At 39.5% G+C, this 57,472-nt stretch carries 60 protein-coding genes (1 of these 60 running past the window's edge); 13 read left to right on the top strand and 47 right to left on the bottom strand.

Features of this window, described 5'->3' with window-relative positions; all coding sequences use genetic code 11:
- The first annotated feature begins 110 nt into the window (after positions 1–110).
- Positions 111–1,559, top strand: a complete 1,449-nt coding sequence (gene aldA, locus MLE13_RS09195; RefSeq protein ID WP_240749426.1) for an aldehyde dehydrogenase — start codon at positions 111–113, stop codon at positions 1,557–1,559.
- Between the two features lie 72 nt (positions 1,560–1,631).
- Here the strand turns inward: aldA and fumC are convergent, their stop codons facing one another.
- The 5 genes from fumC to MLE13_RS09170 all read right to left on the bottom strand — a co-directional run bounded on the left by fumC (position 1,632) and on the right by MLE13_RS09170 (position 6,838).
- Positions 1,632–3,014 (bottom strand): class II fumarate hydratase, encoded by a 1,383-nt coding sequence (fumC, locus tag MLE13_RS09190; protein ID WP_240749425.1) that lies wholly within the window; start codon positions 3,012–3,014, stop codon positions 1,632–1,634.
- Positions 3,015–3,096: 82 nt separating this feature from the next.
- A complete protein-coding gene (locus MLE13_RS09185) occupies positions 3,097–4,596 on the bottom strand; it encodes a UDP-N-acetylmuramoyl-L-alanyl-D-glutamate--2,6-diaminopimelate ligase (RefSeq protein ID WP_240749424.1) in 1,500 nt (499 codons plus the stop codon).
- A 231-nt stretch (positions 4,597–4,827) separates the two neighbouring features.
- Positions 4,828–5,379 carry a hypothetical protein gene (locus MLE13_RS09180; RefSeq protein WP_240749423.1) on the bottom strand — a complete coding sequence of 184 codons (552 nt, stop codon included), beginning with the start codon at positions 5,377–5,379 and terminating at the stop codon, positions 4,828–4,830.
- Positions 5,380–5,486: 107 nt separating this feature from the next.
- A complete protein-coding gene (locus MLE13_RS09175; protein ID WP_240749422.1) occupies positions 5,487–6,200 on the bottom strand; it encodes a hypothetical protein in 714 nt (237 codons plus the stop codon).
- Between the two features lie 98 nt (positions 6,201–6,298).
- On the bottom strand, positions 6,299–6,838 hold the full coding sequence (locus MLE13_RS09170) for a topology modulation protein (protein ID WP_240749421.1): 540 nt from the start codon (positions 6,836–6,838) through the stop codon (positions 6,299–6,301).
- Positions 6,839–7,075: 237 nt separating this feature from the next.
- On the opposite strand from MLE13_RS09170, the gene MLE13_RS09165 reads away from it, so the two are divergent.
- Positions 7,076–7,276 (top strand): cold-shock protein, encoded by a 201-nt coding sequence (locus MLE13_RS09165; protein ID WP_006830093.1) that lies wholly within the window; start codon positions 7,076–7,078, stop codon positions 7,274–7,276.
- Positions 7,277–7,481: 205 nt separating this feature from the next.
- Here the strand turns inward: MLE13_RS09165 and MLE13_RS09160 are convergent, their stop codons facing one another.
- From MLE13_RS09160 to MLE13_RS09140, 5 genes are all read right to left on the bottom strand, one after another.
- Positions 7,482–9,131, bottom strand: a complete 1,650-nt coding sequence (locus tag MLE13_RS09160; protein WP_240749420.1) for a serine hydrolase — start codon at positions 9,129–9,131, stop codon at positions 7,482–7,484.
- A 141-nt stretch (positions 9,132–9,272) separates the two neighbouring features.
- Complete coding sequence (locus MLE13_RS09155; protein WP_240749419.1) at positions 9,273–9,725, bottom strand: hypothetical protein; 453 nt, start codon at positions 9,723–9,725, stop codon at positions 9,273–9,275.
- 245 nt (positions 9,726–9,970) lie between these two features.
- Positions 9,971–12,589, bottom strand: a complete 2,619-nt coding sequence (locus MLE13_RS09150; RefSeq protein WP_240749418.1) for an MMPL family transporter — start codon at positions 12,587–12,589, stop codon at positions 9,971–9,973.
- Positions 12,590–12,592: 3 nt separating this feature from the next.
- A complete protein-coding gene (locus tag MLE13_RS09145) occupies positions 12,593–13,036 on the bottom strand; it encodes a MarR family winged helix-turn-helix transcriptional regulator (RefSeq protein WP_065527363.1) in 444 nt (147 codons plus the stop codon).
- Positions 13,037–13,146: 110 nt separating this feature from the next.
- Positions 13,147–14,229 (bottom strand): AI-2E family transporter, encoded by a 1,083-nt coding sequence (locus MLE13_RS09140; protein WP_240749417.1) that lies wholly within the window; start codon positions 14,227–14,229, stop codon positions 13,147–13,149.
- Between the two features lie 143 nt (positions 14,230–14,372).
- On the opposite strand from MLE13_RS09140, the gene MLE13_RS09135 reads away from it, so the two are divergent.
- Positions 14,373–15,203 (top strand): undecaprenyl-diphosphate phosphatase, encoded by an 831-nt coding sequence (locus tag MLE13_RS09135; RefSeq protein WP_240749416.1) that lies wholly within the window; start codon positions 14,373–14,375, stop codon positions 15,201–15,203.
- Between the two features lie 41 nt (positions 15,204–15,244).
- On the opposite strand, the gene MLE13_RS09130 is transcribed toward MLE13_RS09135, so the two are convergent.
- From MLE13_RS09130 to MLE13_RS09120, 3 genes are all read right to left on the bottom strand, one after another.
- Positions 15,245–16,378, bottom strand: a complete 1,134-nt coding sequence (locus tag MLE13_RS09130; RefSeq protein WP_240749415.1) for a CAP-associated domain-containing protein — start codon at positions 16,376–16,378, stop codon at positions 15,245–15,247.
- 477 nt (positions 16,379–16,855) lie between these two features.
- Positions 16,856–17,689 (bottom strand): DUF368 domain-containing protein, encoded by an 834-nt coding sequence (locus MLE13_RS09125; RefSeq protein ID WP_240749414.1) that lies wholly within the window; start codon positions 17,687–17,689, stop codon positions 16,856–16,858.
- A 98-nt stretch (positions 17,690–17,787) separates the two neighbouring features.
- Positions 17,788–18,858 (bottom strand): NAD(P)H-dependent flavin oxidoreductase, encoded by a 1,071-nt coding sequence (locus tag MLE13_RS09120; protein ID WP_240749413.1) that lies wholly within the window; start codon positions 18,856–18,858, stop codon positions 17,788–17,790.
- A 140-nt stretch (positions 18,859–18,998) separates the two neighbouring features.
- Here MLE13_RS09120 and MLE13_RS09115 point away from each other — a divergent pair, with 140 nt between their 5' ends.
- Positions 18,999–19,259: a hypothetical protein gene (locus MLE13_RS09115; protein WP_240749412.1), complete on the top strand. Its 261-nt coding sequence runs from the start codon at positions 18,999–19,001 to the stop codon at positions 19,257–19,259.
- Positions 19,260–19,292: 33 nt separating this feature from the next.
- Here MLE13_RS09115 and MLE13_RS09110 read toward each other — a convergent pair whose 3' ends face one another.
- Positions 19,293–20,144 (bottom strand): VOC family protein, encoded by an 852-nt coding sequence (locus tag MLE13_RS09110; RefSeq protein ID WP_240749411.1) that lies wholly within the window; start codon positions 20,142–20,144, stop codon positions 19,293–19,295.
- A gap of 130 nt (positions 20,145–20,274) precedes the next feature.
- Between MLE13_RS09110 and MLE13_RS09105 the strand changes: the two genes are divergently transcribed.
- Positions 20,275–20,589, top strand: coding sequence for a winged helix-turn-helix transcriptional regulator (locus MLE13_RS09105; RefSeq protein WP_008498698.1), 315 nt, complete (start codon positions 20,275–20,277; stop codon positions 20,587–20,589).
- Positions 20,590–20,687: 98 nt separating this feature from the next.
- Here MLE13_RS09105 and MLE13_RS09100 read toward each other — a convergent pair whose 3' ends face one another.
- The 3 genes from MLE13_RS09100 to MLE13_RS09090 all read right to left on the bottom strand — a co-directional run bounded on the left by MLE13_RS09100 (position 20,688) and on the right by MLE13_RS09090 (position 23,400).
- Positions 20,688–21,449 carry an STAS domain-containing protein gene (locus MLE13_RS09100; RefSeq protein ID WP_240749410.1) on the bottom strand — a complete coding sequence of 254 codons (762 nt, stop codon included), beginning with the start codon at positions 21,447–21,449 and terminating at the stop codon, positions 20,688–20,690.
- A gap of 87 nt (positions 21,450–21,536) precedes the next feature.
- On the bottom strand, positions 21,537–23,168 hold the full coding sequence (gene abc-f, locus MLE13_RS09095; protein WP_240749409.1) for a ribosomal protection-like ABC-F family protein: 1,632 nt from the start codon (positions 23,166–23,168) through the stop codon (positions 21,537–21,539).
- Between the two features lie 94 nt (positions 23,169–23,262).
- Positions 23,263–23,400 carry a hypothetical protein gene (locus tag MLE13_RS09090; RefSeq protein ID WP_240749408.1) on the bottom strand — a complete coding sequence of 46 codons (138 nt, stop codon included), beginning with the start codon at positions 23,398–23,400 and terminating at the stop codon, positions 23,263–23,265.
- A 171-nt stretch (positions 23,401–23,571) separates the two neighbouring features.
- On the opposite strand from MLE13_RS09090, the gene MLE13_RS09085 reads away from it, so the two are divergent.
- Complete coding sequence (locus MLE13_RS09085) at positions 23,572–23,883, top strand: hypothetical protein (protein WP_240749407.1); 312 nt, start codon at positions 23,572–23,574, stop codon at positions 23,881–23,883.
- 36 nt (positions 23,884–23,919) lie between these two features.
- Here MLE13_RS09085 and MLE13_RS09080 read toward each other — a convergent pair whose 3' ends face one another.
- The 9 genes from MLE13_RS09080 to MLE13_RS09040 all read right to left on the bottom strand — a co-directional run bounded on the left by MLE13_RS09080 (position 23,920) and on the right by MLE13_RS09040 (position 30,907).
- On the bottom strand, positions 23,920–24,861 hold the full coding sequence (locus MLE13_RS09080) for a magnesium transporter CorA family protein (protein WP_240749406.1): 942 nt from the start codon (positions 24,859–24,861) through the stop codon (positions 23,920–23,922).
- Between the two features lie 59 nt (positions 24,862–24,920).
- Positions 24,921–25,088 (bottom strand): hypothetical protein, encoded by a 168-nt coding sequence (locus tag MLE13_RS09075; RefSeq protein ID WP_008498691.1) that lies wholly within the window; start codon positions 25,086–25,088, stop codon positions 24,921–24,923.
- A gap of 78 nt (positions 25,089–25,166) precedes the next feature.
- Positions 25,167–25,574, bottom strand: coding sequence for an NUDIX hydrolase (locus MLE13_RS09070; RefSeq protein ID WP_430905209.1), 408 nt, complete (start codon positions 25,572–25,574; stop codon positions 25,167–25,169).
- A gap of 144 nt (positions 25,575–25,718) precedes the next feature.
- Positions 25,719–26,192: a GNAT family N-acetyltransferase gene (locus MLE13_RS09065; protein WP_240749404.1), complete on the bottom strand. Its 474-nt coding sequence runs from the start codon at positions 26,190–26,192 to the stop codon at positions 25,719–25,721.
- Between the two features lie 159 nt (positions 26,193–26,351).
- Positions 26,352–27,206, bottom strand: coding sequence for a twin-arginine translocase subunit TatC (gene tatC / locus MLE13_RS09060; RefSeq protein ID WP_240749403.1), 855 nt, complete (start codon positions 27,204–27,206; stop codon positions 26,352–26,354).
- A 10-nt stretch (positions 27,207–27,216) separates the two neighbouring features.
- Positions 27,217–27,441, bottom strand: coding sequence for a twin-arginine translocase TatA/TatE family subunit (tatA, locus tag MLE13_RS09055; protein WP_240749402.1), 225 nt, complete (start codon positions 27,439–27,441; stop codon positions 27,217–27,219).
- A gap of 18 nt (positions 27,442–27,459) precedes the next feature.
- Positions 27,460–29,172, bottom strand: coding sequence for a GMC family oxidoreductase (locus MLE13_RS09050; protein WP_240749401.1), 1,713 nt, complete (start codon positions 29,170–29,172; stop codon positions 27,460–27,462).
- A gap of 15 nt (positions 29,173–29,187) precedes the next feature.
- Complete coding sequence (locus MLE13_RS09045) at positions 29,188–29,943, bottom strand: gluconate 2-dehydrogenase subunit 3 family protein (protein WP_240749400.1); 756 nt, start codon at positions 29,941–29,943, stop codon at positions 29,188–29,190.
- A gap of 193 nt (positions 29,944–30,136) precedes the next feature.
- Complete coding sequence (locus MLE13_RS09040; protein ID WP_240749399.1) at positions 30,137–30,907, bottom strand: LysM peptidoglycan-binding domain-containing protein; 771 nt, start codon at positions 30,905–30,907, stop codon at positions 30,137–30,139.
- A 237-nt stretch (positions 30,908–31,144) separates the two neighbouring features.
- Here MLE13_RS09040 and MLE13_RS09035 point away from each other — a divergent pair, with 237 nt between their 5' ends.
- A complete protein-coding gene (locus MLE13_RS09035) occupies positions 31,145–32,644 on the top strand; it encodes a BCCT family transporter (protein WP_276323881.1) in 1,500 nt (499 codons plus the stop codon).
- A 39-nt stretch (positions 32,645–32,683) separates the two neighbouring features.
- Here MLE13_RS09035 and MLE13_RS09030 read toward each other — a convergent pair whose 3' ends face one another.
- On the bottom strand, positions 32,684–33,670 hold the full coding sequence (locus tag MLE13_RS09030; protein WP_240749397.1) for an NAD(P)/FAD-dependent oxidoreductase: 987 nt from the start codon (positions 33,668–33,670) through the stop codon (positions 32,684–32,686).
- Between the two features lie 157 nt (positions 33,671–33,827).
- Here MLE13_RS09030 and MLE13_RS09025 point away from each other — a divergent pair, with 157 nt between their 5' ends.
- A complete protein-coding gene (locus tag MLE13_RS09025) occupies positions 33,828–34,619 on the top strand; it encodes an SDR family oxidoreductase (RefSeq protein ID WP_240749396.1) in 792 nt (263 codons plus the stop codon).
- Positions 34,620–34,696: 77 nt separating this feature from the next.
- The gene (locus MLE13_RS09020; RefSeq protein ID WP_008498682.1) at positions 34,697–35,137 is read left to right on the top strand and encodes a peptidylprolyl isomerase; all 441 of its coding nucleotides are present in this window, start codon (positions 34,697–34,699) and stop codon (positions 35,135–35,137) included.
- Positions 35,138–35,350: 213 nt separating this feature from the next.
- Here MLE13_RS09020 and MLE13_RS09015 read toward each other — a convergent pair whose 3' ends face one another.
- The 5 genes from MLE13_RS09015 to MLE13_RS08995 form a co-directional block, all read right to left on the bottom strand.
- Positions 35,351–36,079 (bottom strand): amino acid ABC transporter ATP-binding protein, encoded by a 729-nt coding sequence (locus MLE13_RS09015; RefSeq protein WP_276323880.1) that lies wholly within the window; start codon positions 36,077–36,079, stop codon positions 35,351–35,353.
- Positions 36,076–36,720, bottom strand: coding sequence for an amino acid ABC transporter permease (locus MLE13_RS09010; protein ID WP_240749395.1), 645 nt, complete (start codon positions 36,718–36,720; stop codon positions 36,076–36,078). Before MLE13_RS09010 ends, MLE13_RS09015 begins: the two co-directional genes overlap by 4 nt.
- A gap of 58 nt (positions 36,721–36,778) precedes the next feature.
- Entirely contained in the window at positions 36,779–37,561 is a 783-nt protein-coding gene (locus MLE13_RS09005) for a transporter substrate-binding domain-containing protein (protein WP_240749394.1), read from the bottom strand.
- A gap of 115 nt (positions 37,562–37,676) precedes the next feature.
- Entirely contained in the window at positions 37,677–38,768 is a 1,092-nt protein-coding gene (locus MLE13_RS09000) for an AI-2E family transporter (protein ID WP_240749393.1), read from the bottom strand.
- 91 nt (positions 38,769–38,859) lie between these two features.
- Positions 38,860–39,141: a hypothetical protein gene (locus tag MLE13_RS08995; protein WP_240749392.1), complete on the bottom strand. Its 282-nt coding sequence runs from the start codon at positions 39,139–39,141 to the stop codon at positions 38,860–38,862.
- A gap of 235 nt (positions 39,142–39,376) precedes the next feature.
- Between MLE13_RS08995 and MLE13_RS08990 the strand changes: the two genes are divergently transcribed.
- On the top strand, positions 39,377–40,480 hold the full coding sequence (locus MLE13_RS08990; protein ID WP_240749391.1) for an S-layer homology domain-containing protein: 1,104 nt from the start codon (positions 39,377–39,379) through the stop codon (positions 40,478–40,480).
- A 28-nt stretch (positions 40,481–40,508) separates the two neighbouring features.
- Here the strand turns inward: MLE13_RS08990 and MLE13_RS08985 are convergent, their stop codons facing one another.
- Positions 40,509–40,973 carry a YaiI/YqxD family protein gene (locus MLE13_RS08985; protein WP_240749390.1) on the bottom strand — a complete coding sequence of 155 codons (465 nt, stop codon included), beginning with the start codon at positions 40,971–40,973 and terminating at the stop codon, positions 40,509–40,511.
- Positions 40,966–41,550 (bottom strand): DUF1836 domain-containing protein, encoded by a 585-nt coding sequence (locus tag MLE13_RS08980; RefSeq protein WP_240749389.1) that lies wholly within the window; start codon positions 41,548–41,550, stop codon positions 40,966–40,968. The genes MLE13_RS08985 and MLE13_RS08980 overlap by 8 nt, the downstream gene beginning before the upstream one ends.
- Before the next feature lie 133 nt (positions 41,551–41,683).
- Here MLE13_RS08980 and trhA point away from each other — a divergent pair, with 133 nt between their 5' ends.
- Positions 41,684–42,331: a PAQR family membrane homeostasis protein TrhA gene (trhA, locus tag MLE13_RS08975; protein WP_240749388.1), complete on the top strand. Its 648-nt coding sequence runs from the start codon at positions 41,684–41,686 to the stop codon at positions 42,329–42,331.
- Positions 42,332–42,398: 67 nt separating this feature from the next.
- On the opposite strand, the gene MLE13_RS08970 is transcribed toward trhA, so the two are convergent.
- The 6 genes from MLE13_RS08970 to MLE13_RS08945 all read right to left on the bottom strand — a co-directional run bounded on the left by MLE13_RS08970 (position 42,399) and on the right by MLE13_RS08945 (position 50,322).
- Positions 42,399–43,571: an MFS transporter gene (locus tag MLE13_RS08970; RefSeq protein ID WP_240749387.1), complete on the bottom strand. Its 1,173-nt coding sequence runs from the start codon at positions 43,569–43,571 to the stop codon at positions 42,399–42,401.
- Positions 43,572–43,594: 23 nt separating this feature from the next.
- Positions 43,595–43,996: a MarR family winged helix-turn-helix transcriptional regulator gene (locus tag MLE13_RS08965; RefSeq protein WP_240749386.1), complete on the bottom strand. Its 402-nt coding sequence runs from the start codon at positions 43,994–43,996 to the stop codon at positions 43,595–43,597.
- A 358-nt stretch (positions 43,997–44,354) separates the two neighbouring features.
- Positions 44,355–45,623, bottom strand: a complete 1,269-nt coding sequence (locus MLE13_RS08960) for an acetyl-CoA hydrolase/transferase family protein (RefSeq protein ID WP_240749385.1) — start codon at positions 45,621–45,623, stop codon at positions 44,355–44,357.
- A gap of 106 nt (positions 45,624–45,729) precedes the next feature.
- Positions 45,730–45,942, bottom strand: coding sequence for a hypothetical protein (locus MLE13_RS08955; RefSeq protein ID WP_240749384.1), 213 nt, complete (start codon positions 45,940–45,942; stop codon positions 45,730–45,732).
- A 124-nt stretch (positions 45,943–46,066) separates the two neighbouring features.
- Complete coding sequence (locus MLE13_RS08950; protein ID WP_240749383.1) at positions 46,067–49,159, bottom strand: AAA family ATPase; 3,093 nt, start codon at positions 49,157–49,159, stop codon at positions 46,067–46,069.
- Positions 49,156–50,322 (bottom strand): exonuclease SbcCD subunit D, encoded by a 1,167-nt coding sequence (locus tag MLE13_RS08945; protein ID WP_240749382.1) that lies wholly within the window; start codon positions 50,320–50,322, stop codon positions 49,156–49,158. Before MLE13_RS08945 ends, MLE13_RS08950 begins: the two co-directional genes overlap by 4 nt.
- 130 nt (positions 50,323–50,452) lie before the next feature.
- Between MLE13_RS08945 and MLE13_RS08940 the strand changes: the two genes are divergently transcribed.
- The gene (locus tag MLE13_RS08940; RefSeq protein ID WP_240749381.1) at positions 50,453–50,674 is read left to right on the top strand and encodes a transcriptional regulator; all 222 of its coding nucleotides are present in this window, start codon (positions 50,453–50,455) and stop codon (positions 50,672–50,674) included.
- Between the two features lie 55 nt (positions 50,675–50,729).
- Complete coding sequence (locus tag MLE13_RS08935; protein ID WP_240749527.1) at positions 50,730–51,173, top strand: YtoQ family protein; 444 nt, start codon at positions 50,730–50,732, stop codon at positions 51,171–51,173.
- A 23-nt stretch (positions 51,174–51,196) separates the two neighbouring features.
- Here MLE13_RS08935 and MLE13_RS08930 read toward each other — a convergent pair whose 3' ends face one another.
- The 7 genes from MLE13_RS08930 to MLE13_RS08900 form a co-directional block, all read right to left on the bottom strand.
- Positions 51,197–51,505 carry a DUF4870 domain-containing protein gene (locus MLE13_RS08930; protein ID WP_240749380.1) on the bottom strand — a complete coding sequence of 103 codons (309 nt, stop codon included), beginning with the start codon at positions 51,503–51,505 and terminating at the stop codon, positions 51,197–51,199.
- A gap of 71 nt (positions 51,506–51,576) precedes the next feature.
- Positions 51,577–52,557, bottom strand: coding sequence for a zinc-binding dehydrogenase (locus tag MLE13_RS08925; protein ID WP_240749379.1), 981 nt, complete (start codon positions 52,555–52,557; stop codon positions 51,577–51,579).
- A 5-nt stretch (positions 52,558–52,562) separates the two neighbouring features.
- Positions 52,563–53,495: an ArsA family ATPase gene (locus tag MLE13_RS08920; protein WP_240749378.1), complete on the bottom strand. Its 933-nt coding sequence runs from the start codon at positions 53,493–53,495 to the stop codon at positions 52,563–52,565.
- A gap of 25 nt (positions 53,496–53,520) precedes the next feature.
- Positions 53,521–53,784, bottom strand: coding sequence for a cory-CC-star protein (locus tag MLE13_RS08915; protein WP_006829350.1), 264 nt, complete (start codon positions 53,782–53,784; stop codon positions 53,521–53,523).
- A gap of 69 nt (positions 53,785–53,853) precedes the next feature.
- Entirely contained in the window at positions 53,854–55,590 is a 1,737-nt protein-coding gene (locus MLE13_RS08910; protein ID WP_240749377.1) for a carbon starvation CstA family protein, read from the bottom strand.
- A 165-nt stretch (positions 55,591–55,755) separates the two neighbouring features.
- Positions 55,756–56,697: a ketopantoate reductase family protein gene (locus tag MLE13_RS08905; RefSeq protein WP_240749376.1), complete on the bottom strand. Its 942-nt coding sequence runs from the start codon at positions 56,695–56,697 to the stop codon at positions 55,756–55,758.
- Positions 56,698–56,709: 12 nt separating this feature from the next.
- A protein-coding gene (locus MLE13_RS08900; RefSeq protein WP_240749375.1) for an MBL fold metallo-hydrolase crosses the window boundary here: on the bottom strand, positions 56,710–57,472 show its 3' portion. The gene runs 221 nt beyond the window's last position; 763 of the gene's 984 nt are visible here — the last part of the coding sequence; its start codon lies beyond the right edge, outside the window; it ends in the stop codon at positions 56,710–56,712.

Genomic DNA, 57,472 nt, shown 5'->3' with positions numbered 1-57,472 from the left:
AGCATTAAAGTTGTCGTCCTCTCTTTGTGAATATGTAATTGTTGTCGCGTTTACTGTTTAATACACTAAAGCATAGGGGAAACTTTAGTAAAGACAAAGGAGGCATATACATGCAACAGCATAAACTATATATAAACGGCGAGTACACAGATTCTGCAGGTACCGAGTGGATCGACATCATCAATCCTTCAACTGAAGAAACTATTTCACAAATCCCTAAAGGCACGAAAGACGACGTTGACCGAGCAGTAGAAGCTGCATTCCAAGCACAAAAAGCTTGGGAGCTCACACCTAATATCGAGCGTGGTAAAATCGTTCGCAAGCTTGGTGACAAAATTGCTGAAAAACGTGATACCTTTATCGACCTATTGCAGGAAGAACAGGGGAAAAGCTACGAATTGGCTAGCGGAGAAATCGATCTTGCCATAGATTATTTTCACTACATGTCTGAATGGGCAAGACGTATCGAAGGTGAAATTTTACCAAGCGACCGAACAAACGAAAATATTTTTGTTTATAAAAAACCTATCGGTGTCGTAGCTGGTATTATTCCATGGAATTTCCCAGTCTTTATCCTTGCTAGAAAAGTAGCAACAGCTCTAGTTACAGGCTGTACGATTGTTATCAAACCAAGCCAGCAGACACCAAATACTGCCATGGAATTCACTAAAATCATCCATGATATGAGCGAGATTCCAGCGGGGGTCTATAATGTTGTAAACGGAACTGGCTCTGAAATCGGCAATGCTCTTGCATCACACGAAAAAGTACAGATGGTTACCTTAACGGGTAGCGTTCCAGCAGGTACAAAAGTGATGGAGGCTGCTGCGAAAAATATTACAAAAGTCAATTTGGAATTGGGTGGTAAGGCCCCGGCGATTGTTACTCAAAATGCAGATCTTGACTTAGCAGCTAGAGCCATTGCTACTTCTCGATTAGCAAATAACGGGCAAGCCTGTACAAATGCGGAACGCGTCTATGTCCACGACAGTGTAGCAGATGCATTTACAAGCAAGCTCATCGCTATTTTCGAATCGAAAGTGATGGAAAATCCGCGTCTAAACAAACAAGCCGATGTAGGTCCACTCGTTAGTCAGGATCGACTCGACACTGTACACAACATGGTCGAAGCAGCGATTGCAGAAGGAGCTACTGTTGCCATTGGTGGTGAACGTGACAGCAGTCAATCTGGCTTTTTCTACAAACCAACTATCCTTACAAACGTAGAGCACGATTCAACTATTATTCGCGATGAGATTTTTGGTCCTGTCTTACCAATCACAACGTACAGCACATTGCAGGAAGCAATTGAAAAAGCCAATGACACGGAATTTGGCTTATCGTCTTCTGTTTATACAACCGATTTAAACGAAGCGATGCAAGTGGTGAACGAAATGAAGTTTGGTGAAACTTATGTGAACCGAGAAAACTTTGAAGCAGTTCAAGGCTATCATGCTGGCATGAGAAAATCCGGACTTGGCGGTGCAGATGGTAAACATGGAATGGAAGATTTTCTCGTCACACAAGTCGTCTACATGCAATACAAGAACAACAACTGAATATATGCACTTTAAGATAAAAACCCCTCTTCCTTTTTCTAGGAAGAGGGGTTTCAACTCGGTTGCTTTTTGTTATTTTCCTACCATGTTTTCTGGTTTAACCCACTCGTCAAACTGGTCAGCCGTCAAATGACCACTGTTTACAGCTGATTCTTTTAAGGTTGTACCATCTTTGTGCGCTTGCTTCGCAATCGCTGCTGCATTTTCATAACCAATATGCGGGTTCAATGCTGTAACCAACATCAACGAATTGCTAACATGATTTTGAATAATATCAAGGTTTGCCTCGATACCAATTGCACAATGATCGTTAAAGCTATTCAGGCTATCTGTCATCAGGCGGACAGATTGAAGGAAGTTATACGCAATAACAGGTTTGAAAACGTTCAATTCAAAGTTCCCTTGGCTTGCAGAAAAGCCGATTGTTGCATCATTACCCATTACTTGAGCTGCAACCATCGTCAATGCTTCGCTTTGCGTCGGATTTACTTTACCTGGCATAATCGAACTTCCTGGCTCGTTTGCAGGAATAGTAATTTCGCCGATTCCGCTACGTGGACCACTTGCTAACCAACGTACGTCGTTGGCAATTTTCATTGCGTCTGCAGCTAATGCTTTGATCGCACCGTGCGTGTAAACCATTTCGTCGTGGCTTGTTAGTGCATGGAATTTGTTTTCTGCAGAAGTGAAATTAGTACCTACAGCTTCGCTAATGAATTCAGCAACTGAAGGACCAAAAGTTGGATCAGCATTGATGCCTGTTCCTACTGCCGTACCGCCGATTGCTAATTCGCGCATATACTCAACGCTTTCACGGATCATGCGCTCGCTCTTCTCAAGCATATGTCTCCAGCCACTAATTTCTTGTCCTAGTGTTAATGGTGTTGCATCTTGTAAATGAGTGCGTCCGATTTTGATTACTTCGTCAAATTTCGTCGCTTTTTCATCTAACGTTGCTTTCAACTTTTGAACAGCTGGGACAAGATTTTCTGTTACTGCTAAAACACCCGCAACGTGCATTGCAGTTGGGTACGTATCGTTAGAGCTTTGAGACATGTTCACATCATCATTTGGATGAAGTTTTTCGTCAGAATTTTGTTCTGCCAAGATTTCGTTTCCGCGGCGCGCTAGAACTTCGTTCATGTTCATATTAGACTGAGTACCGCTTCCTGTTTGCCATACGACTAATGGGAAATGGTCGTTCCATTTCCCTTCAATTACTTCGTTTGCAGCAACTTCTACAGCTTTCATCTTCGCTTCAGACAATTTTCCAAGTTTATGGTTAGCTTTAGCCGTCGCTTTTTTCAGTTGGGCAAACGCCATAACAACTTCGTGCGGCATACGTTCTGTACCAATTTCAAAGTTCTGCAAGCTGCGCTGTGTTTGAGCACCCCACATTTTATCTGCTTCAACTTGAATTTCACCGATGGTGTCTTTTTCTGTACGATACTGCATTCTATTCACTCCAATTCTGATATATAAGTAACCTTCTCTTCTATTATAACCATATTCATCTCTCAAAAAGCGATTTTTGTGGTTATAAATCATTGCCTCTCTTACTGAAAAACTCTTCAATAATTGCTTCGTCAGAATGCGGAATATATTCTCCTTTGACGATTTGCGCACCGTTGATTGAACCACTCGATAACAAGATCAGATCTTCTGGTCCACTTTCCTGTAAAGCTGCTAAAACGGCTTCACGTCTTGAATTAGCTGTGATGACTTGTTGTTTGTAAGGCACTGTAAAGCCTTTTAACACAGCATCAATGACAACGCTGGGTTCATTATCTCCGGGGTGGTCCACAGTTACGACAAGAACATCCGCTTTTCCTTCTGCTGCTTTCGCCATTTTCGGCATTTTCGAGAAATCCCGTATTCCAATTCCTGCAATCAACGCAATCAATCGGTTATGCGATAATTTTTTCACTTCATGCAGGACCGCTGATAACGCAACCGGTGTATGAGCATAATCCAAAATAACTTTTCGGTTTTCAGGACCTTGAATTACTTGAAAACGCCCTTCGACTTGAGACATTTTTGGCAAGACAGCTAAAATAGCTTTAATATCTTGACCCGACAAGAGAGCTGAACCAATTGCTGCCGTTAAATTGGCTGCATTGTATTCACCGAAAAGAGGTACATGAATTGGCCAACGTTCCCCTTGGTAATACAGATCAAACTTCAATCCTGTATCAGAAGACTCACAGGCGGTCCAAATTAAATCTGCACCAGACTCTGATCGACTGCTGTATGTTAAATGAGGATAACTGATAACTTCTAATATTTCTTTTGCCATGCCTTCATCATCTATATTGACGACCGCTGCTTTAGATTGTTTGAACAACATTAATTTAGACTGAAGGTAATGCTCAAATATCTTATGATATTCCAGATGTTCTTCTGAAATATTCGTGTGAATCGCTACATCAAAACGAATTCCTTCTACTCGCATTTGATCTAAAGCGATCGAAGAAACCTCCATAGCTACTGCACGGTCTCCTTCTTCTACGAACCTTGCAAATATTTTGTGGAGGTCAGATGAAATCGGAGTGGTAGGCGTACTTTTATAGAAGGGAATCTTGCCATCCATTCTTAAAATCCCAGTTGTCCCGATAAACCCACAGCTGATTCCAAGAAGATTAAACAAATTATAAACATATGTAGCTGTCGTAGTTTTTCCGTTGGTTCCTGTAACACCCACTTTGATCAACTTTTTTTGAGGCGAACTATAAAAGAAATCGGATAGGTAAGCAAGTGCTTCACGGACATTCGGTACGACTGCAAAAGAAAGATCTGGATGCTTCTCAGCAAACTCAGCCAATAACAGCTTATTAGATCCGATAATTGTTGTTGCTCCGTTAGCAATAGCTTCACCGATATACAAATGTCCATCGGTATTTTCACCGGTCACACAAAAGAAAGCGCAATCTTGGACAACTAACGTGGAGTTGTACTCGATTGAACTGAACGTTGAATATTCTGGTCCAAATTGTAAAATGATAGGAAAAGAAGGGATGTTGCTGAGTTGTATATCCATTAAAAGGCTCCTTAGGGAAAATTATGTCAAATACCTATGGTTTCACAGGAACGTGTATCATTATTCTATCATTTACCTATGCTTGCGGAAACACTTTTAAACCAATCTTTCTGAAATGATGCTCTTTTCTGCATTTTTATTAATTCAAAAACCTACACTCAAAATATTGAGTGTAGGTTTTTAAGTTTCCTTTTGTTCGTTGAGTTTTTAATAGCAGTTCTTTCTTCTCTCTCAGACCCCTTTTGCCCATTTTATTTTTTCTCTAAAATCTAACGAGGTGTAAGTCTGTACATAGAAAGTTCCTTCACTCACTTCAACAATTATTACTTTTTCGTCTCGATCAATAGCTTCATTATTATAGCCCGCAGCTCGCTTTGAAATCACTCCTGAATAGGTTTCAATTATTACTTCTCCATACCCGCCTTCGGGAATTGGAACGCTAACATCAGCCACTTGTCCAGACAGGGATTCTTCTGAATAAGCACTAGTTGCAGAAGACACGGGCAATAAAATTAAAAAATATAGTAAAAGATCTAAAAATGCAGCAGCCAATACGGAAATCCCCAAAACTGACCATTCGTTAAATTCTGTCGCTGTTTCCATTAAGAAACCAATCGCAGATCCGAACGTCACAAAGGCAAGGATGACAATTGGGCTAAATAGTGGCCAAGCAGATTTGAACTCTGCAACTTCGCCGAAAAAAACACATAAGACAGTTAATGCTCCTGCTGCGAGTAATATATACATATAGAGTTGTTCCATCGGCAAACCAAATAGACCCATTCCAAAACCTCCCATCCTAGTAAATTACTTACCATCTCTTTTATTAATACGCTAAACTTTAAAAGAAGTTTCAGAATTCTAGAAATCCATAAAAAAACCCATTCTTTTTACAGAATGGGTTTTGCAAATTGAAGCTCATGGAAACCATGGACTAGTTGGAATCCAATTCCTACATATCCTTCACTGAGCAATTGCTTTTGTTTGTTCAAATCATCCAATTTAACTGTCACGTGTTCACAATAGTGAACATCTATTTTTTCTAAATCTTTGACGAGAATATAACGTTTCAGTCCTTCATATTTTTCCTTTAAAGCTGCAATATGCATCGACTGCGTAAATTTATCTTTCAAACTTGGAATATTCATTGGGGCGACAGTGCAGCAAATATAACGGAACTTCACTTCAAGATTGGGTAATTCTTTCATAATGACTTCGGCCAATTTCTGTTGAAGACGATTTCCACGATATTCAGGAAGTACTACTGAAATTTCTTGATAAATGACTTTGCCTAACTCATCTGGCGGAAGTCCGATATCCCAACCTAAGTGTTCTTCATCAATATCAGGGATTAACAATGCTCTAAAACCAATCAACTCTTCTTCAACAAAAGCTCCTACCATGAGTCCTCGTTCGTTTAAGATAAACAAGAATTCTTCAGTTGTTAAAGCTTGTAGAGAAGCCTTTTCAGAAATAGACTCCATTACTTTTGCTTGAACTTGTTCAATTATAGGTAGGTCTTCCAAATACAAGCGCTTCATAGAAAAAGGTAGCTTTTTATGAAGCACTTGATTCGTAATCGTGCCTTCATACAGCAACTTCATCACTCATTCTCCTCCGTCTGTTTATGTAGCTTTAGAATACCACTTCCATCTATGAACGTCTGTAAGTTTTTCAAATTAACTCATTAATTAAAAAATATTCACGAATGTAAATTATTTTTTACAATTACTTCATTAAAAAACTGATCTATTTCTTTTTGGTTGCGCAATAAAACAACTTGATTGTGCGGATTTTCTTCTTTAAACTGCTTTATTCTTTTTCTCATCTTTATTTTTCTTTCATAATATGTAGAAACGATAAACTTTAAGAACGCTTTGTCCAACTTTTCCGGACACCCTTCTCCTAAATCGGGACGAGTTTTACCGTGATAGATAATTCGTCGTTTAACTACACGATACAAACAAATGATTAAAGGAAGCTCTAAGTAAATGATGGTGTCTGCTCTTTGCTCACGAATATTGTAAGTACTTGAGTAATTCCCTTCAATAATCCAATACTCTTTCTCAACAAGCTTTCGCTGTTGAGCACTAAATTCTTCCTCACTATTTTCCACCCAGCCTGGCTTCCAAAAATACGCATCTAAATGATAGACTGGAATTGTAGTTTTCTCTGACAGCTTTCTCGCAAAGCTTGATTTACCAGCGCCAGCAGACACTCCGAGCACCACGATTCTGTTCATATTCCGTTCCCCCTTACCCCATTTTTTTATAGTTTTTTCTTTATCATACACGTTTGATTTAAGCCATATCAAAAAGAATATTTCATTTTCACTTGCAATATATGTATCCCCATGTTATTCTAAGGAAGAATTATTTTTGTTCGGATAACTTTTTACGAAGTGTCAGATGTTCATCTGCAAGATTTGAGCAAGGATAGTAATACAATGTATGCTCACGCATACGAGGAGGAAATACACATGGAACAAGGTAAAGTAAAATGGTTTAACTCAGAAAAAGGATTTGGCTTCATCGAACGCGAAGGCGGCGACGATGTATTCGTACATTTCTCTGCAATCCAAAGCGAAGGCTTTAAATCACTTGACGAAGGTCAAGAAGTAACGTTTGATATCGAACAAGGCCAACGCGGTCTTCAAGCTACTAACGTACAAAAAGCTTAATCTAAAGCTAACTTATCAATGAGCTCTTCTTCGGAAGAGCTTATTTTTTTTATTTCATTTTAAAAGCCACGATTAGGAAAAATCCTAATCGTGGCTTTTTTCTTAGTTCAACCAAAAATAAAGTTGAAAGACCGTAAAAATTAAAATACTAAAGCCCACTGTGCTGAAAATAATCGCCAGCACTAGTTTTTTCCCAGTCATACTTTCACTCCTTATCAATTTTCAATTCTTTAATCGTTTTAGCGAGATCGCAAGCTCCCTCGCTTCTATTCGACAAAATGGTCAATATATTGCCCTCTGCTGGATAAAATGCCGAATGGAAACTAACCCCTGGGTCATAGCCCATAATATGATAGTTTAAAGCACCGGTTCCTTGCTTTTCAATCCATAGTCCATAGCCATAATCGCGATTTTTCTCAACAGCTTGAACTTGAAGCATTTTTTCTCGCATGTTTTCTGTTAATAATGTCCCATCCATTAAACAATTCCAGAAATTCGCCATATCATTTGCTGTTACATAAGCACCGCCATCAGCTCCACCGCGAACGGGTATGGCGTATTGATTGGTGCGCCAGTCACCCTCTTCTTCAATATAGCCAAATGCAGTATGACTCGGTAAGCGGTCTAAGCGGAAATATCCGGAATTATGCATCTTAGCGGGCACAAAAACACGTTCTTCTACTGCATCGACAAACTCTTTCCCTGTGACATTCTCAATAATTAACCCAAGCGCAATATATCCCGCATTATTATAGTGAAACTTTTCACCAGGCTCGAACATTACCGGCTGATCTTTAAATAACGGGATAAAATCTGAAGCTGTCTCCATCCCATACATCGGTCGCTGTTTCCATAAATCTTCAAAATCATCCATCACCTGTTCATCAAAATAGTCTGGGATACCTGAAGTATGCGTCAATAATTGATGAATCGTAACGTTAAAATGAGGAAATGTCTTTGGCAATAATTGAGATAACTGATCATCCAAACTAACTTTCTCTTCCTCTACCAACTGACAAATAACTACAGCCGTAAAAATTTTACTACCTGAGGCAATACTAAATCTCGTATTAATAGCATTAGGTCGCTCGTTGGCACGATCAGCGAATCCCTTCGCCATTGCCCATGGTTCTTTTTTAGCTAAATACGCAACTCCCGAGAAATTCGTTTTTTCCATTTTATCGAGTATCGGATTAGCTGCCTTTTCTTGTTGAAAGCGCCCTTCTTCTGTTATGTTGATTCGGCGACCATCAGTTAATTCGATCGATAACGGATGGGTTTCGCTTTTTTGTTTAGAAAAATACCAAATACGCTTTGGTGCCACTAAAAGAATAAAAGCATGTCCACTGCCAAGGAAATTCAGCGCTTTTACCTCAATCCCTTTACTGCCACGGACCGGGATATCCATGTCCTCAATCAATTCACCAACTTCTTCAACATATGGCGTGGTAATACTCACTTCACTAATGTTAAGAATGGAGTCTACAGTGAAATTACCCATACGATCGACGCTACGACGTGCAATAAATTCTATTACATTTCCTGCTGGATCTTGAAAGTAAAACGCATCCGCGTCGAAATTAGCGTAGAAGACTTCATCCATGCCTTCTTGGCGATTTAATGTCACGCGTTCACTGGTCCAAGATTTAGCTAAAGTAAATTGGTTTCCTGGTATGTTCAGCGCAAAATGATAAATTGCTGCCCTGTCCGATTCCTGAAAAACCAATTGAGATTCCCCCATCGACAATGTAAAACTGGTGTCATCTTCTTCAACAATTCGGAAGCCTAATTGGTACTCATAGAAACCTTTCATGTCTTCTAATTGATTTGTATATAAGATCACCTTTTTAAACATGCCCCTCACTCCTTGCCATAAGCATACCTAAAAATCGAAGCTTTTTCCTCTTTTAACCACAAAAAAGGAGCCCAAAGGCTCCTTTTTATTATTGTCGCTAAAAGTACTTAGAAAATCATAATTTCAGCAACCGACTATTCATTATTTCTTTTCTTTAAAGCCTTGCTCGATCAAGTAGTCTTCAGCGTTATCAAACGTTCCGAAGCTTTCTTCTAAGTTTTTGCCTGTGTAGACATTCCAGAACGGCTCTTCGTAAACCAAATCCAATTTTTCATTATCGCGATTCGTCCACGTTTTATCATATGGTGGCTCTGGTTCTAACGACAAATAATCCAACGAATCGGCAAGAACACTGCGTAATTCTTTTTCAGAGAAATCACGAATGTTTACAAAGCCTTTTTTGTCTACTTCATAGTGTGGCAAGTTGCCGACATAAACAAAACCGTTACCTGTCGGATGCAAATGATAGACCACAATTTTCTTGTCGTATAAGCTTTCTTCAAAATGAAAGTTCACACGTTTCATCGATACGTCTTTTCTCGTTAGCTCTGGAAAAGACTCAATAATTTCAAGCTTTTGTTCAAATGTTAACAATTTCATTACCTCTTTTCGTATTTTCGTTTATTTCATCAAAAATTTCAGGAAATTCTAAGACATAAACCTGCATAGCGTAACTGCCACTTGCAGAAATATATAAGTACACCCAGGTCGCATTTTCAATTACCATTCAGTATACCATGCTCAGCCTAATCCCACACCCATAGAAAAAAGCTGCGCGAACGCAGCATATTTTCTTTTTATTATATTAACCAAGCCAAGACCACTCATACTTCAGCTAGTTATTTCTTTTTGCCAAATGGCCACCAAACTCCACGATCAAACGATACGGAAATTGCCGGGATTAATAACGGCAACACAATCAAGCCGTACAACAGTAAGCCGGTAATCACAATGGTCGCAATTTGCACAAGGCTCAAGACACCCGATGGCATCATAGCACCAAATGTACCTGCTAGGATGATGGCCGCTGTAATGATAACTGTTCCCATTTTCGCCATCGATGTACGCATAGCATCGCGAACCGTAACGCCGTTAAAGGATTCTTCACGGAAACGATCAAGCAAGAAAATCGAATAGTCTACGCCTAGCGCTACTAACATAACAAAGCCGAAGAACGGCACTGCCCAGCTAATGCCATCAAAGCCTAAACCGTTCACAAAGATCAACTCTGCAATGGAAATCGCTGTGTAATACGTCAGTAATAACGAGCCAATCATATACAAAGGCATGATCAATGAACGGAATAAAATCGCCAAGATGACAAATAAGCTAATCAACATAATAATGACTGTAGTTGTAAAGTCACTAGAAGATACGTCTTTTAAATCACTATTGATACTTGAAATCCCACTAAATGCGATTTCGGTTTTTTCCAACGGTGTCCCTATTTTAGCACGCTCTACCGTCTCCTTAATTTCAGTTGTAACGTCGATAGCTTCAGGAGAATAGGGATCTTCTGATAAAATCACTTCCATCATCATTCCTGTACCATCTGCAAAAGAATAACGATCTACTACTTGTTGAAAATCTTCACTTTCTAGTGTTCCTTCTGGAATATACAAACCTGTATCACGTACCGCACTACTGTCGCTCATTTCTTGCATCATATCAACTGCTTGAGTTAAACCAGATTCAATCTCAGAAAGACCTTGGTTTGATGCGCCTACACCTTCCGCTAATTGCGTTAAGCCCTCACTTAGTTCAGCCGTTTGTCCAGCTGCTCCAGCTAAGCCTTGTTGAATTTCAGACAAGCCTCCACTGATTTGGGTTAATGCACCTACAGTTTGAGGAATGTTCCCCGTTTGTTGAAGTCCTTGCGAGACTTGTCCCAGTTGTTGATTGATTTGACCAAGCCCCGCAGCAGCTTCCGTTAAACCTGCAGAGTTTCCAGCTTGTTCACTAATAGCCGTTAAGTTGGTTTGAACTTCTGTCAGCCCTGCTTGTACCTCATCAAGTCCATCACGTGCATCGCCAAGCCCGTCAGCTAAGAGACCCAGCTGTTCGTCTACATAAAGTTCGTTAATGATGTCTCCTGTTGGACGTGTAATCGATCGAACCGTTTCGACACCTTCAATTTTTTCAATTTCTCTACTTAACGATTCAAAATAAGGAACTGTTTCTCGGCTAGTCAAGGTTTCGTCCGATTTCACAATTACTTGAACCGGTAGCGAATCACCTTTTCCAAAACCTTCTTCAATCGCATTTAATCCTTTTACCGATTCATACTCTGAACCAATTTCATCCACTGTATTAAAAGATAAAGAATTATCATACGTAAACAGCAACGGCACCGTGATTAAAGCTACAACAAGTATAGATAGCAATGGGCGGTTGATCGATAATTTGCTCATCCAAATCCACAATTTGCTGTCTCTATGGGAAGCCGATTTTTTAGCTGGCCAAAATAGTTTTTCTTTTAATAGCGCCATAAAGAATGGAACAATTGTATACAGCACGATCAACAAGACGAATATCCCAACTGCGACCGCAACAGCCGATTTGAAAATCGGGAATTCTGCAAAGCCGATTGCGAAAAATCCAACAAACACGGCTGCTCCACTAATTAGCAATGTTCTACCTGCTGTTTTATACGTATTGATAATCGACTGTTCGACATCATGTCCAGCTGCTAATTCTTCTTTATAGCGGCTTAATAGCAAAATACAATAATCTGTCCCTATACCGAACAAAATCGCTACAAGAAAGATTTGTGTATAGTTTGAAACCGGGAAGCCAAACCAATCAATGAAAAATGCTACCAATGATTGGCTCAATAAATAAGTAATTCCGACTGCCACAAGAGGGATAAATGGTGTCACAATCGAGCGGAATACAGCTAGTAACAAACCAAAAATTAAAACGACTGTAATGATTTCTGTCCGTTGCAAGCCTTCTTGCGCACTAACATTTACATCATTACTAATAATAGCTTCCCCTGTTATATAAACCGTTAACTCTTCAGGGATAATTGTTTCTCTAATTTCATCGGCAACAACATTCACTTCTTCATTGTTACCATCAACCATAATTGGCATTAAAACAGTTTGTTGATCTTCCGAAATTAATTGTTCTTCGAGTTCTTTACTTTCAACAGGATTTAATACACTCGTTATCGGATCACCCAATGCTTCGATGTCCGTCACCATTTGTTCCAGTGTTTGACGCGTTTCGTCTGTAACTTTACTTTCTAGCGGAATCACAAGTGATATCGTTTGTTCAGCAGCATCTGCATCACTTAATATTTGTGAGGCAATTTGTGAGGAAGCTTCATCCGATAACTGAAACGAACCTGCTTGTTCTGCTTGCTCTGTTAAGTTAGGTGCTAATAAGAATAAAGCCACCGTTAATACAATTAAACCAATCGCAATCGGCCATTTAAACTTTAATATGCTATGCATGCGTTACACTCCGTCCATCTTTATGATTGTTTTTAACTTGCGGAAAATCGTTAAAAACTGTTCGATTTCCTCATCTGCGATATTTTCAGACAGTAGCTTCTCAAGATAATCAGCCAACACTTGATCTAGCTCTTCAATAATCGCCTGTCCTTTATCCGTAAGCTCTAACAATTTCTCGCGTTTATCTGTAGTTTGTACAACTTGTATCACATCTTTTTGAAGCAATTTTTTGATGCGACTTGAAATTGCACTTTTATGTACAGCCTGTAATACAGCCAATCTCGCTGAAGTAATTTGCTTTTCCGATCCAATCAGCTTCAACATTTGAATTTGCTCAGGTGAATACTCTTTCCATAGTGGATGATCGACTGATTTGATCACCCTCTCCGTTCCATATACCAATACTTCTTGAAAAAGATCTACCGCTTCTTTTATTCGTCCATCCAAAATAGTATACCCCCTCAACTAGTAATTATAGTTTAGGGGGTATACCTTTTACCGTCAAGTTACTTTGTTTATTTCATAAAAAAACCTGTGAACAAAGTTCACAGGTTAGACTATTCAATATCACGTGTCGCTGTATTACGAATTTCAATGCGTCGTGCATAAATGTTTTTCGCGATGGTTTTAATAACAGCATAGACTGGAATCGCTAATATGATTCCCCATAATCCTGCAATATTCCCTGCCGCTAAAATTAGCGTAATAACGGTTAATGGGTGAACATCGAGCGATTTTCCCATCACGTTTGGCGTGATGAAATTACTTTCAATTTGCTGTGCAACAAGCATAATAATCCCTACATAGACGGCTTTAATGGGATCTTCCACAAGAGCAATAAGAATGGCTGGAATAACGGCAATATATGGCCCTAAAAATGGGATGACATTCGTAGCCATACCGATTAACGCCAGTAAGAGCGCATAGTCTAGCCCGATGATTAAGTAACCAATGAGCAGCATAATTCCAACTAAAAAGCTGACAAACAACTGACCTTGAATATATGCTTGTAAAGTATCATCGATATCATGCAATGTTTTACGAATCCATCCTTTTCGTTCTCCTGAGAAGAAACCAGAAACAAATGGAACGAATTTTTTATGGTCAACTAATAAATACACAAGGAAAAATGGAACTAACACTAATGTAATGACGCCAGATACGAAACTACCGATAAAGGAAACGACCCATCCCCCAACATCACCAAGTCGATCGCCAATTTGACCTGTCATGCCATTTAACTGTTCTTCAATTGAATCCGGCAGGCGTTCGCGTTGATCGAATATATATTGAGCCGACTCTTCCACACTTTGGATGATTTCTGGTGCATTATCTACCAATGCATTGATTTGCCCTGTCACAATTGGACCAATCATGATGAAAAACAGATAAAATACTAAAACGATTGATAATAGAACTGTCAGAACCCCAGCCCATTTTGGAAACTTTCTTTTCATCAAGAAATTCAAAACCGGTCTCGTCAAATAGAACAAGACGCCCCCTAATAATAGTGGGACAAAAATCGTTCCCGCAATAATAAATAAAGGATCGAAAATTCCTTGTACTTCAATAAACAATCGAATAATGACTAAAGCTAGAATAACCCCTATTCCTACTTGAAACCAAAGCTTGTTCGTCAAGCGTGCCACTACCTTTCTTTTCATTAATATACACAGTTTACCATGAAAATATGGTATTATATTTTTTATGTTGTTTTGAATTTATTGAGTGGAAAGCTCACTGCTAGATAACTAGATGAACGAACATTGGAGGATTTATATAAATGGACCAATTATGGCTTACTATCAAATTTTTGCTTCTTGGACTATTCCAAGGACTTACCGAACCAATCCCGATTTCTTCAAGTGGACACTTATTGATCGCACAATATTTTTTGGATGTACAAATTGAAGGAAGCGTATCAACATTCGCTTTACTCGTCAACAGTGCATCATTAATTGCAGTCTTAATTATTTACCGCGAAGATATTCAACGCCTTGTAATCAACGGGTTAAAATACTTTACTGTGAAAAACGCAGAAACTAAACGAGATTTTATGTTTATCGTTTACCTTGTTGTTGCAACGATTCCTGCGGCAGTCATTGGCCTGTTATTCCAAGACGCGATTGATGACAAACTTTCGACCATCGTGACAGTTGGCTTAACCTTAATCGTCACAGGCTTTGGTCTATGGTGGATTCGCAATATGCGTGGACAACGAAAAGATGGCAATATGACAATGAAAGACGCCATTATCATTGGCGGCGCACAAGCTATAGCACTTATTCCAGGCATCAGTCGCAGTGGTGCTACAATTGTCGCTGCAATGGCAAGAGGCATTAATCAAGAAACAGCGTTGCGCTTTTCTTTCTTATTATTCATCCCTGTTAGCCTTGGTGGTGCGGTTCTCAGCATTACGGACATTCTTAACGATGATAACTTAGCTACGATGGCAATTCCATACGTAATGGCGTTTCTTGGATCTTTAGTTGCTTCATATTTCTCATTAAAATGGTTTATGAACATTATGGCAAAAGGGCAATTAAAGTATTTCGCGGTTTATTGCTTTATCGTCGGTCCACTTGTTGTATTGGCATGGCTCATATTAAATTAATCAAAAAGGCAGGCTGTCAGTTTATTGACAGCCTGCCTTTTCTATCGATTAAAAAAATTAGCCGTATAATACGGTTGATTCTCTTCGTTAAATGCAGTTCCTACTCCTAAATACCCGAAATCTGGTTTCACAATATTTTCGCGATGACCTAAAGAATTCATCAACCCTTCATGAGCAAAAACACTACTGTACTGCCCATACGCCAAATTTTCACCTGCTACATAAAAGGTGATTCCGTCTTCTTTCATCCGATCAAAAGGAGATTGCCCAGCTAGATTTGTATGGCTGAAGTATTGATTTTCGGCCATATCCGCACTGTGCTTGCGAGCAGTCGTTCTAGTCTCACTATCCCATTTTAACAGTGGTAAACCTCGTTGAATGCGGGCTGAGTTGGTCAATTCGAAAAGCAAATATTCATAGCCCTCTTTCAACTTCTCATCCGATTCCGCATATATTTCTGGCCGTAGTTTTTCTAACTCTTCATGAATTACTTGTACGGCTGTTACAGTATCTCCTTCGTGTATATCGTAAAAAATGGTTGTATACGTATTATCCGTTTTAAACACATCGTATTCATCACGGGTATCGAGTATATATTGAACATTTCCTTTTTGGAGGCTTTTTAGTGGAGTGCCAAGTGCGGAACGGACTTCGGATTTGGTGGAATCCATCGTAATCCCTTCCTTTGAAGAAAACAAATCTTGGTTAGTAAACATCCCATTCACTATTCCATCCTGATCATAAGACAATAAAACATAGTTCTGAAAATCTTGATGATAACTATGCCAATCGGTTCCATACTCGTTACGCATCAAACGGAGCGGCAATCCTACTTTTCCCTGAGCTTCTTCTTTACTCATTCCGAGAGTTACATTATGAATGGCAAACAAAGAATCAGTTTCAACTAGTTCTGGTTTGGCCACTACCTCTGGTAGCTCTTCTGTTTGAGAAACGATAAACGACTGCAGTTGCGCACCAACGCGCACAGTAAAATCTCGTGCTTCATCTATAACTTGCGTTACTTCTGAGTTTCCTGCGATGTTGTCGACTGCAACGTCAACTGAATCTAAAAAACCTAAATAGACATATTTTCCAACAGGCTCTTCCCAAATCGGGCGCGCAAAAAAAACGGCCAGCAACACAACAAACCACCAAAAAATCTTTCGCACACGCATCACCTCTTAACTTATAGTTTAAAGGCAAACCATCCATCCACAAAGCAAAAAGGCTTTGTACAAGAAAAGCGCAAGCGTCCGTTTAGCTTCGACGGGCATAAGACACTCTGGCGAAGCGGCGGTCTTTGCCGCACAGTCGGAGTGACTTATGACCCTAGAAGCTGGGCGCTGGAGCTAGACAGTCAGAAAAGCGCAAGCGCCCATTTAGGACTGACAAGCGCTGGAGGCCTTGACAGTAATGGCGGTTTTTAGCCATTAATGGCAAGGCTGAAGCGACTCGAAGGACTGGGCGTTGGAGCTAGACAACAAGAAAAGCGCAAGCGCCCATTTAGCTTCGACGGGCATAAGACACTCTGGCGAAGCCATTCAAAAAGAGATGCCATCATTGGTGATGGCATCTCAGACTGTAGACAAGTCGCTCCGGTCTCTTTGTTGATGAGTCCTCTTATAAGATAAAAAGGGACGACTTTTATTTCATTAAACTTCTTCTGTAATAGCCGTTTTTTTAGGTGAACTAAACAGCAGTGTAAACGAAAGTCCAAGTCCGAATGTTACTAGACTAGTAATCAGCGTAGTTGAATCAGACGAAAACCCTGGGAACACGACAAACAATGATCCGATAATCAGTCCGATAATCGCTGCGTAAGTGACGTAAGTAAAATGTTGAAGCAAATATTGAATTGCTTTACTGCTGACGATAAATCCAACAATTACCCCAGCACCAATTGCGAAAACAATAGGAATATTCAAAGTGGATAAAGCGTTGATTGCGGTTGAATAAACACCTAACAACAACAAAATAAACGAACCACTAATTCCTGGTAGCAACATCGCCATACTCGCTAGCCAACCTGAGAAAAACAACATAAAGAAAACAGGTACAGTAAGCGATGTAATTGGCGCTAAATTTTCCTCAGTCGGAATAAATGCAGTAACTGCTAATGCCGCTCCAATAACCAATAGAATAATCACGTGTCGTGCAGTGAAGTTCTTCTTAACTTCAGCTTGCTTCATAATATATGGAATAACTCCGATGATTAACCCCATAAAGAAAAATTGAGTCGCTTCATGATGTTGTTCTAGTAAATATTCAATCACTCGGCTAAATAACAAAAGCGTGATGACAATTCCTATGCCAAGAGGCACTAAAAATCCAAGCTGCTTTTTCCAGTTGCGACTAAAAAACCCGCTAATCGCCTCTAATAAACGATCATAAATTCCTAAAATAAACGCAATTGTACCTCCACTTACTCCTGGAATCAAATCACTGATTCCCATCAAGATACCGCGGTATATATTCTTCCATTCCATTCGTCTAATCTCCTCGTTTTAAAAATCACTTGTATTAGTATAGCATGTGCCTATTGGAAACTCGAGCTTCACTCTGATCATTTTCTAGTCTAAAAAGCTCAGGTTAATACTTCTTTTGCTTCTTTCACAATCTCTTGAACAATTTCAGCAGCAGCTTTTTCTTCAGTCAAACTGCGCGTAGACTGGCCTGCCCACAATGACATAAACTCTGGATTCTCAATTTTTGCAGCAGCGGCACGAATATCTTTTGTAATTGTATTTTGAGAAGGAAAAGGCAAAGGATTAATGCCACTTTGTTCAAATTCACGGATAAAGCGATTATTGATGCCACGTGCGGGCCTTCCGGAAAAACTTTTTGTCACTACTGTACTTTCTTCACTACTGCCGAATATTGCTTGCTTATAAACTGCATGCGCTCCTGATTCTTTAGCGGTCACAAACCTGGTCCCAATCTGAACTCCTTGTGCACCAAGCACAAGCGAAGCAATTAATCCTCGACCATCGACAATGCCACCTGCTGCAATTACCGGGATTCTTATCGCATCCACTACTTGTGGAACTAAAGACATCGTACCAATCTGTGCACCTGATGAATGTTGATCTAGCGAAAAAGTACTGCGATGTCCTCCCGCTTCACTTCCTTGGGCCACTACAGCATGTGCTCCAGACGCCTCAGCTAGTTTTGCTTCTTCTACCGTTGTAATCATAACGATAGTTTTAACCTGTTGTTTTTTTGCAATAGTCATTTGCTCTCTAGATAAACAACCAAAAGCGGTACTGATAATTGGCACGCCTTCTTCAATACAAATATCAAATTGTTCTGCACTCCAATTAGGTGACGAATATGCAGACTGAAGGTTGCTAATCTGTAACGCTGAACGAAAAGGATTTAATGCTTGTTGCACTTCTGATAAGCGGCTAAAGTCGTCTTGTTCCGTAGAAGCGAAAATATTAACACCAAATGGTTTTCCGGTTTTCGACTGAATCTCTTTAATTGCTTGTCGTAGTGCATCTGGTGTCATGTATGCCGCTCCTAGAGTTCCAAGACCACCTGCATTACTGACTTCAGCAACTAACTCTACAGTCGTTGGACCACCTGCCATCCCCGCTTGAATAATCGGGTACTCAATTTTAAACAACTGGCAGATTTCTGTTTTTAATGAAATCATCCTGACTCCCCCTTTTCAGTTTCGCTAGACATTGCTATTGTTCTCAGTATCTCGTAAACGTCAATTTGCAGCAACAGGGAACTTTTCTATAGGGCATGTCGTTCTTTATAATAACTAAACATAAGAAGGCGGGATTTACTATGAAGGGATTCCTTTCACTTTTAGGTATCACTTTAATCGCAGGGGCATGTGGATTAATCCTCTTAACGTTTTATAATAACCCTTTAGAAAAAGCAATTAGCCGAGAAAGCATGCACGCATATATTGAAACACGCCAAAACAATGTTCCAGAGGTCACCCAACAAAATCAATTAGCAACTGAAATTCCAGAGCAAGCAGCCTTTACGACTACAGCCTACATGGCGATAGATAACAGTTGCGAAAGCGTTTCCTCCAAATAATAAAAGCCGACTCGTAAATTGAGTCGGCTTTTATTAGTAAACACATAGACGAACGGAATTTCCTGAAGGGTCTTTAACTTCCCAATAATCTTCGCGATGGACAATCTCCGCTCCTATTGCACGCAGATTTTTAGCGATTTTATTGCGATTTTCATTTTCCATTACTAATGTGTAATAATGCAATCCCGCTACTTTTTCAGGCAAAGCGGGAATCCCTACACCATTCCAGACGTTCATACCAATATGATGATGGTATTTTTGATCTGCTAAAAATATCGCTTGCCCACCCAAACTCGAAACGACTTCTAGACCAAGTCCATTTACATAGAAATCTTTTGCTTCGTCTAAATCAGACATGTGTAAGTGAATATGCCCTATCACGGTTTCAGCTGGAAGACGATTCCAAGGCTCTGAAGATTTTTGTGCTTCTTCAACTAATCCTTGAGCATCAATTGGATCTACCGCCATAGAAACTTCATCGTTACTCCAGTTCCATAGCTCAGGTTTCCGGTCCTGATAAATTTCGATGCCATTGCCTTCTGGGTCTGATAAATACAAAGCTTCGCTAACTAAGTGATCTGCAGAGCCTAATTGTATTCCTTGCTGATGAAGGTGAACCAGAATCTTTCCTAAAGATTCTCTCGTAGGTAATAATATTGCGAAATGATACAACCCTGCATAACGCCCTTGTTTTTGAGTGAGTCCCTCAACCACCTCAAGTTCCACCAACACTTTACTACCAACACCTAGACTGACTTTATCTTCTTCTTCTGAAATAACTTCGAACCCAATTACGTTCTCATAAAATTGTTTCATTTTCAGAAGATTTACTACTTTTAATCCCACTTCTCTTACGTGAGTAACTGGTTTTTTATGAAAATTCATTTGTATCCCTCTTCTCTAAAGGTTACTTTATGTAACTAATTATATTTAGTATACTCAGCTATGTCAAGTAACCTAATTCTTTTAAAACAGCCATTTTGTATGCTATTATTAAAGAAAAGGAGTGATGAGTATGGACACTTCCATCATTTGCCCCCGTTTTGAGACAGCAATTTCTTTACTCAGTCAACGCTGGACTGGACTCATTATTTATCAACTGCTATCTGGCCCCCAGCGTTTCAGCCATTTAACAGAAGTAATTGGCATTAGTGGTCGTTTGTTATCCGAGCGTCTCAAAAATTTGGAAGTGCAAGGTTTGGTCACACGAACCGTTTATCCTGAAACACCCGTGCGAATTGAATACGCTTTAACCGAAAAAGGACATTCCTTGAAACCAGTTATGGACGAAATCCAAAATTGGTCGCAAACTTGGATAGATCCCGCTTAATAAGTTAAGAATAAGCACATAGATAGCTAATCAACTTCGACCATTGCAATTCTATTTCATAAAAAAAGCTTATCCAATTTTACTGGATAAGCTCTTTTTTATTGGTTTTGCAAATGGATTATGTGCTTTAATCCTTCATGGGTTGTACTGAATATTGGGGTATTACTATCCAATTGCACAATAGACATAGCTAGCTTCGGACTGATTCCCACTAGAATGCATGTAGCTCCTATTAAATCTAGGGTGTCCGTCATCATTTGAATTTGATGCCGAATTTGATCTTCAAATTCTTTAATACCACTTAAATCTATCAACACATACTCAATTTTTTCCTCAACGCATCTCATTAAAACCGTAGCGATAAGATGATCTGTACGACTTTTATCAAACGCGCCAATCAATGGTAACGCAATCGTTTTGTCCCAAACATTTAAAATAGGAATGGATAATTCCTTTATTAATTGCTCATTTTTTTGTTGTTCAGCAGCTTGTGTGGTGACATCCATTAACATCACAATATACCCTTCTGGTTCATCGCTATCGCTCATAATTGGCGTTACCACAATGTCCGCCATTACTTGGTTACGAATCGATATGCGTGTCCGGTGGGTTCCGGCTAATTTTTTCATAACCGTTTTTTGATGTTGCGGATTTTTGTGAAAAGCATCCATACTCTCCCCAATCATTTCTCTACAGTCTGACAAACCATACATAGGAGCTACTTGGTTTAGTAATCGATATGCTTCAGAATTCATCCATCTAATGATATAGGAACTATCCGCAATAATAATCGTTTCCCCAATAACATCAAGGGCATTTAATACGTGTATATTTTCTGGGATTTTCCCGATAGCCGGCATTTTCTTCCACCTTATTTCTTAATTTTCACAAATTTATGTTTCTCTATTATGCCATAGCTTTGCAAAGATTCGTTGTACTTATTACATTTATTTTATAGAGACTTCCAATTTTTCTCGAGCAATTGAATAGCCTCCATCAAACCGTTCGATTGTTTCATTTTTGAGCCAATAAGTGACGGGAAATAACTTATCTAAAAAATAACGATCATGTGAAACTGCAATAATCGTTCCTGGAAATTCACTTAACGCCTCTTCCATAACTTCTTTTGCTTCTAAATCTAAATGATTTGTCGGTTCATCCAAAATTAGCAAATTATGATGTTGATGCATGAGTTGAGCGAGTCGCAGCCTCATGCGCTCTCCGCCACTAAGTTGTCGTACAGGTTGAAATACCATATTGCCAAAGAATAAAAATTGAGCAAGCATGGGACGCGCATCGTATTCCGAAACAGCGATTGCTTCCCGAAATTCTTCGATAATGGTTCTGTCATTATTCATTTCCAATGTGTGTTGAGACAAGTAACCAATCGATAAACCACTTCCGAGCTTCACATCTCCAGCATCAACTGACTCTTTTCCAACCATCATATTTAGCAAAGTTGTTTTCCCTGTTCCATTGGAGCCGACAATTGCCACGCGTTCTCCGTAACGAATGTGCATGGAAATGTCTTGAAATAACATACGCTCCCCGAACTCTTTCCAAATCCCATCGAGGTAAACAACATCTTTGCCGCTGCGTCCATCTATTTTCAAGTTTAAAGCCATTTGTTTTTTCGATAAGACTGGCCGGTCGAGAACTTCAATGCGGTGCAACGCTTTTTCCATACTTTTTGCTTGGCGGTGCATGCCTGCATTAGGCGGATTCGCTCGATTGGCCCATTCTTTCAAGCGTTTAATGGTTTCTTTCATCTTTTGAATTTTCTTTTGCTGATCTTGGTACTGCTGGAATTCAATTAACAAGCGAGCTTCCCGCTCCTTTACATAACTCGAATAATTTCCAGCGTATTGAATTAGCTCACCTTGGTCTAGCTCCCAAATATGTGTAACGGTTTCATCTAGAAAATAGCGATCGTGAGAAACGAGGACGATTGTACCTTTGTAATGACTAATAAACGAACCAAGCCATTCAATCGCATCTAAATCCAAATGGTTTGTCGGTTCATCTAACAGCAGCAAATCGGGTTTTTGTAAGAGTAACTTGGCTAATCCCACTTTTGTTTTTTCTCCACCACTCAAATGTCCCCATTGTTCAAGTTTTAACGACTTAATCTTTAGCCCATTTAACACTTGGTCAATTCTCATGTCTATGTCATAGCCACCGCGTTGGATAAAATCATCTTGCATCGCTCCGTAGCGGAGGAGCAGACGCTCCATTTCTTCAGGATTGACATTTTCCATCTGCTTTTCCATTTTCGTTAACTGCTTCTGTAAAGCGTTTAACTCTGAAAAAACAGCTTTTAATAATTGTTCTACTGTCTGCGCTTCCTGCTCATCAGGTGACTGCTCTAACAGACCAATTTTACTACCTTTTTTCCACGTCACTACTCCTTCTGTTGGCTGTAAAGTTCCTGCGAGTACATTTAATAGCGTGGACTTTCCTTCTCCGTTTCTTCCGACAAGTCCGATGCGATGACCTTCCATGACCTCGCCTTTTATATGATTGAATATCTTTTGCGTTGCAAAATGGCACATTAATTGTTGAAACTGGCTAATAATCATCTTTCTCTTCCTTTCTAATGAAGAGACATGCATACAGAAAAAGGCACGCCAAGAGGCATGCCTTTGTCAAAATCCGATTGTAGGCAGATGTCTCTTACTGGTAATATTCACTCGATTTTATTGGCTGAAAAAGGACAGACTCTTCCCGTCCAGCTACTCCAGTGAAAGTAACGCCATGAAGAATGTAGAGATATTCTTGACACTCTGTCATGCGCTTACCAGTTTGATTCATCTTACCCACCCCCTTTATATAGTCTCTATATCATACAATTCCGACTAAACGGCGTCAACACATTGGCAGAATATTCTTTTTATATAAGCTTATCTAAAAAAGAGGTATAAGCTTTTTGAAATCCGGGTAATAATAAATTAAGAGCCATTCCACAGGAAGGGGAATCAGATAATGTCTATGTACTCTAAATTGACTTTTGACAACGATACCCGAAAAGTAGAAAAAGCTTTAAAAAAGTACGAAGCTAAAAAAACCGAAGCTTTAGTGTTGCTTGCTGAGATTGATATGCTCGAAAAAATGGAAGATGTTCAAGATGCTGAACTATGGAAACGACAGTCCATGAAAGAGAAGCTTGTGGCAGTAGAAAGACAGCGACGAGATTTGAAAGAATTGATTACCGATTATATCGAAAAACACGGCGACCAAGATTTACACCCTTATACGGAACTTTTGCACGAACTTGAGAGCGATAAAGCAAAATAAGACGAGGGCAGGGATCCATTGGTTCCTGCTCTCGTCTTATTTTTTTCTAGAAGTGCTTTTACCGATCGACTGTAAAATATCCCCCATCCACCCTTTTTGCTTAAGGTATAAGTAAAGAACAAATGTCGACCCTAAAATGATTAACACCGATCCAAGATATCCGAACTTCCATTTTAACTCGGGCATATTTTCAAAATTCATGCCCCATAACGCTCCCCAGGCCATCACTGGGGTAAACAAAGTAGTTAAAACCGTTAAGGTTTTCATGATTTCGTTGCCTCGATAATTAGCGACTACATTTTCTATATCGACCATATTGTTCACTTCATCTTCATAGGAATTAACAAGCATCACACAGCGCTCAATACGAGTAGCAGTTCGACGATATTCTACTCGATCTGTAACTTCTTTTCCAAAGGTTTCTTCAATAGCCATTTTAATTTCTTGAAACCCCATAATTAGATGCTTCCACAATAAAATTTCATGGCGAATATTTTCGATTTCTCCCAATGTCTTTTTATTGTTCTGTTCTTTAATCGCCCATAACAAGTCATGTAAACGTTCTTCAAAACGGTCTATTTTATGCAAAATGGATGCGACCATTTCGCCAAGAATAATCATGAAGACTTCTATTGAAGATGCCGCACTTTCCATCTGTTTTAAAATCTCAGCTTTATCTAAATCTGCTTCTTGTTCAAAATCAATTTTACTGGTGACAAAAACCTCTTTAGACAAATAGAAGTGAAAGACTTCACGAGAACCTTTGGACGTTGCACTTTGTTTATATATTAATGAGCCCCATAACGACTCATTGCCAAGGGTAACGGTATGCGTATGAAGAATGTTGACCGCTGGATTTTTCGATTTGTCGATCCAATTACGCATTTTTTCATTTTCCGGAAGATATTTGCGGAAGTTCTTCTCTTCAACACCTTCTTCTTCGTGCCAGATTGCATGGTTGAAAGCATATCTTGGCATGTAACTATCCCCTTTCAACAATTGTTGCGATGTAAAAGGCAAGCCAACAATCGGCTTGCCTATTCTTTCTCGTGCGTATTGTCTCTGTATTTTTCATTTGAGTTTTCTTTATACTCTAAATCTCTGTCAGGCATCGGGTCCATATCTTTTTCAGGTGGCATATTGCGCCGTGGTTCAACTTCTGGAATCAGTCTTTCGCCTTCTTTGTTTTCACGGTTTTTCTTCATCCAAAACACCTCCATGGATTGTTGTTATACCGTAATTACCCGTTCTCTCTATTTATAATCATAGCGAAAAAAATCCAATTACTGAACTGTTAAAGATTCTATTAGCTCAACATCGTCTGGATAAGCCATTTCCAGTTCACGAATTTCAGCAATGGATTTCCATGCTACATCAGCGATCCACTCATCTTCTTTATCAAAGATAATTTCTCCACCCGTTACTTCTACCTTGAAATATACTACTTCAAAAGACACTTTCGAATCTTCATATTCTCCTGCTCGTGTGTGTAAGGTTTCCACAACTCGTACAGTCAATCCAGTTTCTTCGAAAAATTCTCGAACACAGCACTGTTCAACCGTTTCTCCTTCTTCAACTCCACCTGCTGGTACCGTCCACTTTTTTTCTTCTCCAGGAACTCCCTGCAAGACTAATAGCACTTCGTTTTCTTGATTGACGCAGACACCTGCAGCGCCTTTCCAATTTGACATTTCCATGCAATCGCTCCTATCATGTTTTCAAATTAAACAGCTCTTTTTACGTTACCACACATTTCAACAAACCGTACCAGCTTCTCTAAATAATTCTAGACATAACAAAACGGCTTGCAGCTGCAAGCCGTTATTCTGAAGGTGTTACTCTGCCTTTTTTCGTTGTTCCTGTTCTAAAACGATGCCATGAGTAGCTTCTGGTAATCCAAGATCTCCCGAAAAGCCATTTGCTCTATAAAAAGCATCGGCTGCTGAAGAATCTGTTCGGACGACGAGTTCATGGAAATGTCCTTTCGCATCTTCAACAATTTTTTGTAATAACTTTGTGCCGATGCCTTGTCTGCGAGCATTTGCAGAAATATAAAATCTCCGAAGTCTCCCTACACCGTCTTTACTTGAATAAGGATCACGATTTAATCCACCGATTGCTACCAAATGGTCATGATGATCCCATACACCGTATAGAACTTCAGCTGGCTTATTGAATGTATTGCTACCATCTTCGTATTGGTCTACAAGTCTTCTTAAAAAACGATACCCTTCGGCTTCACTTTCTTCTATTAGTTTTGAAACGTCCAACTTCTTCAAGTCTTGGATTTCTTTGATTTCTACTGTCATGTCGCATCCTCCTCATAATGGATATACACTTTCCACTTACGGATTTTCTGACGATCACCTGCTCTTTTAGTGTATAGCAGTTATCGTGTAATTGCTATTAAATATCAGAATCTTCTTTCAACTAAAAAGAAGCCGCAAATTTGCAGCTTCTTTTGTTCTTTATACTACGGTATCTTCGATTGCCTCTTTTCGTTGCTCTGTTTTCTTAATGATGAAAATACTGGTTTCATAAAGACCCGCCATTGGAATCAACACAAGCAACTGACTCAAAAAATCCGGCGGGGTAATTAATGCTGAAACAACAGCTAGGACAAGGTAGGACCACTTTCTGACCTTCTTCATCGAAACAGAAGTTAAAACACCAATCGATGATAAAAACAAAGCAATAATAGGCATCTCAAATAAGAGACCTAACGGAACTGTTGTCATGATAAGAAAATGAATGTATTCATTTGCTGAAATCATTACATCAAAATTTGCCATCCCCATGCTGATTAAAAATTGAAAGCTCAATGGATTAACAATAAAGTACCCAAAAGCGATTCCCAAAATAAACAACAAAAACATAACAGGTGAGTACAAGCCAAGAAAACGTGCTTCTTTTTCTTCAAGACCCGGCTTTACAAATTTCCATATGAAATGAATCAGAAATGGTAAGGACAAGCCTAAAGCTAATGTCGCCGAGATGGATGTATAAAATTTAATCACTTCAAGAGGACCCAAAATGACTAAATTATTTCCCTTAACGATATAAGGAAACCAAAAATTCAAAGTTGAAAAGACAACTACTAAGAAAAACAAGAAAACAATAGCACTTTTAATAAGTTGTTTTCTGAGTTCACCTAAATGACCCACCAATGTTTCCACTTGCATCGTCGTTTCTTCTATTGGTGGTTCTAGTTCATTAATAGGAGGTTCCGGTATTTTTTCCGGAACCTTTTCCGCAGGCTTTTCTGGTTGTGCCGCTTTTTTATGCAACGGACTTATTAACTTTTTATCTCCATACGGATCCATTTAACCACCTTCATAGTTTCTCAGATTTTTTTAAGTCTTTATCTTCAACCGTGTCTTTTTTTACCGTTTCTTCGTCATCATCATCCATTAATCCCTTTGTTGATCGTTTGAATTCAGAGAAAGTTTTTCCTACTGCACCACCAATTTCCGGTAATTTCTTTGGACCGAATATAATCAGCACAATCACTAAAATAATGATTAAACCTGGTACCCCTATTGAAGCTAATCCTCCCATAATGTTTTCCCTCCTTTATTAAGCAAGCGAGCCGCCTTCGCGGCTATAACGAATAACACCTTCTGCACATCGATAAGCTAATGCACCGACTGTTCCTGTTGGATTGTAACCACCGTTATGGGCAAAGTTACCCGCTCCTATAACGAATAGATTTTCAGCATCCCAATGTTGCAAGAAATTATTGACTACGCTAGTATCCGGGTCTGCCCCCATAATCGTTCCACCTGTATTGTGAGTCGTTTGGTAAGGAACAATATCATAATCTGTAAGTCCACCACCGGCCGCAACCGTTTTGGCACCCATTTCTTTTACGATTGCCTCTGCTTTTTCAGTAATATAACTATGAAGAGCACGATCTTGATCCGTAAAGTTATAATTTAACTGCAAGAGCGGAACTCCATAAATATCTTTATACGTACCGTCTAATGTTAAGAAGTTTTCTTTATGTGGCATTGAAGCCCCTTGTCCACCTACACCTTGTATTCTTGTGAAATTTTCAATGGAAGCGCGTTTAAAATCCGCTCCCCATGACGGAGTACCCGGTGGTGTTGGGTTAGAAAGGATTGGACGAGAACCTGTTTGTGTCGAAGATATACTTGCACCATGAATAAAATCCAGATCTCCATGGTCAAAGGCATCACCATTAAAGTCATCGATTGTCATACCAAGAGCGCCTGCTCCCATAAAGGTATTCATTTGTTCATCGAAAAACCCTGAAGCTCCAGGAAGAATTTGATATGCGTAGTTTTTGCCTAAAGTTCCTTGACCTGTTTCTGGGTCGTACTGTTGTCCAATATCAGAAACCATCAATAATTTCGCATTATTCATGACATAACTCGTTAACACTACAGCATTAGCCGGTTGAATAAATTCCTCGAAAGTTACAGTATCATAATATCTGACACCCGTTACTTTATCGCCTTCTTTTATCACTTCCACAACGTTTGCATTAAACCGGACTTCATAATTCCCTGTTTCTTTAGCTGCGGGTACTACCGTTATTTCCGGAGAAGTTTTGGCTCCGTACTCACAACCAAAACGTTCACAAAATCCACAATACTGACATGCATTGATTTTTTGTCCGTCCGGATTCTCGTAAGCTTCTGATAAATTGGCAGAAGGCATCATAAATGGTGTATATCCTAAATTTGATGTAGCATTTTCAAAACGTTGTAACATTGCTGTTTTTTTCATAGGAGGCGTTGGAAAATCACTTGACCGTTTGCCCCAAAACGGATTTTTATCTTCTCCCGAAATACCAACGGTTTTTTCAAAACGATCGAAATAGGGCTCTAATTCGTCGTATGTAATGCCCCAGTCTTGTATGGTGTAATCAGCCGATAGTTTATTCGCTCCATATTTTTTATCTGTCATCGTTTTGATTTCAAAATCATACGGAAGAAAACGCCAAGTCTGCCCATTCCAATGCGTACCTGCTCCTCCTAGTCCCTCGCCTAACAAAAATGAACCTAATTGACGCATTGGTAAAGCACGCTGTTTCCGATTATTACGGAATGTAATGGTTTCCTTAGATAAATCTTGCATCAATTCATAGCGAACTGCGTAGCGATATTCATCATGAACCATACTAAAATCTTCTGTCCCACGTTCTCGACCACGTTCTAATCCCACTACTTTAAGGCCTTCTTTTGCACATTCAGCAGCAATAATACCACCTGTCCATCCGACCCCTACCGTTACCACGTCTACACTTTCCAAAGTTGTCACCATAGCGATTCCCCCTTTTCATTTATGGTTCATCCCAACAGATTTAGGATCGATTTCGACAAAGTCTTCACTTTCAATATCTTTAATATACGCTAGCTGATGTCCAGGAAAGCCTTTCATTCTCCAACCGTCCATATTTACATTCCCACCATATATTGGATCTGCATATGCTCCTTCTAAAGTTGCTTGTCTCAATAGACGGAAGAAAAACTGAGATTCTACCCCTCTCATTTTAATTTCATTTTCTTGGAAAGCGGTCAAAATTTCATCCATTTGTTCGCCTTCTAAATCGACAAACTTCGCTTCAAAACGACTTTGAGCTTCTTGTTCCATTAGCTGAATGCCTTGTCTAAATATTTCATTTCGTTTAAGTCGACTTTGATAGCCTTGTGTAGGCTCTCCTACGAAAAAAGGTCCTTGCATATATTCTTTTGAATTTTCTCCGTAACTGCCAGCCAGTTGACCATCGATAAAATAAGGAACTCCTAATCCGATAGCTCCTGGCCCTAAGTCATCTTCAGGAAAAATCCGTTCTGTGGCTTGAGATATAGCTTCAAATTCTGCAGTTGTTTTAAAAAATGTCAACCCTCTTACTGCGCCAGTAGACCCTGACGTTTCGCCTGAAGTACCCGGAGCAGTCGTAGTGGCATCTTGCTTATTCGTATTAGCTCCGATTAAACCACCAATAATTCCTCCACCAATTAAAGCACCTGTAGCTATCCCTGAAGTCTTTAAGAAGTCTCGCCGTGAAAAATTTTTGTCTTTTCCAGCCATTTTATGAACCTCCCTATTAAATAATTGATTATTCTGAATATACATAACTATACTCCTTTCTCAATTGTTTATGCAACTACCTTAATAACAAACAGCTCTTTATACACACAACTATTCAGAATATTGAACTATTAAAAAATCCCAAAAAAAGAAGCCAAGGGAATGAACACCTCGGCTTTGTAGCAGTATTATTTTAGTTTAAGACTTTAATTGTAATGTTTTTGCGGCCCCATTGTAGAGCTTCGCCTTGTGTTGGAATAAAGACATCAATCTTGTTGCCTTTAATCGCGCCGCCAGTATCGCCAGCGATTGCTTCTCCGTATCCTTCAACCCAAACTTTTGAGCCAAGTGGAATAACAGTAGGATCAACTGCAATTACTTTTTGGTTTGGATTTGCACGAAGGTCGATACCTGTCGCTGTAGTCCCAGAACATCCTGCGCAATAAGCTGTATAAGCTGTTGCAGAAACTGTCATTGTTTTACCAGCTTGTGTTGAAGCTTGTGTTGGTGCTTTTTCAGCAGGTGCACTTGCTGCCGCTGGTGCTGGTGCAGTAGATTTCGCTGGTGCTGGTGCTGCAGTGCCGCCTTTAACGACAAATTGTTCACCAGGATAAATTAGATGACTTGAAACATTGTTCCAGCTCATTAAGCTGTCCACTGAAATTCCGTGAGCACTTGCGATTTCAAATAATGTGTCACCCGATTTTACTGTGTATGTTGAGTTGTCTGATGTTGTTTTTGATGTTGCTTGCCCATCAATTTCGAGTGCTTGGTTTGGGAAGATTAAATCTGATGATAGATCGTTCAACCCTTTTAAGCTTTCTACTGATACGTTATTTTCTTGCGAAATTCCCCATAGAGTGTCACCTGATTGAACTGTATATGACGATGAAGCGCTAGCTGTAGTAGCTGCTCCCACACTTAATGCTGCAATAGCAGTTAGTGTAACGATTTGCTTTTTCATAAATTGAAATTCCTCCTTTTCACTAACAGGAATGATCATAACACCTCGACATGTCAAGAACATTTCAAAACGACAGATAGAACATAACAATTTCATGACACAAAAACTCGTTTTGTTACAGAGTGTAATATAACGAATAATGATGCGTTTTATAAACAGGAATAGGAATCCGTTTAATTTTTTAAAATTGGGGAACGTGAAAAAGTTACATGAAAGAAACGAAAAGGAGAGAGATTGTTGAAGAATGTGACGATTGTTTTTTGGACTTCATTATTAATTTGTATAGGCATGCTTGCTTGGGGGCTCGCTTCGCCAGAAGGTTTTAACTTGCTAACAGGTGAATGGACCTCTGCTATTTCAAGTACATTTGGTTGGTACTATCTTTTAACCGTATTCTTAATCTTAGTTTTCTGCGTATATTTGATCTTTTCTCGATTTTCGAATCTGAAGTTAGGAAAACCTGATGACAAGCCAGAGTTTTCTCTTATCTCTTGGTTTGCGATGTTATTTAGCGCAGGAATGGGCATGGGGTTAGTTTTTTGGACAACCGCTGAACCAATCTCCCATGCTTTCATCAAAGCTCCCAAGTCTGAGCTCGGATCAGATCAAGCGATTCAAGAAGCAATGCAATTCTCTTTTTTTCACTGGGGATTACATGCATGGGCAATATATGGAATTGTTGCGTTAGTGTTAGCTTATTTTAAATTCCATAACGATGCACCGGGTTTGATTAGTGCTACACTTATTCCTTTATTCGGCAAAAAGCTAATGGCGGGTCCATTAGGAAAACTAATTGATACGTTAGCAGTCTTTGCGACTATTATCGGTGTTGCTTCAACACTTGGATTTGGATCCGCACAAATAAACGAAGGCTTGTCCTTTCTTTTCGGCACTCCCAATACATTTGTTTTCCAAATGCTAATTCTCGCGGTGACGACCGTTCTTTTCATCGGGTCTGCATGGTCAGGTATTGGACGCGGGATAAAATATTTGAGTAACATCAACATGATTCTTGCTTTTGTATTGCTCCTATTGTTATTGATTGTTGGTCCTACACTTTATATTTTCAATTCATTTACCGATACAATCGGAAGATATTTAACGAACTTCTTTTCCATGAGCTTTAATTTGGAACCGGTCAATGAAGAACAACGTACTTGGGTCGATGGCTGGACAGTATTTTACTGGGCTTGGTGGATTTCCTGGGCTCCGTTTGTCGGAATCTTTATCGCCCGTATTTCTCGCGGCCGTACCATTAAAGAGTTTATGCTCGGTGTGTTATTAGTTCCTTCTTTAGTGTGTTTTATCTTTTTTGCAGTGTTCGGCGTGTCTGCGTTGAATCTTGAGCAAAACGGCATCGCTAAAATTTCGGAATATAGTATAGAGACAGCGACTTTTGGCGTTTTGCAGTATTATCCGCTTGGAACCTTGCTGTCACTTATTACATTAGTTGTTATTGCAATTTTCTTTATTACTTCTGCTGATTCAGCGACATTCGTACTTGGTATGCAGACAACCGGCGGCATGTTGAATCCACCGAATCTCGTTAAAATCACGTGGGGTATTATTCAATCCTCAGTTGCCGCTATCGTCATTTACACAGGCGGTACGCAAGGTCTTCAAAATGCCTTGATTATCGCGGCTTTGCCATTTTCAGTTGTTATCCTCTTAATGGGTGTGTCCTTTTTTAAGGCAGCAGCACAAGATCCACTTATTAAAAGTTCAAAAAAACAATAAAAAATCCGTTGCCTATTGAAGGCAACGAATTTTTTGGTTTTATTTGAATACGCTCGTACTGTGTAATGGTTGAACTTTTGATTTTGGATCTAAGTAAGATTTTGCGTTGTTGATAGCTGTTGGTGCTTCACCAAAACCTACTGCGATCAGTTTAACTTTCCCTTCGTACGTTGCAATGTCTCCCGCAGCGTAAATGCCTGGAATGCTTGTTTCCATTTTAGAGTTAACGATGACTGAGTTTTTATCCATCTCAAGACCCCACTCTTTAATAGCACCTAGGGAAGTAATATTGCCGTAGTTGCAAATTACATGGTCCACTTCAAGACGTTCTTCATTTCCTTCTTTGTCAATTAGAACAAGCTCACGGACTTGACCGTTTTCGCCGACTAATTCTTTTACGCCAAAAGGTTTTTTCACTTCTACTTTTGATGCCATCAAAACATCGATATTCGCTTCGTGTGCAGTCATTTTCTCTCTGCGATGGCTTAACGTTACATGTGATGCGACGTTTTCAAGCATCATCGACCAGTCAACTGCCGAATCACCGCCACCTAAAACAACCACTTTCTTATCGCTAAAAATTGTTAAATCTTTTACTCCGTAATGAAGTGATTTTCCTTCAAAAGCTTCGCATTCTTCAACTGCAAGTTTACGCGGTTGGAATGCACCTACTCCTGCTGTTAACAATATTGCTTTTGAATAATGTAGACCTTTGTCTGTTTGAATTACAAAATGATCTCCGTGACGTTCAGCAGCTGTTACGGTTTCCTCTAAACAAATTTCAGGGTCTCCGTAGTTTGCTTGTTGGACTAAGTTATCCACTAAATCTTTTGCTAATATTTTGGGGAATCCACCGATGTCGTAGATGAATTTATCCGGATATAATTCAGTCAGTTGACCACCAAGTTGTGGCAAACTGTCTATGATTTTAACTTTCATTTTGCGCATACCGCCGTAAAAGGAAGCAAACAAGCCCGTTGGCCCGCCGCCGATAATCGTTATATCAAAAACTTCGCGTTCTTCCATTTATAACACTCCTAATCTAATCAGTAACTATATCCTATCATATTACCCCCGGTTTCACGCCATTGGACTTATGACGGAAATTAAAAAAAGAAAAGTTTGAATCCTCTGTCTTTTATCTTTAAACTAAAGCTTGGATACATAGGAAAGGATGAACGCAGTGGACTTAGGAATAAAAGAAAAAGTAGTAGTTGTGATGGCTTCTAGCAAGGGACTCGGCAAAGCAATTGCACTCGAGTTTGCTAAAGAAGGCGCAATTGTCATTATCTCTAGTCGAAATCAGCAGACGCTTGATGAGACAGCAGCTGAAATCAAAAAAATTTCTCGCAATCAACAAATATTCTCACACGTTTGCGATGTCTCTAAAGAACAAGACATCCTCCATTTGTTTCAATTTGTAGCCGATCAATTTGGTCGCATTGACGTTTTGGTCAACAATACAGGCGGTCCAAAAGCTGGTGGGTTTGATGCCGTTGAAGATGCTGACTGGTACCAAGCTTTTGAACAAAATTTATTGAGCTACATTCGCGCATCTCGCGCAGTTCTTCCTTATATGAAGGAACAGCAATTCGGACGCATCATTAACGTCTCCTCTTCTTCTGTTAAAGAAGTCATTGATGGATTGATCTTGTCGAACACTTTCCGTGCAGGAATGGTTGGGTTTGCGAAGACTTTAGCGCGTGAAGTTGCAGGCGATAATATTTTGATCAATACTGTCGGCCCTGGGCGATTTGCTACAGACCGCGTCGCTGAACTCGATAAAATTGCTGCAGACAAACAAGGTGTTTCAATCGAACAAATTGTTGAAAAAAGCAAAGCGGCGATTCCAGCTGGACGCTACGGGGAGCCTGAGGAATTTGCCAAAATCATCGTTTTTCTCGCATCATCAGCCAATTCTTTTTTAACTGGACAATCGCTCGTTGTAGAAGGCGGATCATTAAAAGCCTTGTAATGTGCCAAATGATTATACAGCCACCCCAAAAATCGATATACTAGAAAATGAACCTATTATAAAGGAGATGTTTTAACATGGCTAAAAAAGGACACATCCACATGGAAAACGGCGAAATCATCGAATTCGAACTTTTCCCAAATGAAGCACCAAACACTGTTGCAAACTTTGAGGACCTTGCAAACTCAGGTTTCTACAATGACGTAACATTCCACCGCGTAATTCCTGGCTTCGTAAGCCAAGGCGGCGACCCTACTGGTACTGGTGCTGGCGGCAGCGGCAAAACAATCAAATGTGAAACTGCAGGCAACCCACACAAACACCAAGCAGGAAGCCTTTCAATGGCGCATGCAGGTAAAGACACTGGCTCAAGCCAATTTTTTGTCGTTCACGCACCACAACCGCATCTTGACGGCGTTCACACTGTTTTCGGACAAGTGACTTCAGGACTTGAAACTGCTAAAGCGATGAGCAATGGCGACAAAATGACTAAAGTTCACGTTTTTGACGAAGAATAAAAACAATTGAGCTTAACCGGCCTGGATTTTCATCCAGGCCGGTTTTTTGTTTGATGATTTATTCCATATTTTTGAAATACTGTCCGGTTCGTGTTGAATACTGTCCGAATGGAATAAAATACTGTCGGATTCGAATAGAATACTGTCCAAATCACAGCAAATACTGTCCAAACGCTAAAATCCACAAAAAAAATACGCCCGTAGGCGCATCTTTTATAATACTTTACTCAAAAATGCTTTTGTCCGTTCATGTTGCGGATTGCCGAACAATTCTTTCGGCACATTTTCTTCCACAATATAACCTCCGTCAATAAACAACACGCGATCGCCCATTTCAGCAGCAAATCCCATTTCGTGTGTTACAACGACCATGGTCATACCTTCTTGTGCTAATTGCTTCATAACATCTAGCACATCGCCTACCATCTCAGGGTCAAGTGCTGAAGTCGGTTCATCAAACAACATGATTTTCGGATCCATCGCCAGTGCACGAGCAATCGCCACACGTTGCTTTTGACCGCCAGAAAGTTCACCTGGATAAGCTTTTGCTTTTTCACGAAGTCCAACTTTGTCCAACAGTTCATAAGCTTTTTTCTCCACAGCTTTTCTGTTGCCTTTTTTCACTTTCATCGGTGCTAAAATAATATTTTCCAGTACCGATTTATGAGGAAACAAATTAAATTGCTGAAACACCATTCCAACGTCTTGGCGAATTTGATTGATGTCTATTTTCGGATTTGTAATATCCGTTTCTTCAATAAAAACATGTCCTCCTGTAATTTCTTCGAGTCGGTTTAAGCAGCGAAGAAACGTACTTTTCCCCGAACCAGATGGACCAATGACACAAATAACTTCTTTTTCTTCCACAACCGTACTGATGTCTTTTATAACTTCCAAATTGCCGAATGATTTTTTTAAGTTCTCTACTCGAATCATAGTCATCGCAATACAAACTTCCTTTCTACATAATTCGCCAGCATGGATAGTAAGTAAATAATGACGAAGTATATAATTCCTAGGATTAAGTACACATTAAAAGCGTCAAACGTGGCGCTGGCCTGAATACGACCTTCTTGCGTCAAATCTGCTACGCCTATGACTGATAGCAAAGATGTATCTTTTAATGAAATAATCGCTTGGTTCGTAATCGTTGGTAGCATGCGTCTAAAAGCTTGCGGCAATACGATATGTCGCATATTTTGTGTTGAATTCAAGCCAAGAGAGCGTGCTGCTTCTGTTTGGCCTTTATCGATTGACTGAATACCCGCACGAATGATTTCCGAGAAATAAGCTCCCGCGTTGATCGCCACTGTTACAATTCCTGCAGTAGTATTATCCAAAGAAATAAAAGCTAAAGAGTTCAAACCAAAATAGATAAAGAATAACTGGACGATAAATGGTGTACCTCGAATGGCATCAACAAAGATTTTTGCAATCCAATTTAAAATTTTCAAAGGTGCTAGTCTAAACAACGCAACAATTAAACCGATTAAAAATCCAAGAACAATAGCAATTGCAAATATATATAACGTTACTTTCAAACCTTCCATTAAATACGGAAAGGCATTAATAATTGTATCCATTTTTACATCTCCTTTGAATAAAAAAATGCAGCGCGCATATGCGCGCTACATTTATTTTTTATTCTGCAATATACTTCGCTAAAATTTCATCGTATTTACCGCTGTCACGCAATTCTTGAAGACCTGCATTGATTTGCTCAAGAACTTCTGCGTTTTCACCTTTTAATACAGCAATTCCGTACTGATCTCCAGTTAAACGATCTCCTACTGTTTTCAAAGAAAGTCCACTTTCAGCAATTGCATAAGCAATAACTGGGTAATCTTCTAGCAATACTGCTGCATTACCGTTTGATACTTCTTGGAACATAGATGGGCTATCTTCGAATTGTGCTACTGTGTAGCCATATTCTGCTTCGTTATCACGAGCAAATTGAGCACCAGTTGTTCCACTCTTAACCGCTACTGTTTTGCCTTCTAAATCGTCTAAAGATGTAATTTCACTGTTATCTTCTGCTACAACAAGAGACAAACCTGCATCAAAATAAGGATCAGAAAAGTCTACTACTGCTTTACGCTCATCTGTAATACTCATACCAGCAATCGCGACATCCAATTGATCCGCTTGCAAAGCTGGGATAATTCCGCCAAAGTCCATTGGGCTGAATTCAATTTCAAAACCTTGGTTTTCAGCAATCGCAGTAATCAAGTCAATATCAATTCCTGTATATTCACCGTCTACTTCAAACTCGAAAGGTGGATATGTTGTATCGATTCCTACTTTATACGTTTTTGCGTCACTTCCGCCGTCCTCACTTGTTGTATCTTCACTCTCGTCGGATCCACAAGCAGCGATCACGAGCATCATTGCCATAAGTAGTGCTAAAAGACTCCATTTTTTCATTTTAGTTCCCCCTTGTTTTCTTTCATTGGCCTTACTAAATATTAATATATCATAATTTTCTCAAATTCAGAACCTTTGATAAAAAATAACTAAAATATTGCGGAACGAATCAGTACTAAAGTTCTTTTTTACTAGCAACTTCTCTTTTTTTACGTAATCGATTAAACAAACGGAAGTTATGAACTAACGTTTTCAAAACTGCGTATGTTGGAATGGCGATTAAAATTCCGACAAACCCATATAAAGCGCCTGCAATCATTAACAGCAAAATAATCGTTAACGGATGGATGTTTAGACGATTCCCCATAATGTTCGGAGTAACCAAATTCCCTTCAATTTGTTGAACGACAAGCAACACGAGGATAACTTTCATCGCCATCCACATATCTCCACTCGTTAATGCCACAAAAAGCGCGGGTACAATCCCAATAAGCGGACCTAGAAACGGCACAATGATTAAGAACATCGCAAAAATCGCCAAACTCAAAGCATAGTCCAACCCAATAATAAGGTATCCGATATACATCAAAGTTCCCACTACGCCAGCTACAAAGGCTTGACCAACGATAAAAGCAGACAAAGTTTGATCGACATCTTTCAATATTTTTTTCCCTTCAAGCTTATGCTCTTCTGGCAAATACTTAGTCAAATGTGGGATAAACTTGTCATCGTCCTTTAATAGAAAGAACAAGACAAAAGGCACAACGATTAAGACAATCACGATATTCATTAGCAAGGCTAAAATGTTCATGACATTATCCAATAAGCCTTCTGAAAGATTTTCTAAATAATCTAAAGTCCAAATCCGAATTTCTGAACCCGTCACTCCACCAAATTGAAAATTAGCTAAAAAATGATCAGATTCTTCTGTTACTTCTTCAACTGTTTCCGGCGCCAAGTTTACCAAACTATCAACTTGTTTAGTAATAACTGGACCAAAGAAATAAAGTAAAAGAGATGCGGTTAAAGCAATGATCGTAAAAATAATTCCTATTCCTACAATTTTAGGCACAAAACGTGCTAACCAATTTACAATCGGTCGTAATAAGTAATAAAAAAGCCCACCTAACAAGACAGGAGCAAAAATCGTGGCAATAATAATCTGTATGGGTTCTAGAACATAATCAATTTTTCCTAAAAAAAACAAAGTGATAGCAACGAGTAATATAGCTGTTGTGTATTCGAAAAATGGCTTTCTAATCCACATATCTTTCTCCTCCTTTTCAAAATCCGAGTCTCGAATTTCGGCATATAAAAGCGAAAGCAAAATGAACTTTGCTTTCGCTTTCGGTTATCTCTTATTTATTTTCTTCAAGCTCACGCATTTCTTTATGAGTTTGTGGAAATCCATTAGCCTGCCATTCATCGCGGTAAATAGAATCCAATTGCGATAAGCCTTGTTCAGCAGAGTCATCTAATGCATCGACACTTTCACGTTTGTCGATTTCCGCGCTGTTGTACATATCTATGTCTGGTTCCACACGAACAGTATTTTTCTCCTGGTAAGCTCGATAAACAAAAATACCAGAAGCAGCTGCAAGTGCACTACCAATCAATGTGTTCATTGTTGATTTTTTCATGTAAATTAATCCCTCCAAAAAATATATACTCGCTTCCTCCTTATATACCCCTTTTTTATTTTTTAAACTGGCTCAGCTAAACTTGTACTTGGCGATATAAAACTTACTTGAAAGTAGCTTTTTCACCATTCGCGTACCAACGCATAAAAATAATAATTTATTATTTTTATAACAATAATTTGTTACATTATCCCTTTTATTGTGGTAAAATGAGATCAAATAGGGAGGGATAAATATGAAGACTTTTTTGTCTTTAATTGCAGCTGCCATCCTGATGTTCAGTATGTTTTTAACTCCCGCCAACGCGATTGTTTTGTTTGATGACGTAAATGCCGACCACCCGTTTGCTTTTGAGATTGCTTATCTTTATGAAGAAGGCATCATCAATGGATATCCCGATGGTACCTTCAGACCAAATGACCCTGTCACTCGTGCTCATGCTATTGCGATGATTGGACGAGCTGTGTATTTAGACGACACTGCCCGCTCAACCGGTTTTAGAGATGTTCCTTCAAGTCATCGGTTTTCCGGTTATATTGCTTCGGCTGCTGAAAAGGAAATCATTTTTGGTTTCCCGAATAACTATTTCCGTCCTGATTGGACTGTTACTCGTGGACAAACTGCCGCCATGCTAGACAGAGCTTTCTATTTCCCAAAAGCTCCAGCCAATACGTTTAAAGATATGACGAAAAAACATTTTGCATTTAATGCCGTATCACGTCTTGCTTATCAAGGCGTTGCACGCGGCTATCCAGACAATACGTTCCGACCTGACGTTCCAGTAACTCGTGCACAATTTGCTGCATTTCTGGCTCGCGCCGTTGACCCTGTGTTCATCCCAGAAAAGCAGAAATTGCTTTCCACAGCTAACAAAATTCTGGCTGAGCTAAAAGCAAAAGACTTTGCTGATGTAGCCACTTATGTAGGTTCTGCAGACGGATTGACCTTCTGCCCTTACAGCGGTGGATGTCTCGATAGCGGTGGTGTTACATTTACTAAAGCACAGCTTCCAAACTTCATGACCAACTCCAATGATTATTTATGGGGATATCAAGATGGTAGCGGCTTTGAAATCAACTTAACGCCTGCCGAGTACTATGATCAATTTTTGATGAATGCGACTTATACCGACAAAGATCGGTATGGAAGAACGACTCAGCCAACTGCTCATGAGTTTATCCATCAGCTCTACCCTAGAGCGATGATTGTTGAATACCATTACCCAGGAACAGAACAATACGATGGAATGGACTGGCAAAGCCTGAGTATGGTATTCGAGAAAAACAGTAGCGGTAAATGGATACTCGTAGCGATTATCAATGATCGCTGGACCATTTAAGCGCTAAAATAAAAAATGCCTGACGACTTTATGTGCCAGGCATTTTTTCGTTTTCTTTAGCTTGTGTTAACAATTGTGTTAAAGCCGCTTGGAACTTCTCATTATCTTCGGGCTGTCGTTTTTTCGGCCCTTTCATTCTGCCGCCACCTTGGCGAATCTTCTTCGCTACATGACGACCGTGAAGCAATTGTTCAATATTTTCATCCGAATAAACGCGACCGTTTTGATCAATCGGTATCCCTCGTTTGGCAAGAACCATTGCTGCAAGCCCATAATCTTGTGTCACCACAATATCGCCTTTTTTCACTCGGTTTACAAGAACAAAATCCACAGCATCTGCCCCTTTCGATACTGTGATGGTCTCTGCACCTTCTCTATGCATTTCGTGGGAAGTATCGCAAATCAAAATGACGGGTAAACGATAAACTTTCGCTAAATCAATCGTCTGTGACACAACTGGACAACCGTCTGCGTCAATTAGAATTTTACTCATCACGCTTTGCCCCCTCCACCATTTCATCAACTAGTTTTTCAGCCGCTCTTCTATAAAGATTGCTCGTGTGCACCAGTGATGCAATTAGTAGGACACGCTCTAATTCTTCTGAATCCCCAACATCCGCTACTTGTTCGGCAGCTTTTTCCGCTTGTTGTGTTAGTCCAGTCTCAAAAAATACTCTATTGTTTTGCTGAAGGTTTAAATAGCTTTGGTAAAACTGTTCAAGGTCTAGCTCTTTTTGTTCTGCTTTTTCATTGATGCCATCTAATACTTGCTTGACGTCATTGATCGATAATGCGCTTTTCATCTGATAAATCAAGCTGATGAGCATAATGTGATCCCGACTGTACTTTTTGTTTTGAATGGGATAAAACAATTTCCCTTTTGCGTAATTATTAATCATGGTTTTGGTGAGAATTTTTTCGTCTGGATGTCGTTTTGTTTCTGCGAAACTGGATTCAAACAATTGAATTACTTGATCAATATACAAATCAATTTTTGGGATATCTTCTGGTAAGACTTGATTGTGAAAAGCCATTTCTTCGATTAGTCTATTTGCGTTTCCGATATGCACTCACGCTCCCCGAGGTATTTCATACTCGCTATTTTACATCATTATCAATAATTCTCCAAACTTGACTACATTATATAACACGAGTATCTTTATAAGTAGTTTCAATAACTACGTATAGCGAGGAGCTTTTCATATGAACACATACATTCGAGAACCATTTAACGCTTTATCCCATTTAGTAGGAGCCTTATTATCTTTAGCTGCCTTATTGGCAATGGTCATTAAAACTGCTTATGCTGGTCAACCGGCTTTGCACATAGCAGCTGTCTCCATTTTTGGCATTAGCTTAATCTTTTTATACAGCGCTTCAACCATTTATCATTCAGCCCTTTCTCAGCCTTACATTATTGCCTTTTTACGAAAACTCGATCACTCGATGATTTTTGCATTAATCGCAGGATCTTATGCACCTTTTTGCCTCATTGCGCTTGGCGGTACACTCGGATGGACCTTGTTTTTGCTTGTGACTGTGTTAGGACTCAGCGGAATCTTCTTTAAAATGGTTTGGTTCCATTCCCCGAGATGGCTATCTACTGTCATTTACATTGCAATGGGCTGGATTATCATTTTCGCAGTCGTGCCATTAGCAAATGCCCTTTCTTTAACAGGCTTACTTTTACTTGTTGCTGGCGGAGTTTCTTATACAGTTGGTGGTATTATTTATGGCATTAAACCAAATTTCCTGTCTTCCAAACATTTGGGGTTTCACGAAATTTTCCACCTTTTTATTCTTTTCGGTAGCCTTTGTCATTTCTTATCCGTTTACTTTTATGTGCTATAACATGAAAAAAAGGTGCACAAATTTCTTTGTGCACCTTTTAGCTTATTAAGAAAATCTATAAGTATTGTTAATTAGGCTGAGTCTCTTGTTTTGATGCAATCCACATATAGTAAAACACAACGAGAATCACAAACACTCCAAGCATTAAGTAAAGATTAGAATAACCGGCAATTCCTGCGATTAACCCAAGCAACACTGAGCCAATGGCAATCCCGCTATCATAAAAGGCAAAGAAAGTACCAGTAGCATAGCCACTACGATGCTTATCAGCCGCCTGTATGGCAAGGCTTTGAAAACTTGGCAATAAGGTTCCATAACCAAGACCAATTAACGCTCCTGACAATAGCAGCATCCATGAAACTTCGGTAAAGCTTAATGTGATCAGTCCCACACCAAAAATAACAATCGAAGGAATAATGACAACTTTAGGTCCTATGGTATCAAACAACCTCCCAGTAATTGGTCGAACAATTAGCATCGCCATTGCATATACAAGAAAGAAAAAACTTGCGGTTTTGATGAGCCCTAACGATTCCGCATAAACAGAGATAAACGCGATAACACTGGCATACGCAAATGCGATTAAAAACCCAACCGTTGCAATTGGCATCGTTTTTTTCTCTAAAAAGTCGTTGATCGATAATTTATGTTTTGGTTGTTTACTATAGGGTTCTTCATTTACTTGAACAGCTAAGGCACATAAAAATCCGATAATGATAATAACCGCAAGAACGATAAAAATAATGTGTGCTGAAACATATTGTTGCAAGGTTAAGACGATAAAAGGACCAACAACTACCGCTAAGTTCATCGCAATGCCGTAATAACCCAAACCTTCACCACGTCGCTCTGGTGGAATAATGTCCGCCGCTATCGCTCCTGCTACAGTCGTTAACAAGCTAAACCAAATACCGTGGAAAAACCGCAGCCATAAAAGTGACGTGAAACTACCCACAAATAAATAGAGTATGGTACTAACAGCAAACAGCAGCACTGAAATTAGCAACATTCTTCTTTTGCCGAATTTCTCCAAAATCATCCCTGACAAGAAACGCATAATGATAGCAGACAGCAAGAATACGGATATTACTAATCCTGCTTCTGTAGCTGTGCCGTTTAATTCATTTAACACATAAAGTGGCATATACGTTAGCAATGCATAAAAAACAACAAAAACAAAAAACGTGCTGATTGAAATATTAACAAAACTTTTTGTCCAGATTGGTCTTTTTTCAGTCATTCATTACATCTTCTTCCTAAAAATTATTGTCCGATTTTTTTCAGTAACGAGAGGAGCTGATCTTGCTCTTCCTCTGAAAGACTCGATACCATCTCTTCCTCTACGTGCTGAATCCGCTTTTCGATTTCCGGTGAATTTTGTTCTGCAAAAGGTGTTAAGTGAACAATTCTTGCTCGCTTATCGTGACCTTCTTCCCGAAACACCCATCCACTTTCCTCTAGACGAGCGATAGTCCTCGTAACGGTTGGTGCTTCTACATTCAAATACTGCCAAATTTCTTTTTGTGTCATCGCACCAAATTGCTTTAAACAAAAAAGAATAGACCATTGCGAACTATATAATTCAAACTCTTTTAAAGCATCATTGACCTCTTTAATCGATAAGCGGGATTTTTGGTGGATTTCATGAAACAGTAAACTTTTCATCAGTCTCATCCTCAACTATTATTTACCTAAGTAATTATATTCCCTTTTATTGGACTAGTAAAGAAACTTGGTTTGGAGACCGAATAAAAAAAGCCGTTTTCAAAAGCACATGGCTTCAGAGTCTAGACAAAAAAGGCTATTTTTCTATCATAAAAAAGGATAATTCCATATTAGCGACGGCGCGTCCACGGGGTAGGCGAAGCTAGAAGAAAGGTGGTTTTTCTGGCTTCTGGCGGGAGCCATGCCCAAAGCGACCGGAGCGATTTGTTTCCAACAAAAAAGCCTGTAGTGGCCTCGAATAAATCGAGTTCATCTACAAGCTAAAACCGTTTTCAAAAGAAAACGGTTTCTCTCATTATTAAATTAACAACCCTTGTTTTTTAGCATCAAATAGTAATTCTTCACGGAACTTTGGATGCGCTATTGCTGCTAGACGTTTAGCACGTTCTGAAATGGAAACGCCGTGTAAACGAGCAACGCCGAACTCTGTAACAATATTGTCCACATCATTTTTGCCAGTCGTTACGACCGACCCTGGCGTAAGATGAAGCTTGATACGGGATAACGTATCGTCCTTAGCAGTCGATGGCATACAAATATAACCTTTGCCATTTTCAGCAAAACGAACACCGCGCGCAAAATCAACTTGGCCTCCACTTGACGAATAATACTTGCCTCCAACCGTTTCAGAAGCACATTGTCCAAACAAGTCAACTTCTGTTGTTGAGTTGATAGAAACGATGTTTTTTTCTTTCGCAATTTCTCGTGGATCGTTTACAACACTAACTGGCAAGAATTCTACTGCCGGATTATTGTTGATAAAGTCATACAAATTCTTAGATCCAAAAGCGAAAGTGGCAATAATTTTTCCAGGGTTCGTGAATTTTCGTGTACCATCTACTGCTCCTGCAGCTACTAAACCTGCCACTCCATCTGGCAACATTTCTGTGTGAATTCCTAAATGGCGGTGGTCTTTTAACATGCTGATAACCGCGTTAGGCACAGAACCGATTCCGATTTGTAGTGTGTCTCCGTCTTGAATGTCTTGAATAATATTAGATGCGATCAATAAATCCCGGTCGCAAACTTCTGGAATGGTTTCTTCTGAAAGAGCTACATGATGTTCTACATAGCCTGAAATTTGGCTAACGTGGATTTGGTTGCGACCAAATGTCCGCGGCATGTTTTTGTTTACTTCTAAAATAAACGGCACTTTGCCTATAAATTCAGCAACATAATCAGCCTGTGTTCCTAACGTGAAATATCCGTGTTCATCCATCGGCGACGCGACTGTCAAAATCATCGACATTTTCGTCGTTTTTTGGAGCAGACGAGGCACTTCATGAAAGTTATTCGGAACCAAATCTATTTTTGCTTGTTGATATACTTTACGTGTGGCACCACTAAGGAAATACGACACATGTTTTAATTGCTCGATTTCACCTTGAATATATGACCTTGATCGTAAAGCCAACATTTGATGAATTTTTACTCCATCCAGTTGCTCGGCGTTTTCTTCTAATATATCTAATAATCGGATTGGTTCTCCGTTGGCAATTGGAATAATCAAATCCGCATTTTTATCGATTAAATTTACAACTTCTTGTGGCGTTAAGTGCTTGCCCATCTTATAACCCCCTGCTTTTTCACTCTATTCTAACTTTACCATATATTCCGCACGGTCTTTTATTACTTAAATTTATAAACTATTTTGTTTTCACATAAAAAAACCGTCAGTGTTTCTGACGGTTCCGACTTTTAAAAGCGTACCCAATGCCGGCTAAGCCAAACAATGCCATAATCGCCCATAAAATCACGAGAGTGATAGAGCCTACCCCACTAGACCCTTGCATAACAGCAGTAAGCTGCAATGCCAAGAAAGACAAGCTGACTAGAGCAATTGCGCCAAAATAAATGATTCTCGTTTTAAAACTAAAATCTTTCATTTTTTAAAACTCCTTTGGTGTTCGTTAATGTCTCTGTAATCCGATGTTGCAATAATTTAATCGCTTACTTCTATTATTCACTTTTTCCAAGTACTTCAAACACAGACGCCTTTACTGCTGGACTTTACTTGATGACAAACTTCGTCCGACTATAACCTTCTTTTGATTTTTCAACTTGCAATATCGCTGGAATTGCGGCTTTTAGTTCTTGTACATGGGAAATAACGCCAATCATCCGCCCAGATTTCTGTAAATCAATCAAGGTTTCAATCGATTTGTTGAGTGATTCTTCATCGAGCGATCCGAACCCTTCATCGATAAACATTGTATCGATTGAAACATTTCCTTGAAAGCTTTGAATCACGTCTGCCATACCAAGTGCTAAGCAGAGTGACGCATTAAATTTCTCTCCACCCGACATCGTTTTAACATCCCGCGTCTGTCCTGTATACGCATCATAAACGTCTAATCCAAGACCACTTTGTTTACCACGTGCTTCTTGACGGTCGCTGCGAATCAAATAAAATTGGCCATTTGATAAGTTTTTCAACCGTTCATTTGCCGATAAGATGATTTGTTCCAAATACTCGATTTGCAAATAGCGTTCAAACGAAATCTTCAAGCCATTTTGCCCTCGAATCATATTATGCAGATCCGCAATTCGATTGAGATTTTGCTCTGCTTCAAGCGCTTTTTCAATCACACTTTGAATGCTATCGATTAATTCATTCCCTATCTTCTCGAAATCTCGAGAACGATTCTGTTCTGCAAAAGCACTTTCATAATTCGCTTTAAGTTCGGATAACTCGATTTCCGCTTGACTCAAATCTTTCAATTTTTTGTCCGCTAGCAATTCTTTTAGTTCGGTTACTTGTTGCATTAACGTATGGCGGTGCTGATTGAACTCTTGAATATCTTTTTTCAACGCGGTAAATGCGGATTCTGTCATTTTTGCTTGCTGATAAGCTTGTTCAGACTCAAATGATGACTTGTCCAGAGCTTGAACAAATTGTTGCTGAGCGTTGGCTCTCTTTTCTTCTACTTCTTTAGCTGTATTTGTAGCATGATGGGCAGATACTTCCGCACTAGCCAACTGTTCTTTCGAATTCTGAAATTGTTCTTGGGCAGCTTTCCAATTTTGCTCGTACTGTTGTTTTTGTAAGGTTACTTGTTGCAATTGCTGTTTCAAGACAGACAGTTCACGAAGTTCTTCTGGAACTGCGGCCAATTCATTTTCAAAAACAGCTGCAGCTGTTTGGTAAGAAGAACTATGCTGCTGCACTTCTGCTGCTAAGTTTTGCTTACTTTGCTCTAGTTGTTCCATTTTCTCATAACAACTAGCTGCTTGCTCTTTCCATTTTCGCAACTCAAGTTTACGGACCTGCTGTTCTTTTATCTCTTTAGTTAACTGACGTTTTCTTTGCTCTAATTCGGTCGAGACTTCTTCGACTTGTTCAAGTTCTAGTTTTAGTTTCGATAATTCCTGCGCTTTGTTTTCCTGTTGCTCTTCTACAGCAGTCAGTTTCGCTGACGCATTTCGATATTCTCCATCCACTTGATCAAAGCCAAATTTTGCCACTTCCACTTGCTCTTTTGTTACAACTTGCTCTGGGTCTGTCAAATTTGCTCCAGGGTGTTCGGTACTTCCACAGACAGGACACGCATCCCCGGCATGCAATTGACCGGCAAGTACATGCGCTTGGTTGGCAAACCATTGAGTTTCTAATTGCCGATAAGAAGTGGCTACTTCTTCGAATTTCACCTTTTTTTCTTCTTGTGTAGCTTGCAACTGCTGACTTTGCTCTTTCAATAAAACATAGTCGGTTAGCACACGAGATTTTTCAGTTACGACGGTTAACTCTTGTTGCATTTCATCAGAGGAATCCAGAATTTTCTCTAATTCTATGATTTTTTTATCCAGCTGTTGTTTTTCACTTTTTTGTTCGCTGAATTCTTTCTCTGCTTGCTTTAACCGACTTGTCGATTGTTTTGAGGTTTCCTCGAGCTGTACTAATTGTTGTTTTTTCACAGATATCTCTTGTATCGTTGGCAATAAATTTTCCAAATATATAAGCCGTTCGCTTAACTTGTCACGCTCACTCTGAAGATTCTGTTGCGCATGAAATGTCTGTTCTGCTGTTTGTTTTGTCTGTTCTGCTTGTTCTTGCTGATAGATAGCGTCTTTTAGCAATTTGTTTTTGTTGATTTCATTGTTACGTAATTCAATGACTAAGCTTTCAATATTGGCGATATAACTCGCTCTTTCTGCCGATTGCAAAGCTGTTTCCTTTTCTGCATATTCCGGCTGGCGTTGCACAAGGTGTTCAAGTTGGTCATTTTTCGTTTGGAGTTCCTCGAAACGGTCATTCCACTTTTTCGCCTCGTGATAAGCCGTCGTTTTGTCCGCATGAAGCTGATAAGCCTTCTCGTACTTTTGTTCATCTATGCTGATTTTCTCTTTATAATAAGCCGTCTCTTTTTGGAGACCGTCTAGCACTTGATTGATATTTTTATGTTCGCGACCTAACACTTCAAAAAGTTCCGATTGGCGTTCTGGCAAGGAAGAGCTAATCCGTTGGAGATGAATAGTCAACTTGTGATGCTCACGGTCAAATATTTTCTCTGCCGCATCTTTCTTTTGCTTTAATCGTTCGCTGATTAGTTTATATGGTTCTGTTTTGAATATTTTCCGAAGAATCTCTTCTTTATTGTCAGTTTCCGATGTCAAAAGTTTACGGAATTCCCCTTGTGGCAACATCACAATTTGGCTGAATTGATTTTGTGTCAAACCAACAATTTCTTCAATGCGGCGATTGATTTCCGAAACAATTTGGCGTTCCACTGCAGGTTTTTCTCCTTCTGCTGTTAACTCAAAAAATTCAAAGCGCTCTCCGGTCGAGCTTTTATTGCCTTTTTTGACATGGCTCATTTGGCGCAACACGCGGTAGTTTTTTCCGTGAATTTCAAACTCCATTTCAACAGCTGTATGTGTTGCGTCATCCGCAAAATCACTTCTCAATATACGTGATTCACTTCGGTCAGAACCGCTAGCAGAACCGTATAAAGCAAAGCAAATCCCATCAAAGATAGTAGTTTTTCCAGCGCCTGTACTGCCCGAAATAACAAATAATTGGTTTCCTTGCAAATCAGCAAAATCAATTTCTTCGGTATTTTTATAAGGACCAAATGCAGTCATTTTCAATTTTAACGGTCTCATGACTTCACCTCTTCTTTTATAGCCGGTTCCTCACGCAAAAATTCATCAAGTACATCTTTAAAAATATCAATTGTTTCTTCTGTCGCTTTTTCACCTTTCACTTCTTCATAAAAAGAATGGAATAACGACAAAGAATCCATTTTCCGCCGCGATCCCGTCTCACTTTGCAACATGCTCCCTGCGAAATTTTTCCGTCCAACATGCATAGCGTTTGGATACACGGAACGTACTTTTTCCATTGGAAATAGCACCGGTGCATCGTCCAATAACATGACAAAAACGTAATCATCGCTAATTTCATGTCTTAATATTTCATCAATAGTCCCTTCAACTGTACGCATATTGCGTTTTGGTGAGAACAAGCGCTTTTCTACAGTTACTTCGCCTTGTGCGTCTAATTCAACAATGTGAAATCCTTTTTGATGATGTTCTTCTGAAATTGAATATTTTAAAGGAGATCCCGAATAACGAATGGTTTCATTCAACACATAATGGGCTTTATGCAAATGGCCAAGTGCTGTGTAATGAAATCCACTGAAATGATGAGCATCCACATGTTCCGCTCCACCAATCGATAATGGTCGTTCGGAATCGCTCGTATTTTCTTCTTGCTCACCATGAGGCGTCACAAATGCATGGCCTACAAATACGTGTCGCGCTAGGGGGTTATAGGCAGATTTAATATTTTCCGTAATGGCCTTCATGGCATCATTATGTGTGCGAATCGTATCATCTTCAAATTCATAACGGACCATCGAAGGGTCGGCATAAGGGATCAAATGAAAATGAACTTCTCCAAATTGATCATTTAAGACCACCGCTTGATGTTCTTTATGAACATGACCTGCGATATGAATTCCATTTCCTTTCATCAAACGGCTACCGAAATTCAATCTTCCCGGGCTATCATGATTTCCTACTACTGATAGGACTGGCGTTTTCAGTTCCAACACAATTTCTGCGAGTAACTCGTCAAGTAAATTGACAGCATCTGTTGGAGGAACTGCTCGGTCATAAAGATCGCCAGCAATAATAATCGCGTCAGGTTTTTCTTCTTTGATTGCATCTATAAATTGCTCTAGCACAAATTGCTGATCTTCTGTCATGTAAATACCTTGCACGAGCTTACCTAAATGCCAGTCGGCGGTGTGAAAAAATTTCATCAAATTACCCCTTTCGTTTGTTGCAAAAGAATATATGTTCGTTCCATTATACACGAGATAGAGCGCTTGTTTTAATCGGTCTTTTGTTCTATAATTAGAACAAACGTTCTTATTATAAGGAGGGTCACTCATGAAAGCACAAATTCAAAAAGCTTTTAAGTACCAACAGCTAATCGATATGATGTACATCGCAAAAGATGGCAGCATCAGCAAGCGTCGCGTTAAAATTTTATCGATGACAGGAGATTCGTTTCAAGCTTATTGCTTTCTTCGTCGCAAGAAGCGTACTTTCAAAATGGATAATGTGCTTTCAGTGATGCCCGTCATCCATAGAGAGCGCCAGATCATATAAGCATGGCCCTACCATTATGATACACTTGAAGAAATATCTTTTGGAGGGTGACATGATGAGATTAACTGTTTATCTTGCTGGAGAAATTCATAGTGCGTGGCGCGAAGAAATTAAGAAAAAGTCGGCTGCATTGGATTTGCCAATCGATTTTGTAGGCCCGATGGAAATTCACGAACGTTCGGATACTATTGGGGAAGACATTCTTGGTGAACAATCTGATGCAATCGCTAAAGATTATGCAGCTTCAAGCTTCAATAATTTGCGTACCGGCGTTCTGATGCATAAAGCCGATTTGGTGATTGCGCTATTTGGTGAGCAGTACAAGCAGTGGAACACGGCAATGGATGCTAGCACAGCGCTTGCTTCAGGTAAGCCGGTCATTATCATTCGCCCTGAAAAATTACATCATCCGTTAAAAGAATTGTCTCGGAAAGCGAGTGCTACTGTAGAAACGTGCGACCAAGCAATCAAAGCTTTATCTTATATTCTTGAGCAATAAAAAAAGCCCCGAAGGGCTTTTTTTTATTGGTACCAGCTTCCGACTATTGGGTAGTCGAAATATTCGTTGTTGAGGGCTTTGATAATTCCCATGATTGGTACGATGACGCCCATCAGTCCAAAGACGATTAGCATCGGAATGCCGATTAGGAAAATAACTAGCCAGCTGGAAATGAAGAGCAATGCTCCTATTACTAGTTGGAACAGTAATGCTTGAATTGATAGTTTTTTAAGTTCTTTGTCTTCTGAAATTAAAAACACAATGACAGGGACAAGAAATGGTGCAAAAAATGCACTGGCATGGACCAGTACTTTCAAACCTGTGTTCTCCATCCTATAAACCTCCAGTCAATTCTTTCTTATCCTCTATATACGATTGACTGTCCCGAAAGTTTCACTTTGTATTAATTAATACGTAGCACAACTTTGCCAAATTGATTGCCTGATGCTAAACGATCAAATGCTTCTTGCGCTCTGTCCAATGAATACGTTTTATCTACTATTGGTCGCACATTATAAGCTTCCATATGCTTCAACATGGCTCGTAACTCTTCTCGACTTCCCATAGTTGAACCAAACAACTGGTATTGTCCGTAAAAGAATTTGCGAAGATTGAAATCTACAATATCGTCTGTAGTGGCACCGAAAATAACAATTCGTCCGCCTTTTTTCAAAACATCTAGTGAACGATTAAAAGTAGCCTCTCCTACACTGTCGATGACCAAATCAATCGTCTCACCTTCAAGCTCTTTTACCCAATCACTGTCTGTTGGAATGGCTATATCCGCCCCGATTTTCTTAGCGTACTCACGCTTTTCTTCACTGCGTGAAGTGACAATTACGCGAGCTCCACAGTTTTTCGCAAATTGAATGAGGAACGTCGCAACTCCGCTCCCAGCACCTGGGATAAACAAAGTTTCTCCTTTTTTCAATTGTCCCTTTGTAAACAAAGCTCGATATCCAGTCAGTGCAGGTAAAACTAAACTTCCCGCTTCTTCCCAGCTCATATGAGCAGGCTTTCTCTCTAATTGCTCAACGGAAATTGCAATTTTCTCTGCAAAAGTTCCATGATCAGGCAGTCCTAAAATATCAAATTCTGCAGGCGGTGCTTCGCTGTTCTTATACCAGCGCAACGCCGGATTAATAATCACTTCGTCCCCATAAGCAAAGTCGACTACATCTTCTCCAACTGCCTCCACTACACCCGCTCCGTCTGATCCAACGATGAGCGCTTCTGGATTATTTCCATATCGTTTGATCAAACCTAAGTCTCTGCGGTTTATGCCTGCCGTTTTTAAAGACACCAACACTTCTCCCGATTTCACTTTCGGTTCTTCTATATCTTTTAACTTCCATTCACCGGATTCCATTACAAATGCTTTCATTTCTTTCATCCCTCCTTAAAATACTCACTAAATAACGCCAGTTGTTTTTTGCTAATAATATCCTGTGAAAAAAGCGGAACGTATACTAACTTTTGAGTAGAAAACGTTTCTTCTATTTGTTGCATATATTTCTTTTCATGTTTTTTCCGCTCCCTTAAAAACTCTCCGTCCGCTTCTTCTGGTAATACTTTATTAATGATGAGCGTTTTGACGTGAAGTTGATAATTATGCAACAAATCCAAAGCTTTTTTTGTTTCCAAAATGGGAAGGCGTTCTGGGTTTAGCACAAAGATAAATCCCGTTTCTTTTTCATTTAGCAAAAGTTCGCGCGCTTTGGAAAATCGCTCTTGACGTTCTCTTAACACGTCATATATCGGATCTTCTCTTGGCTCCCCGTCATTTAATAGCTGGGAGTAATTTTCATTGGTTTTGCGACGTTTCTCAAGCAACCCATCAATCCAAACACCCATCAATTCTGGCAATGTTAACAACCGAATTGTATGTCCGGTCGGAGCCGTATCGAACACTAATTTATCAAAATTCTGACGCTCTTCTAAAATGATATGAATGAGCTTATCAAATAACGCTGCTTCGTCTGCACCTGGAGAAGCTTTTGCTGTATCCAATTGTCGGTTTACTTCTTCCATCATACTCGAATGAACGGTTCCTTTTATATTAGCTTTTACCGTTTTAATATAATTATCCGTTTCAATTTCCGGATCAATTTCAAGTGCATATAAATTATCAGCAATTTCTCTTATTTTACCGCCAATCTGCTCGTTAAAAATATCTCCTACATTATGGGCAGGATCTGTTGAGATCAACAAAGTTTTATGCCCTTCTTTAGCAGATCTCCAAGCAATCGCTGCAGCTGATGTTGATTTCCCAACACCACCTTTTCCACCTACAAAAATAATACTCTTGGCTAGTACATCCATGTTTTCTCCTCATTCCTAAACAAAACTAACAGCAACGTATGCCGGTTAAAGGTGATTTATCCATACCCATGCGTAAATGCCAATCATGAAATTCTTCAATCATATATGGATACAATTCCAGCGTGTAATAGTAAACCGGATTGGGAATCCCCAACATTTCCGAATAAAGCATGAGTAAAAAAAGATCATCTTCATCTCGTAGTTCACGTGCAATTTCAGTGCGATGTGGCAATTCAAGGACAGCCTCATAAAAAGCGATCAATTGTTTTAATTTATCGAACACCAACATATCAACACCTCTTTCTAAGATAAATGGAAGGGGTCATAAAAACTCATGACCCCTTACCCATTTTGTATTTTATTCATCTCCTGAGAAATCAGGGTCTTTATTCTTCAATAATGCTTGGACTGCCGTTAAGATGATCCATAGTGTAAAGACAAAAATGATGGCTCCAAATATGAATAGCAGCATACTTGGCTGTTTTGCATACCATGCCCATTGCAAGAACACTTGCTGGAACATTGCCCAAAGCGTCATGAACATAAGGAAAATCATCGGGACGATGGTAATGATGTAATTTCGTCCAAGTTTCTTCAGCCATATGGAAATCAGCAATAAACTGATACCGGCTAGCAACTGATTGGCTGTTCCGAATAATGGCCATAACAAGTATCCACCTGAACCAAAACCATTTGGTCCTTCAGGGAGTAATACAAGTGCAGCACTTGCTCCGACCGCAATGGTCGTTGCCACATGCTTTTTCTCAAGAGACGGAATTTTGTATTCGACTCCAAGTTCTGAAATAATGTAACGCATTAATCGAACCGACGTATCTAAAGTTGTCGCTGCAAACGACACAACAATAATTGAAACAATGGTCGAAGCCACTTCTGCTGGAATCATCAACCCTTGCGCTAAACTTGTAGCACCTTCGATAAAGGCACCTAAACCTGCTCCATTAGAAGCTTGGAAACTGCTATAAGTAGCAAAGAATGACTCGCGGTCAGGGAACAAAGTAATAACGGCAATAATCGAAATTAATGCCAAAACCCCTTCTCCGACAGCCCCTAAATAACCGACAAAACGGGCATCGGTTTCTTTATCTAATTGTTTTGAAGTTGTTCCTGATGAAACAAGTCCATGGAACCCGGAAATCGCTCCACAAGCAATGGTAATGAACAATAACGGGAACCAAGAAATATCGGCATCTGGATTTGTCATCGGTGCCGTGATCTCAGGGTTCGTGAATAACAACCCAAGATACAAAATACCAAGTCCTACAATTAATTGGTGAGAATTGATAAAGTCACGCGGCTGAAGTAATTTCCAAACCGGTAACGTAGAGGCGATATAAACGTAAACCATCAAAACAATGATCCAAATAAAGAACGCTGTTGAAATTGGATCAAGTCCGAATATCCCCGTTCCGTTTTCTCCACCCATATATTGAACAAGATCAATTTGTAGAAAACTCACTTGGCTCGCGACAATGGCAGTTATGTACATGATCGCTAAAGCAAATACTGAAGGAATAAGCATTTTCTTATTTTTCTTATAAACAGCATGACCAATCCACAATGCTAAAGGAATTTGGATAAATACCGGTACCACACTAGCAGGATAAGAAATAAATAGTTTTGCAATAACCCATGCGAATACTGCATTAACCATTAAAACTAATATTAAAATGATAAACAAGAACAATACCTTTCCACGTTGCCCAATCAAACGGTGAGCAAGTGTTCCCACTGACTGTCCTTTGTTTCGAACAGATAGCACCAACGTGCCAAAATCATGAACACCTGCTGCAAATACAGTCCCAAACACTACCCATAACACTGCTGGTAACCATCCCCAATAAACAGCAATGGCTGGACCTAAAATGGGTGCAGCTCCAGCGACCGACGTAAAATGATGACCCCACAATACAAATTTATTGGTAGGCACAAAATCGACACCATCTTTAAAGCGATGTGCAGGAGTAACGTAATTCGGGTCCAGCTTAAAAATTCTTTCTGCTATAAATTTGGAATAAAAGCGGTAACCAAGTATAAAAATAAAAATTCCAATAGCAGCTAATGCAATCGCATTCATTTTTCCAACCCCTTTGTCTCATCTTAGACAAGCGCTAGAAAGCGCTTGTCTGTTCATCATAGATGACTGTCAAAAGAATGTAAATGTTCTGACAAATATTCCTTTTTTTCTTTTCAAAAGATTTATTAAATAAGCAATTACTTTAGCCGAAAAAATTAATGCAGGCTACGCATTTTCCATTTGTTTATTCATCGCTATTTTTAATTCATACAACGTTAATTTCGTATAAATCGTTTCCAAAATCGGAACGGGAACTGTCATTTTTTTAGCTAGAGCAAGTAAATACCCTTGCAAATGTTCAAATTCAGTAGGCTGTTGTTTTTCAATATCCCGTTGTATAGACGACTTCATCTCTTCGGCCATACTATTAATTCGTTTTAACTGAACTCCAGCAATCCCTTGTTGAATGGGTGCATCTATTTTCTCCATGACGGCGACCAACTCTTCTAGAAATGCTTTTATGGTGCGCTGACCTGATTCAAGATCTCTGATTGGTCCTATAGGTGTCTCCATCATGGAAGTGATACCCGACATTGCAGTTATGAACAAATATTTATGCCACATGTCTTGATTGATGTTATCGCTCTTAACAAACTCTGCTTTTGTTCCACTAAAGCATTCTTCTAACTTTTCAATACGTTCCGTTGTTTCACCGGTCCGTTCTCCGTACACCAATTGATTGACCGGACTTGTTTGAACGATTGCACCATCTTCCGCCAACGTGGTTTCTACAAAGCACAATCCGCCAATTACTCGCTCTTCTCCGAATGCCTCGACCAAAGGTTCTAAATGAGCAATCCCATTTAGTAAAGGTAAAATCATCGTTTCTGGGCCGACAAATGGTTGAATATCCTTTATCGCATGTTCCAGATGATAAGATTTTGTTGACATTAAGATGACATCAAATAGCTGACTGTCATCGTCTTTTGTCAGTAACTTTGGTGTCACTTGAAGATCACCATTTTTGCTCCTAATTTCCAAACCGGTTTGCTGTAGTTTTTCTTTTCTTTGTTCTCTTACTAAAAAAGTAACGTCTTCTCCTTTTTCGATTAACCGTCCTCCGAAATATCCACCAATTGCTCCAGCACCGACCACTAAAACTTTCATAAGTCCACTCCTCTAAATTTTTTCATATCGCCAAATTCCATCAATCATTTCACGCGAACATTCTTTTTTATGACGTAAATATTCTAAATGGGATAATGTTTCGCCAACAGCGAAACGCATTTCATGAACAGTTAATGGTCGTTGAAACAACTTATTGCATGCTTCGTAAACCGTCAGCGGCTCTTTGATAGTTTTTAATGTCTCACTTAGTCGCTCTTCGTGATGAGCTAAAAGTTCATCAATCCGCTCATTTGCTCCGTAAAATGGTTTTCCATGAGATGGAATAACAAATTCCACATCTAGTTTTTTTATTTTGTGTAACGACTCTATATAAGATGCTAAAGGATTCGCATCCCCATGAAACCAATAGGAAATATTAGGCGTGATTTTCGGTAAAATGTGATCTGTTGCAAACAACGTGCTTTGCTCTTCATTGTATAAGCAAATCATGCCGTCCGAATGTCCAGGCGTATGAATCACTTGGTATTCAAAATTGCCCACTTGCACTCTATCTTTTTCTGTTAAATACTGTCCAATCTTCGGTAAAGGTGAAACAAGTGGTTTAAATTCTTCCGTATTTCTAATCATTTGTGTAGCTTGTTCTTCAGGAATTCCCGATGCGCGGTAATTTGCTGGAATCTGATCGATAAATGAAGGTTCCCAAGCGTTCATCCCTGCTTTGGCATCAGTTTCTGACATCCAAACTTTTGCACCTGCTTTTTCTTGCAACTCACCAACGTAACCGAAATGATCTGGATGATAATGAGTCACCAAG

Source organism: Planococcus halocryophilus, assembly GCF_022489025.1.
Lineage (GTDB): Bacteria > Bacillota > Bacilli > Bacillales_A > Planococcaceae > Planococcus > Planococcus halocryophilus_A.
Note: the sequence above shows the minus strand (reverse complement) of the source record. Positions and strands in the feature narration are given on the sequence as shown.

Coding starts and splice junctions, on each gene's coding strand:
- MLE13_RS09070 (WP_430905209.1), bottom strand. CDS start 25,574: ATGTCAAATTGGAAAGGCGCTGCAGGTGTCTGCGTCAATCAAGAAAAC.
- MLE13_RS09030 (WP_240749397.1), bottom strand. CDS start 33,670: ATGGAAGAACGCGAAGTTTTTGATATAACGATTATCGGCGGCGGGCCA.
- MLE13_RS08970 (WP_240749387.1), bottom strand. CDS start 43,571: ATGACTGAAAAAAGACCAATCTGGACAAAAAGTTTTGTTAATATTTCA.
- MLE13_RS09150 (WP_240749418.1), bottom strand. CDS start 12,589: ATGCATAGCATATTAAAGTTTAAATGGCCGATTGCGATTGGTTTAATT.
- MLE13_RS09170 (WP_240749421.1), bottom strand. CDS start 6,838: ATGAACAGAATCGTGGTGCTCGGAGTGTCTGCTGGCGCTGGTAAATCA.
- MLE13_RS09050 (WP_240749401.1), bottom strand. CDS start 29,172: ATGGTGACAACTTTGGAAAGTGTAGACGTGGTAACGGTAGGGGTCGGA.
- MLE13_RS08935 (WP_240749527.1), top strand. CDS start 50,730: ATGAGATTAACTGTTTATCTTGCTGGAGAAATTCATAGTGCGTGGCGC.
- MLE13_RS09005 (WP_240749394.1), bottom strand. CDS start 37,561: ATGAAAAAATGGAGTCTTTTAGCACTACTTATGGCAATGATGCTCGTG.
- MLE13_RS09015 (WP_276323880.1), bottom strand. CDS start 36,079: ATGACTATGATTCGAGTAGAGAACTTAAAAAAATCATTCGGCAATTTG.
- MLE13_RS09180 (WP_240749423.1), bottom strand. CDS start 5,379: ATGGGTCTATTTGGTTTGCCGATGGAACAACTCTATATGTATATATTA.
- MLE13_RS09010 (WP_240749395.1), bottom strand. CDS start 36,720: ATGGATACAATTATTAATGCCTTTCCGTATTTAATGGAAGGTTTGAAA.
- MLE13_RS09080 (WP_240749406.1), bottom strand. CDS start 24,861: ATGCCAAGATATGCTTTCAACCATGCAATCTGGCACGAAGAAGAAGGT.
- MLE13_RS08940 (WP_240749381.1), top strand. CDS start 50,453: ATGAAAGCACAAATTCAAAAAGCTTTTAAGTACCAACAGCTAATCGAT.
- MLE13_RS09120 (WP_240749413.1), bottom strand. CDS start 18,858: ATGATTTCATTAAAAACAGAAATCTGCCAGTTGTTTAAAATTGAGTAC.
- MLE13_RS09040 (WP_240749399.1), bottom strand. CDS start 30,907: ATGAAAAAGCAAATCGTTACACTAACTGCTATTGCAGCATTAAGTGTG.
- aldA (WP_240749426.1), top strand. CDS start 111: ATGCAACAGCATAAACTATATATAAACGGCGAGTACACAGATTCTGCA.
- MLE13_RS08915 (WP_006829350.1), bottom strand. CDS start 53,784: ATGTTGGTGTTCGATAAATTAAAACAATTGATCGCTTTTTATGAGGCT.
- MLE13_RS09045 (WP_240749400.1), bottom strand. CDS start 29,943: ATGGCTGGAAAAGACAAAAATTTTTCACGGCGAGACTTCTTAAAGACT.
- MLE13_RS09130 (WP_240749415.1), bottom strand. CDS start 16,378: ATGCGTGTGCGAAAGATTTTTTGGTGGTTTGTTGTGTTGCTGGCCGTT.
- MLE13_RS08945 (WP_240749382.1), bottom strand. CDS start 50,322: ATGAAATTTTTTCACACCGCCGACTGGCATTTAGGTAAGCTCGTGCAA.
- MLE13_RS09135 (WP_240749416.1), top strand. CDS start 14,373: ATGGACCAATTATGGCTTACTATCAAATTTTTGCTTCTTGGACTATTC.
- MLE13_RS08960 (WP_240749385.1), bottom strand. CDS start 45,623: ATGGGCAAGCACTTAACGCCACAAGAAGTTGTAAATTTAATCGATAAA.
- MLE13_RS09020 (WP_008498682.1), top strand. CDS start 34,697: ATGGCTAAAAAAGGACACATCCACATGGAAAACGGCGAAATCATCGAA.
- MLE13_RS08910 (WP_240749377.1), bottom strand. CDS start 55,590: ATGAATGCGATTGCATTAGCTGCTATTGGAATTTTTATTTTTATACTT.
- trhA (WP_240749388.1), top strand. CDS start 41,684: ATGAACACATACATTCGAGAACCATTTAACGCTTTATCCCATTTAGTA.
- tatC (WP_240749403.1), bottom strand. CDS start 27,206: ATGGATCCGTATGGAGATAAAAAGTTAATAAGTCCGTTGCATAAAAAA.
- MLE13_RS09125 (WP_240749414.1), bottom strand. CDS start 17,689: ATGGAATGGAAGAATATATACCGCGGTATCTTGATGGGAATCAGTGAT.
- MLE13_RS08905 (WP_240749376.1), bottom strand. CDS start 56,697: ATGAAAGTTTTAGTGGTCGGTGCTGGAGCAATTGGTGGATATTTCGGA.
- MLE13_RS09085 (WP_240749407.1), top strand. CDS start 23,572: ATGTCTATGTACTCTAAATTGACTTTTGACAACGATACCCGAAAAGTA.
- MLE13_RS09075 (WP_008498691.1), bottom strand. CDS start 25,088: ATGAAGAAAAACCGTGAAAACAAAGAAGGCGAAAGACTGATTCCAGAA.
- tatA (WP_240749402.1), bottom strand. CDS start 27,441: ATGGGAGGATTAGCTTCAATAGGGGTACCAGGTTTAATCATTATTTTA.
- MLE13_RS08950 (WP_240749383.1), bottom strand. CDS start 49,159: ATGAGACCGTTAAAATTGAAAATGACTGCATTTGGTCCTTATAAAAAT.
- MLE13_RS09185 (WP_240749424.1), bottom strand. CDS start 4,596: ATGGATATACAACTCAGCAACATCCCTTCTTTTCCTATCATTTTACAA.
- MLE13_RS08955 (WP_240749384.1), bottom strand. CDS start 45,942: ATGAAAGATTTTAGTTTTAAAACGAGAATCATTTATTTTGGCGCAATT.
- MLE13_RS09160 (WP_240749420.1), bottom strand. CDS start 9,131: ATGTTTAAAAAGGTGATCTTATATACAAATCAATTAGAAGACATGAAA.
- fumC (WP_240749425.1), bottom strand. CDS start 3,014: ATGCAGTATCGTACAGAAAAAGACACCATCGGTGAAATTCAAGTTGAA.
- MLE13_RS09105 (WP_008498698.1), top strand. CDS start 20,275: ATGGACACTTCCATCATTTGCCCCCGTTTTGAGACAGCAATTTCTTTA.
- MLE13_RS09175 (WP_240749422.1), bottom strand. CDS start 6,200: ATGAAGTTGCTGTATGAAGGCACGATTACGAATCAAGTGCTTCATAAA.
- MLE13_RS09000 (WP_240749393.1), bottom strand. CDS start 38,768: ATGTGGATTAGAAAGCCATTTTTCGAATACACAACAGCTATATTACTC.
- MLE13_RS09065 (WP_240749404.1), bottom strand. CDS start 26,192: ATGACAGTAGAAATCAAAGAAATCCAAGACTTGAAGAAGTTGGACGTT.
- MLE13_RS08985 (WP_240749390.1), bottom strand. CDS start 40,973: ATGAGTAAAATTCTAATTGACGCAGACGGTTGTCCAGTTGTGTCACAG.
- MLE13_RS08965 (WP_240749386.1), bottom strand. CDS start 43,996: ATGAAAAGTTTACTGTTTCATGAAATCCACCAAAAATCCCGCTTATCG.
- MLE13_RS08990 (WP_240749391.1), top strand. CDS start 39,377: ATGAAGACTTTTTTGTCTTTAATTGCAGCTGCCATCCTGATGTTCAGT.
- abc-f (WP_240749409.1), bottom strand. CDS start 23,168: ATGATTATTAGCCAGTTTCAACAATTAATGTGCCATTTTGCAACGCAA.
- MLE13_RS09115 (WP_240749412.1), top strand. CDS start 18,999: ATGAAGGGATTCCTTTCACTTTTAGGTATCACTTTAATCGCAGGGGCA.
- MLE13_RS09090 (WP_240749408.1), bottom strand. CDS start 23,400: ATGAATCAAACTGGTAAGCGCATGACAGAGTGTCAAGAATATCTCTAC.
- MLE13_RS08930 (WP_240749380.1), bottom strand. CDS start 51,505: ATGGAGAACACAGGTTTGAAAGTACTGGTCCATGCCAGTGCATTTTTT.
- MLE13_RS09110 (WP_240749411.1), bottom strand. CDS start 20,144: ATGAATTTTCATAAAAAACCAGTTACTCACGTAAGAGAAGTGGGATTA.
- MLE13_RS08920 (WP_240749378.1), bottom strand. CDS start 53,495: ATGGATGTACTAGCCAAGAGTATTATTTTTGTAGGTGGAAAAGGTGGT.
- MLE13_RS09165 (WP_006830093.1), top strand. CDS start 7,076: ATGGAACAAGGTAAAGTAAAATGGTTTAACTCAGAAAAAGGATTTGGC.
- MLE13_RS08995 (WP_240749392.1), bottom strand. CDS start 39,141: ATGAAAAAATCAACAATGAACACATTGATTGGTAGTGCACTTGCAGCT.
- MLE13_RS09100 (WP_240749410.1), bottom strand. CDS start 21,449: ATGCCGGCTATCGGGAAAATCCCAGAAAATATACACGTATTAAATGCC.
- MLE13_RS08925 (WP_240749379.1), bottom strand. CDS start 52,557: ATGAAAGCATTTGTAATGGAATCCGGTGAATGGAAGTTAAAAGATATA.